General features: G+C 60.0%; 43 protein-coding genes, 2 tRNA genes and 2 rRNA genes (2 of these 47 cut by a window edge). 21 read left to right on the top strand and 26 right to left on the bottom strand.

Translation table 11 applies throughout. The features are described from left to right. From aroA to rpsA, 3 genes are all read left to right on the top strand, one after another. Positions 1-115: the final stretch of a 3-phosphoshikimate 1-carboxyvinyltransferase gene (gene aroA / locus ACD590_RS22875; RefSeq protein WP_439003407.1), read on the top strand. 1244 nt of this gene lie to the left of the window's left edge; the window shows 115 of its 1359 coding nt (coding positions 1245-1359); the start codon falls outside the window, past its left edge; the stop codon is at positions 113-115. Positions 116-187: 72 nt separating this feature from the next. Next, complete coding sequence (cmk, locus tag ACD590_RS22870) at positions 188-835, top strand: (d)CMP kinase (RefSeq protein WP_047617636.1); 648 nt, start codon at positions 188-190, stop codon at positions 833-835. A gap of 174 nt (positions 836-1009) precedes the next feature. Next, positions 1010-2713 carry a 30S ribosomal protein S1 gene (gene rpsA / locus ACD590_RS22865; RefSeq protein ID WP_003544285.1) on the top strand — a complete coding sequence of 568 codons (1704 nt, stop codon included), beginning with the start codon at positions 1010-1012 and terminating at the stop codon, positions 2711-2713. 76 nt (positions 2714-2789) lie between these two features. Here the strand turns inward: rpsA and ACD590_RS22860 are convergent, their stop codons facing one another. From ACD590_RS22860 to ACD590_RS22850, 3 genes are all read right to left on the bottom strand, one after another. Then, positions 2790-4334, bottom strand: coding sequence for a hypothetical protein (locus ACD590_RS22860; protein WP_131631192.1), 1545 nt, complete (start codon positions 4332-4334; stop codon positions 2790-2792). 237 nt (positions 4335-4571) lie between these two features. Beyond that, complete coding sequence (locus tag ACD590_RS22855) at positions 4572-5198, bottom strand: ribonuclease D (RefSeq protein WP_131631193.1); 627 nt, start codon at positions 5196-5198, stop codon at positions 4572-4574. 254 nt (positions 5199-5452) lie between these two features. Continuing rightward, positions 5453-6262: a MerR family transcriptional regulator gene (locus ACD590_RS22850; RefSeq protein WP_028731875.1), complete on the bottom strand. Its 810-nt coding sequence runs from the start codon at positions 6260-6262 to the stop codon at positions 5453-5455. Between the two features lie 171 nt (positions 6263-6433). Here ACD590_RS22850 and ACD590_RS22845 point away from each other — a divergent pair, with 171 nt between their 5' ends. Next, positions 6434-7714 (top strand): 4-aminobutyrate--2-oxoglutarate transaminase, encoded by a 1281-nt coding sequence (locus ACD590_RS22845; RefSeq protein WP_439003406.1) that lies wholly within the window; start codon positions 6434-6436, stop codon positions 7712-7714. Positions 7715-7780: 66 nt separating this feature from the next. Further along, entirely contained in the window at positions 7781-9262 is a 1482-nt protein-coding gene (locus tag ACD590_RS22840) for an NAD-dependent succinate-semialdehyde dehydrogenase (protein WP_439003405.1), read from the top strand. Between the two features lie 46 nt (positions 9263-9308). On the opposite strand, the gene ACD590_RS22835 is transcribed toward ACD590_RS22840, so the two are convergent. Further along, entirely contained in the window at positions 9309-9518 is a 210-nt protein-coding gene (locus ACD590_RS22835; RefSeq protein ID WP_012759624.1) for a SlyX family protein, read from the bottom strand. A 532-nt stretch (positions 9519-10050) separates the two neighbouring features. Here ACD590_RS22835 and uxaC point away from each other — a divergent pair. Then, the gene (uxaC, locus tag ACD590_RS22830; protein ID WP_018244236.1) at positions 10051-11466 is read left to right on the top strand and encodes a glucuronate isomerase; all 1416 of its coding nucleotides are present in this window, start codon (positions 10051-10053) and stop codon (positions 11464-11466) included. After that, entirely contained in the window at positions 11463-12917 is a 1455-nt protein-coding gene (locus ACD590_RS22825; protein ID WP_439003404.1) for a mannitol dehydrogenase family protein, read from the top strand. The genes uxaC and ACD590_RS22825 overlap by 4 nt, the downstream gene beginning before the upstream one ends. Positions 12918-12923: 6 nt before the next feature. Here the strand turns inward: ACD590_RS22825 and ACD590_RS22820 are convergent, their stop codons facing one another. From ACD590_RS22820 to ACD590_RS22790, 7 genes are all read right to left on the bottom strand, one after another. After that, positions 12924-15374, bottom strand: coding sequence for a GcvT family protein (locus tag ACD590_RS22820; protein ID WP_018244234.1), 2451 nt, complete (start codon positions 15372-15374; stop codon positions 12924-12926). Then, on the bottom strand, positions 15375-16250 hold the full coding sequence (locus ACD590_RS22815) for a phosphotransferase (protein ID WP_028731880.1): 876 nt from the start codon (positions 16248-16250) through the stop codon (positions 15375-15377). Positions 16251-16432: 182 nt separating this feature from the next. Beyond that, entirely contained in the window at positions 16433-17509 is a 1077-nt protein-coding gene (locus ACD590_RS22810) for an ABC transporter ATP-binding protein (protein ID WP_131605374.1), read from the bottom strand. Between the two features lie 32 nt (positions 17510-17541). Beyond that, a complete protein-coding gene (locus ACD590_RS22805) occupies positions 17542-18639 on the bottom strand; it encodes a Gfo/Idh/MocA family protein (RefSeq protein WP_439003403.1) in 1098 nt (365 codons plus the stop codon). Next, the gene (locus ACD590_RS22800; protein WP_027682265.1) at positions 18639-19526 is read right to left on the bottom strand and encodes a carbohydrate ABC transporter permease; all 888 of its coding nucleotides are present in this window, start codon (positions 19524-19526) and stop codon (positions 18639-18641) included. Before ACD590_RS22800 ends, ACD590_RS22805 begins: the two co-directional genes overlap by 1 nt. After that, entirely contained in the window at positions 19519-20478 is a 960-nt protein-coding gene (locus tag ACD590_RS22795) for a carbohydrate ABC transporter permease (protein WP_018244229.1), read from the bottom strand. Before ACD590_RS22795 ends, ACD590_RS22800 begins: the two co-directional genes overlap by 8 nt. 6 nt (positions 20479-20484) lie before the next feature. Continuing rightward, complete coding sequence (locus ACD590_RS22790; protein ID WP_026230929.1) at positions 20485-21771, bottom strand: ABC transporter substrate-binding protein; 1287 nt, start codon at positions 21769-21771, stop codon at positions 20485-20487. A 197-nt stretch (positions 21772-21968) separates the two neighbouring features. Between ACD590_RS22790 and ACD590_RS22785 the strand changes: the two genes are divergently transcribed. From ACD590_RS22785 to ACD590_RS22765, 5 genes are all read left to right on the top strand, one after another. Next, positions 21969-22646, top strand: a complete 678-nt coding sequence (locus tag ACD590_RS22785) for a TetR/AcrR family transcriptional regulator (protein ID WP_018448053.1) — start codon at positions 21969-21971, stop codon at positions 22644-22646. 142 nt (positions 22647-22788) lie between these two features. Further along, entirely contained in the window at positions 22789-23937 is a 1149-nt protein-coding gene (locus ACD590_RS22780; RefSeq protein WP_130769256.1) for a Gfo/Idh/MocA family protein, read from the top strand. 3 nt (positions 23938-23940) lie between these two features. Beyond that, positions 23941-25104, top strand: a complete 1164-nt coding sequence (locus ACD590_RS22775; RefSeq protein ID WP_183619923.1) for a dihydrodipicolinate synthase family protein — start codon at positions 23941-23943, stop codon at positions 25102-25104. Positions 25105-25132: 28 nt separating this feature from the next. Next, on the top strand, positions 25133-25957 hold the full coding sequence (locus ACD590_RS22770; protein WP_065276725.1) for a sugar phosphate isomerase/epimerase family protein: 825 nt from the start codon (positions 25133-25135) through the stop codon (positions 25955-25957). A 154-nt stretch (positions 25958-26111) separates the two neighbouring features. Further along, positions 26112-27389, top strand: coding sequence for a Gfo/Idh/MocA family protein (locus ACD590_RS22765; RefSeq protein ID WP_065276724.1), 1278 nt, complete (start codon positions 26112-26114; stop codon positions 27387-27389). Positions 27390-27488: 99 nt separating this feature from the next. On the opposite strand, the gene ACD590_RS22760 is transcribed toward ACD590_RS22765, so the two are convergent. From ACD590_RS22760 to ACD590_RS22750, 3 genes are read right to left on the bottom strand one after another with little or no spacing between them, the layout of a single operon-like run. Further along, entirely contained in the window at positions 27489-28499 is a 1011-nt protein-coding gene (locus ACD590_RS22760; protein ID WP_130769252.1) for a hydroxyacid dehydrogenase, read from the bottom strand. Next, the gene (locus tag ACD590_RS22755) at positions 28496-30352 is read right to left on the bottom strand and encodes a DUF2264 domain-containing protein (protein ID WP_130769250.1); all 1857 of its coding nucleotides are present in this window, start codon (positions 30350-30352) and stop codon (positions 28496-28498) included. Before ACD590_RS22755 ends, ACD590_RS22760 begins: the two co-directional genes overlap by 4 nt. 9 nt (positions 30353-30361) lie before the next feature. Continuing rightward, on the bottom strand, positions 30362-31390 hold the full coding sequence (locus tag ACD590_RS22750; protein ID WP_130769248.1) for a LacI family DNA-binding transcriptional regulator: 1029 nt from the start codon (positions 31388-31390) through the stop codon (positions 30362-30364). 144 nt (positions 31391-31534) lie between these two features. On the opposite strand from ACD590_RS22750, the gene ACD590_RS22745 reads away from it, so the two are divergent. Continuing rightward, positions 31535-32821 carry an ABC transporter substrate-binding protein gene (locus ACD590_RS22745; RefSeq protein WP_439003402.1) on the top strand — a complete coding sequence of 429 codons (1287 nt, stop codon included), beginning with the start codon at positions 31535-31537 and terminating at the stop codon, positions 32819-32821. Between the two features lie 78 nt (positions 32822-32899). Here ACD590_RS22745 and ACD590_RS22740 read toward each other — a convergent pair whose 3' ends face one another. The 5 genes from ACD590_RS22740 to ACD590_RS22720 are packed head-to-tail and all read right to left on the bottom strand — an operon-like array spanning position 32900 to position 38307. Next, positions 32900-33871, bottom strand: a complete 972-nt coding sequence (locus ACD590_RS22740) for a glycoside hydrolase family 26 protein (RefSeq protein WP_130718450.1) — start codon at positions 33869-33871, stop codon at positions 32900-32902. Positions 33872-33875: 4 nt separating this feature from the next. Then, on the bottom strand, positions 33876-34397 hold the full coding sequence (locus ACD590_RS22735; RefSeq protein ID WP_439003401.1) for a DUF995 domain-containing protein: 522 nt from the start codon (positions 34395-34397) through the stop codon (positions 33876-33878). A gap of 37 nt (positions 34398-34434) precedes the next feature. Further along, complete coding sequence (locus tag ACD590_RS22730; protein WP_439003400.1) at positions 34435-36303, bottom strand: glycosyltransferase family 2 protein; 1869 nt, start codon at positions 36301-36303, stop codon at positions 34435-34437. Further along, positions 36300-37283 carry a UDP-glucose 4-epimerase GalE gene (gene galE / locus ACD590_RS22725; RefSeq protein ID WP_131702045.1) on the bottom strand — a complete coding sequence of 328 codons (984 nt, stop codon included), beginning with the start codon at positions 37281-37283 and terminating at the stop codon, positions 36300-36302. The genes ACD590_RS22730 and galE overlap by 4 nt, the downstream gene beginning before the upstream one ends. Before the next feature lies 1 nt (position 37284). After that, complete coding sequence (locus tag ACD590_RS22720) at positions 37285-38307, bottom strand: UDP-glucuronic acid decarboxylase family protein (RefSeq protein WP_112905620.1); 1023 nt, start codon at positions 38305-38307, stop codon at positions 37285-37287. A gap of 386 nt (positions 38308-38693) precedes the next feature. Here ACD590_RS22720 and ACD590_RS22715 point away from each other — a divergent pair, with 386 nt between their 5' ends. Continuing rightward, the gene (locus tag ACD590_RS22715) at positions 38694-39008 is read left to right on the top strand and encodes a hypothetical protein (RefSeq protein ID WP_018244213.1); all 315 of its coding nucleotides are present in this window, start codon (positions 38694-38696) and stop codon (positions 39006-39008) included. 19 nt (positions 39009-39027) lie between these two features. Here ACD590_RS22715 and ACD590_RS22710 read toward each other — a convergent pair whose 3' ends face one another. Next, positions 39028-39810, bottom strand: coding sequence for a helix-turn-helix transcriptional regulator (locus tag ACD590_RS22710; protein WP_112905619.1), 783 nt, complete (start codon positions 39808-39810; stop codon positions 39028-39030). 834 nt (positions 39811-40644) lie between these two features. Between ACD590_RS22710 and ACD590_RS22705 the strand changes: the two genes are divergently transcribed. The 6 genes from ACD590_RS22705 (at position 40645) to ACD590_RS22680 (ending at position 49970) form a co-directional block, all read left to right on the top strand. Continuing rightward, positions 40645-41586 carry a fibrinogen-binding protein gene (locus ACD590_RS22705; RefSeq protein WP_439003399.1) on the top strand — a complete coding sequence of 314 codons (942 nt, stop codon included), beginning with the start codon at positions 40645-40647 and terminating at the stop codon, positions 41584-41586. Positions 41587-41731: 145 nt separating this feature from the next. Then, positions 41732-43771, top strand: a complete 2040-nt coding sequence (locus ACD590_RS22700) for a hypothetical protein (protein ID WP_439003398.1) — start codon at positions 41732-41734, stop codon at positions 43769-43771. A gap of 25 nt (positions 43772-43796) precedes the next feature. Beyond that, on the top strand, positions 43797-46097 hold the full coding sequence (locus ACD590_RS22695; protein ID WP_439003397.1) for a type I secretion system permease/ATPase: 2301 nt from the start codon (positions 43797-43799) through the stop codon (positions 46095-46097). A gap of 5 nt (positions 46098-46102) precedes the next feature. Beyond that, positions 46103-47452 (top strand): HlyD family type I secretion periplasmic adaptor subunit, encoded by a 1350-nt coding sequence (locus ACD590_RS22690; RefSeq protein ID WP_439003396.1) that lies wholly within the window; start codon positions 46103-46105, stop codon positions 47450-47452. Between the two features lie 104 nt (positions 47453-47556). Then, positions 47557-48048, top strand: coding sequence for a hypothetical protein (locus ACD590_RS22685; RefSeq protein ID WP_018244207.1), 492 nt, complete (start codon positions 47557-47559; stop codon positions 48046-48048). Between the two features lie 269 nt (positions 48049-48317). Further along, a complete protein-coding gene (locus tag ACD590_RS22680) occupies positions 48318-49970 on the top strand; it encodes a GNAT family N-acetyltransferase (protein ID WP_439003395.1) in 1653 nt (550 codons plus the stop codon). A gap of 72 nt (positions 49971-50042) precedes the next feature. On the opposite strand, the gene ACD590_RS22675 is transcribed toward ACD590_RS22680, so the two are convergent. Continuing rightward, positions 50043-50126, bottom strand: a tRNA-Met gene (locus ACD590_RS22675). Between ACD590_RS22675 and ACD590_RS22670 the strand changes: the two genes are divergently transcribed. After that, positions 50111-50485, top strand: coding sequence for an ROK family protein (locus tag ACD590_RS22670; protein WP_439003394.1), 375 nt, complete (start codon positions 50111-50113; stop codon positions 50483-50485). The genes ACD590_RS22675 and ACD590_RS22670 overlap by 16 nt on opposite strands. Before the next feature lie 354 nt (positions 50486-50839). Here ACD590_RS22670 and ACD590_RS22665 read toward each other — a convergent pair whose 3' ends face one another. From ACD590_RS22665 to ACD590_RS22645, 5 genes are all read right to left on the bottom strand, one after another. Further along, a complete protein-coding gene (locus tag ACD590_RS22665; protein WP_018516412.1) occupies positions 50840-52834 on the bottom strand; it encodes a glycosyltransferase in 1995 nt (664 codons plus the stop codon). Beyond that, on the bottom strand, positions 52816-54048 hold the full coding sequence (locus tag ACD590_RS22660) for an HlyD family secretion protein (RefSeq protein WP_018244204.1): 1233 nt from the start codon (positions 54046-54048) through the stop codon (positions 52816-52818). Before ACD590_RS22660 ends, ACD590_RS22665 begins: the two co-directional genes overlap by 19 nt. A 726-nt stretch (positions 54049-54774) precedes the next feature. Continuing rightward, positions 54775-54851 (bottom strand) — tRNA-Met (locus ACD590_RS22655). 248 nt (positions 54852-55099) lie between these two features. Beyond that, positions 55100-55214: ribosomal RNA gene (gene rrf / locus ACD590_RS22650) — 5S ribosomal RNA — on the bottom strand. Between the two features lie 242 nt (positions 55215-55456). Continuing rightward, positions 55457-57671, bottom strand: a 23S ribosomal RNA gene (locus ACD590_RS22645) (it continues 665 nt past the right edge of the window).

The raw sequence follows: 57671 nt of genomic DNA, 5'->3' as shown, positions 1-57671 counted from the left end.
TGCCTCGGAGCATCCTGTCACGATCGACGACGCGGCGATGATCGCGACCAGCTTTCCTGAATTCATGCAGCTGATGACCGGCCTTGGAGCAAGGATCGAGGAGGTGCCGGAATGATCTACCAGCCGCGGCAATTCCGCGAAAACAAACTCATTCGCCGTTTCGGCGCGGTGCCGCAGGATTGATTTGATGACAAACAAGACCTTCATTATCGCCATCGATGGCCCGGCGGCAGCCGGCAAGGGCACGCTCTCACGCCGCATCGCCGACCAATACGGCTTCCATCATCTGGATACCGGCCTGACCTATCGCGCCACGGCCAAGGCGCTGCTCGATGCCGGCCTGCCGCTCGACGACGAGGCGGTGGCGGAAAAGATCGCAAGAGAGGTTGAACTCGCTGGATTGGATCGCGATATACTTTCCAAACATGAGATCGGCGAAGCCGCCTCGAAGATTGCTGTCATGCCGGCGGTGCGCCGGGCTCTGGTCGAGGCGCAACGGCGGTTTTCGGCGAAAGCGCCGGGAACCGTGCTCGATGGGCGCGATATCGGCACCGTCGTCTGCCCGGATGCGCCGGTGAAACTCTATGTAACGGCGTCGCCGGAAGTTCGCGCAAGACGCCGTTATGACGAGATCCTCGGCAAGGGCGCTGCGGCAGATTTCGATGCGATCTTCGAGGACGTCAAGCGGCGCGACGAACGCGACATGGGACGGGCCGACAGCCCTTTGAAACCAGCGGTCGATGCGCACTTGCTTGATACGTCGGAAATGAGTATAGAGGCCGCGTTTCAAGCTGCTCAATCGATCATCGATGCGGTCTTGAGCCGAAATGCCTAAATTCAAGCGATTTTGCGTGCTCTGAGCATGGATCGCTTCTAATATAGCAAGCCTGAAATTCCGTCCAAGCGCCGGATTGCCTTCGTGAGAGGGCGGACTGGGTTCAGGCCCGTTCAACGCAAACCAACCGGCGCATACGTGTCCGCTTCCGTTTCAGGACACGCAGGAGATTTTATGTCAGTAGCTACCCCCTCCCGCGAGGATTTCGCGGCTCTTCTCGAAGAGTCCTTTGCCAAGAACGACCTGGCCGAAGGCTATGTCACCAAGGGCATCGTCACGGGCATCGAGAAGGACGTCGCCGTTGTCGACGTCGGCCTGAAGGTTGAAGGCCGCATCGCGCTCAAGGAATTCGGCGCGCGCGCCAAGGACGGCCTGTTGAAGGTCGGCGACGAAGTCGAAGTTTATGTCGAGCGCATCGAAAACGCGCTTGGCGAAGCCGTTCTGTCGCGCGAGAAGGCTCGCCGCGAAGAAAGCTGGGTCAAGCTCGAAGCCAAGTTCGAAGCTGGCGAGCGCGTCGAAGGCGTGATCTTCAACCAGGTCAAGGGCGGCTTCACGGTCGACCTCGACGGTGCGATCGCCTTCCTGCCGCGTTCTCAGGTCGATATTCGCCCGATCCGCGACGTGACCCCGCTGATGCACAATCCGCAGCCCTTCGAAATCCTCAAGATGGACAAGCGCCGCGGCAACATCGTGGTTTCGCGCCGTACGGTTCTGGAAGAATCCCGTGCCGAACAGCGTTCTGAAATCGTTCAGAACCTCGAAGAAGGCCAGGTTGTTGACGGCGTCGTCAAGAACATCACCGATTACGGTGCGTTCGTTGACCTCGGCGGCATCGACGGCCTGCTGCACGTCACCGACATGGCATGGCGCCGTGTGAACCATCCGTCGGAAATCCTGAACATCGGCCAGCAGGTCAAGGTTCAGATCATCCGCATCAACCAGGAAACCCACCGTATCTCGCTCGGCATGAAGCAGCTCGAGAGCGATCCGTGGGATGGCATCCAGGCCAAGTATCCGGAAGGCAAGAAGATTTCCGGTACCGTTACGAATATCACCGACTATGGTGCATTCGTCGAGCTGGAGCCAGGCATCGAAGGCCTGATCCACATCTCGGAAATGTCCTGGACCAAGAAGAACGTTCACCCCGGCAAGATCCTGTCCACGAGCCAGGAAGTCGAAGTCGTCGTTCTCGAAGTCGATCCGTCCAAGCGCCGTATTTCGCTCGGCCTCAAGCAGACGCTGGAAAACCCGTGGGCAGCATTCGCCCGCAGCCATCCGGCCGGCACTGAAGTCGAAGGCGAAGTCAAGAACAAGACCGAATTCGGCCTGTTCATCGGCCTCGACGGCGATGTCGACGGCATGGTGCACCTCTCCGACCTCGACTGGAACCGTCCGGGCGAACAGGTCATCGAGGAGTTCAACAAGGGTGACGTCGTCAAGGCCGTCGTTCTCGACGTCGATGTCGAGAAGGAACGCATCTCGCTCGGCATCAAGCAGCTCGGCAAGGATGCAGTCGGCGACGCCGCTGCTTCTGGCGACCTGCGCAAGAATGCAGTCGTTTCCTGCGAAGTCATCGCGGTCAACGACGGCGGTGTCGAAGTGAAGCTCGTCAACCACGAAGACATCACTTCCTTCATCCGTCGCGCCGATCTCGCCCGCGACCGCGACGAACAGCGCCCTGAGCGCTTCTCGGTCGGCCAGGTCTTCGACGCCCGCGTCACCAACTTCTCCAAGAAGGACCGCAAGATCATGCTGTCCATCAAGGCTCTGGAGATTGCGGAAGAGAAGGAAGCCGTTGCCCAGTTCGGTTCGTCCGACAGCGGCGCTTCGCTCGGCGACATCCTGGGCGCAGCCCTGAAGAACCGCGGCGGCGAATGAGCCTCGCATCCGCCTTTGAATTGAAGAACCCGCCGGAGCGATCCGGCGGGTTCTTCATTTTCAGGCGATCAAAGTGTTATTCCCAGCCGACCATGCGCTGATAGAGCGCATAGACCGGGTCGTCGGCCGGGCGGCCGGGCTGATAAGCCAACGGTTCGGCATCGATCATCCTCGGCGTCCTCCGCTCGGGTGCCGCGTCGGTCGTTTCGGCATCGGGCTCGGCATCCTCGCCACCGGACCGTGCCTGCTGCTGATCCTCGGACGCGTCGTCGCGGTGGTTCTGATGCTGGTGGTGCGTTTCGCCCGCCTTCTCGTTCGATGGCGTATCCTTGGCGAATTGGTAGGGCAGCTGGCTATAGGCAAGGCCCTCCGGCATCTTTGCCGCCAGCGGCACATAAGAGGCCTCGGCCGTCTCGGGGATCGGCATCATCTGCGGTTGCGCGGAGATTTCTTTCGGCTGACGGGCTGCCGCCGCCGCGGCCTCAATATCCATCTGCGGTGGGCGGAGTGCTGCTGATTGGCGGGGATCGGGTGCTGTGAATTCGGCCGGCTGCCTCAAGGTCTCGGTCGCATCGCTGATGACGGCGTCGTCGAGGATCGCATCAATCTCCACTGCCGCCTCGACGGCAACATCCTCCAGCACGGTTTCGACGTCTTGCTCGCGGATGATCGTGGCGATCAGCTCGGAGACTTCTTCGGTCATGGAGGCAACGATTCCTGCCCAGTTCCTGGGAATGACAGGATCGACCTTTTCCGACATCGCGTGGGGTTGGATGGCAGGCGGCTCCGGCGTTTCCTGCGTATCGTCGGCCGCTGCGGCTTCCGTCGACAAGGGTTGCCGGGTTTCGATCTCCTGCGACGCAGACTTTTCCGGGGCGACCTCGCTTGCCGTCGCAGGGGTGGGCTGAGCCCGGTTTTCAGCCTGCGACGTTTCGGGATCGGCAGCTTCCACGGATTCGGCGATAAGCGCTTCTTCGGTGGTCGTCAGAGCTGCGGCCTCGATCAGCGAATCGGCCGGCGCGGCCACCTTGTCTGCCGGCTGGCGCATGGCGGCAGGCAGGCTGTCCTCATGCAGCCGGATCTCGGGGCGAGCTTCGGCGCGCATCGGCGAAGCGTCATTCTGGCCATAGGAGCGGACGACGGCGCGGGCGGCGAGGTCGCGATCCTTGTAGCGGACGATTTCCAGATAGGCGACGATGCGGGCGGCTTCAGGGCCTGTCGGGTTCTTCAGGGCCTCGGCGATTGTCCGGAGCGGCACGCTATGCCCCTGCTCGGTGAGCTGGCGCTCAACCTCGTCGATCCCAGCGGTTGGCAGCTGCCGGATGGCATCGGCCAGCCGAGAGGCGAAGGCAAGATTGCTCTCGTCCTCGCCACGATCCAGCGAGATCGAGCGGCCTGCCGCATCGATGACATCGAAAAGGGCTTCGACCATGCGCTCGCGCGCCGCAAGGAGCAGAATATTGAGCTTGCCGGCAATGGCGGAATTGAGGTCTGCGGCTTCGACGGCGTTGACGGGCGGGGGGGCAATCACGGAGTGGCCGAGACCGCTGGCGACGATCGCCGCTGTCTGACCCTGGGACGAAAAGCTTGCATTGGACGCTGCACGAACGGGAGTCAACATGGCATGCTCCTTTCGTAAAGTGACGATGAAAGCAGGCTCTAGAAAAGGACCGCGCTCATCCGGTCCCCTTGCATCCCAGCAGATCCTCCTGTCCGCATGACGCAGTTTCGGCGTCATCGAATGCATAAAAATTAACAGGAATGTTAATAAACAGGCGTTAATGAATCGCTAACGGCCGCGGACAAGCCTGTCCACGGCCGTGTTTTTCATGCATGTCGCAGAATGAAGGCCATTCGCTCAGCTGTGGGCGAAGATATCGGCCTCTTCCCAGCCAAGCAGGTCGAGCTTGGCGCGGGTCGGCAGGAATTCGAAGCAGGCCGTCGCATGATCGTAGCGGCCGTCGCGGATGAGGCGTTCCGTCAGCTTATCGCGCAACGCATGCAGATAAAGCACGTCGGACGCGGCATATTCGAGCTGGGCCGGAGACAGCGTCTCGGCCGCCCAATCGGAAGATTGCTGCGCCTTGGAGACATCGACGTCGAGCATCTCCTTGAGATTATCCTTGAGGCCGTGGCGATCCGTATAAGTTCGGATCAGGCGCGAGGCGATCTTGGTGCAGAAAACCGGGGTCGTCGTGACGCCGAAAGTATGGAAGAGCACGGCAATATCGAAGCGGCCGTAATGAAAGATCTTCTGATGGGTGGGGTCTTCGAGCAGGGCGACAAGAATGGGCGCCTGCTTCTGGCCGGCGGCGATGCGGATGATATCGGCGGTGCCGTCGCCCGGCGAAAGCTGGACGACGCAGAGCCGATCGCGGCGCGGCACCAGGCCGAGCGTTTCGGTGTCGATTGCTATCGCGCCGGTGTAGCGGGCGGCATCGGCCGCGGAAATATCGCCTTCGTGAAAACGTATGGTCGCCGCCATGAGACTGTCTTTCGTTCGAATGCATCCCCTACAGCGCCGCGCGTCTTTTCGAGAGCCGCAAAGGACGCTGTAGCACTTTGAATGGCTGCATAATTTTATCCTCAAATCGATTCCGATTTAAGGAATTATGCAGCAGCGCTATAGCGCAAAGGCGCAGAATGCGAAACCGCTTTCCTGCCACTAGAGTGCCGTGCGTCCTCTCGGACGGATTTAGGACGCTCTACCTCTCTTAATCTTCGCATCGTGCTGGCGGTTCAGAAAGTCGGCGGCGTGTTAATCCAGAGAAGCACGGTTTCGCCATCGTGGCGATTGCGCCAGGAATGGTCGCGGCGGCTTTCGAAATAAAGTGAATCGCCAGGCCCGAGATCGAAGAATTGATCGCTGTCGAGCACCAGTTCGAGCCGGCCGGACAGAACATGCATGAATTCCTCGCCCTCGTGGCGATAGGCGCCTTCGCTGGCAGCACCCGGCGCCAGCACGAAACGATGGCAATCCATCATCCTGCGGCCTTCGGCAAGGAGCTGCACCGTGACACCCGGCGTTGTTTCCGGCCACTTGCGCCATTCGCCCGCGCGCACCAGCACCGGCACGTCCCCATTTTCTTCGCCGGAAAGGCGGGAGACGGTGGTGCCGTAATATTCGGCAAGATCATGCAGCGTCTTGAAACTGACGCCCTGCGAGGTGCGCTCCAGCGTCGAGAGCGTCGACGAGGTGACGCCGATGTCGCCGGCCACCTGATCGAGCGTCTTGCCGCTCGCATGGCGCAGGCTGCGCAGCTTGCGGCCGAGGCCGTTGTCCTGGCTCGCCTCGGTGCTATCGGCGGAGGGCTCCTCGCTCTCCAACGCCTCGCGGATTGCCGCGGGATTGAGACCACGCTCGACACGATACCAGGAGATGCGCTTCAACCGCGCCACATCGTCGGCGCTGTATTGCCGATGGCCGGTTTCCGAACGGCCGGGAACCACCAGACCCTGGCTTTCCCAGAGGCGCAGCGTCGAGGCCGAAACGCCTGCCAGCCGCGCGGCTTCCGCCACCTTGTAGCGTACAGGTCCATTATCGTTCATCCGAAAGTATCCCCGATTCCAATCGCCCCAGAGCCTTCATCAAAAAGCGCGATGTTTGAAGCAAAAAATGTCGCTTGATTTCTTGCAGGAAAAATGTAGGAACTTTCTACACATCTTGCAGAACTTATGCAAGATAGTTCTGAAGCCCCTTTTCAGCGCAGGAGCGCATCGATGAACGCGATCAACCTTACGGACCGGAAGAACGCTGCTATTTCACGCGGCGTCGGCATGACGACACAGATTTATGCGGATCGCGCAGAGAATGCGGAGATCTGGGACAAGGAGGGCCGCCGTTACATCGATTTCGCCGCCGGCATCGCCGTTCTCAACACCGGCCACCGCCATCCCCGGGTCATCGCAGCGGTCAAGGATCAGCTCGACCGCTTCACCCATACCTGCCATCAGGTGGTGCCCTATGAAAGCTACGTCCATCTGGCCGAACGGCTGAACGTGCTGGTGCCCGGCGACTTCGAGAAGAAGACGATCTTCGTGACGACAGGCGCCGAAGCGGTCGAGAACGCCGTCAAGATCGCGCGCGCCGCAACCGGCCGTTCGGCCGTCATCGCCTTTGGCGGCGGCTTCCATGGCCGCACCTTCATGGGCATGGCGCTGACCGGCAAGGTCGTGCCCTACAAGGTCGGTTTCGGCGCGATGCCGGGCGATGTGTTCCACGTTCCCTTCCCGATCGAGCTGCACGGCGTCACCGCCGATCAGTCGCTGGCGGCGTTGAAGAAGCTCTTTGCCGCCGATATCGATCCGCAGCGCGTCGCCGCCATCATCATCGAGCCGGTGCAGGGCGAAGGCGGCTTCTATGCGGCCCCCGCCGCCTTCATGAAGGCGCTGCGCGAGCTCTGCGACCAGCACGGCATCCTGCTGATCGCCGACGAGGTGCAGACCGGTTTTGCCCGCACCGGCAGGATGTTCGCAATGGATCACCACGAGGTGGCGCCTGACCTGACAACGATGGCAAAGAGCCTGGCCGGCGGCTTTCCGCTCGCCGCGGTTACCGGCCGCGCCGAAATCATGGATGCGCCGGGACCGGGCGGGCTCGGCGGCACCTATGGCGGCAATCCGCTGGGTATCGCGGCCGCCCATGCCGTGCTCGACGTCATTGTCGACGAGGATCTCTGCAACCGGGCCAACCAGCTCGGCGGGCGGCTGAAGCAGCGGCTGGAATCGTTGCGCGAGACGGTGCCGGAGATCGTCGACATCCGCGGGCCGGGTTTCATGAACGCGGTCGAATTCAACGACCGGACGACGGGACTGCCGAGCGCGGAATTCGCCAACCGGGTGCGGCTGATCGCGCTCGACAAGGGTCTGATCCTGCTCACCTGCGGCACCCACGGAAACGTCATCCGCTTCCTCGCGCCGATCACCATCCAGGACGAGGTCCTCGGCGAAGCGCTCGATATTATCGAAGCCTCAATGCTGGAGGCGAGCGCGGGCAAGTGACCGCACCGAACCCGGATTTCAGCGGCTGCCGGCAACCGGCAGCCGCACTCCCAAGGAGGATATGACATGGCTTTCACCAACGCGCTGACCAAACACGTTCACTTCTCCTCGCCGCTGCTGCGCGATGCCGGCTATATCGACGGGGTCTGGACATCAGGCGATGCCACTCGGACATTCGACGTTCTGAACCCGGCAACCGGCGAGCTACTCGCCTCGCTGCCCGATATGGGTGCGGCCGAGACGCGGGCGGCGATCGATGCGGCTCATGCCGCCCAGCCGGCCTGGGCGGCTCGTCCGGCCAAGGAGCGCAGCGCGATCCTGCGCAAATGGTTCGACCTGATGGTTGCCAATGCCGACGAACTCGCCGCAATCCTGACCGCCGAAATGGGCAAGCCGTTCCCGGAAGCGCGCGGCGAGATCCTCTATGCCGCGGCCTATATCGAATGGTATGCGGAAGAAGCCAAACGCATCTATGGCGAGACGATCCCCGCGCCTTCCGATGATAAACGGATGATCGTCATCAGGCAGCCGGTCGGCGTCGTCGGCACGATCACGCCGTGGAATTTCCCGGCGGCGATGATCACCCGCAAGATCGCCCCGGCGCTTGCCGTCGGCTGCACCGTGGTCTCGAAGCCCGCAGAACAGACGCCGCTGACGGCGATAGCACTTGCCGTACTCGCCGAGCAGGCCGGCATTCCGGCCGGCGTCTTCAACGTCATCGTCGGGGTCGACGGCCCGGCAATCGGCCGCGAACTCTGCGGCAACGAAAAGGTGCGCAAAATCAGCTTCACCGGTTCGACGGAGGTCGGCCGTATCCTGATGCGGCAGTGCGCCGACCAGATCAAGAAGGTGAGCCTGGAGCTCGGCGGCAACGCGCCCTTCATCGTCTTTGACGATGCCGATCTCGACGCTGCCGTCGAAGGCGCGATCGCCTCCAAATACCGCAATGCCGGCCAGACCTGCGTCTGTGCCAACCGCCTCTATGTCCAGTCGAACGTCTATGACGCCTTTGCAGCCAAGCTTGCCGCCAAGGTCGCCGAGATGTCGGTCGGCGATGGCTTCAAGCCGGGTGTCGTGATCGGACCGCTGATCGACGCGCAAGGCCTTGCCAAGGTGGAAGATCATGTCAGCGACGCGCTTGCCAAGGGCGCCAAGGTGCTGACCGGCGGCAAGCGCATCGACGGCGCCGGCACCTTCTTCACGCCGACGGTGCTGACCGGCGTTGCGCGCGGCATGAAGGTGGCGCGCGAGGAGACCTTCGGGCCGGTGGCGCCGCTCTTTCGCTTCGACACAGTCGAGGATGTCATTCAACAGGCAAACGACACGGAGTTCGGCCTCGCCGCCTATTTCTACGCCGGCGATCTGAAAAAGGTCTGGCGGGTGGCGGAAGCGCTGGAATACGGCATGATCGGCATCAATACCGGCCTGATGTCCTCCGAGACGGCGCCCTTCGGCGGCATCAAGCAATCCGGCCTCGGCCGCGAAGGCTCGCGGCACGGCGCCGACGACTATCTGGAAATGAAATATCTCTGCATCGGCGGCGTCTGATTCACCATCCTAATGAGACAGGCACGCGGCATTGCGCCGCGTGCCGTCAATAATGCGGCGGGCGGGTGATGCCAGGAGCTTCCAGCGACTGCTCCTCGAGCGACAGGAAGCGTTCGGTGAGCCGGTCGAGCTTGGTGCGCATCTGTTCGACCGTCTTCCACTGCTCGGCGAGCTGATCGGAAAGCTCTTCGATCGTCTTTGCCTGGTGGGCCAGCATTTCTTCCAGCTGGGTGATGCGGTTCGTCTCGTCGGACATTAGAGCCTTTCCGGGTTAGATTGCAGGATTCTGCCGGAGCAGATTTTCGTCAGGGCAAAGGCGATTGGCGAAGGGCATACCTCTTGGTACGTCCGAGCCGATCGCCTTTGCCCTGGCGGAAAGATGCCCGGCCCACCGGCCGCACTGCTTCGCTATGCGAAGCAATAGGTGCGTCCGGCGCTTCTAAGTCTTGCAGATTTGCCAGGCAAATCTGCGGGAAGGTTGGCTGAAACGGGCCGGCTGATCGACCGGCCGGCTTGGCCGTAGAGCTTGGCTACGACGCGCGCCTGACGGTCGACCATCCGACTCCGTTTGAGCCAACAGAATGCTACAATCTAACCCGGAAAGGCTCTAGACCCTCCTTTGCCGAAACCGGCAGAACAGATGGTTCTGCAAAGCGGAAATAGGCCGCCGCGTCAATGCTTTCCCTACCCGGCGCAGCCATGCGCAAAACTGTACCGTTTGGTTACTAAAAGACCTTGCCGTGCCTGATGTTGTGGGGTAGGCCCTTAGCCATCAGGGAGGAATACTGATGGATGCAGGAAACGGCTTTCTTCATCCGGACCGGCTTTTCCCGGCTGATCCGGCAACACGGACCATCGCGCGAGACCTCTACGAGACAGTGCGCAATCTTCCGATCGTCAGTCCGCACGGGCATACTGAACCTTCCTGGTTCGCCGACGACAAGCCCTTTGAAGACGCGGCCTCGCTGCTGGTCATTCCCGATCACTATCTCTTCCGCATGCTGCACAGCGTCGGCGTCACTTTGGACGAACTCGGCGTGCCGCGGCTCGACGGCAAGCCGGTGGCTGAGGGGCGGGCGATCTGGCGGACATTTGCCGCACATTATCATCTCTTCCGCGGAACGCCTTCGAGCCTCTGGGTCGACCACGCCATGTCGGCCGTACTCGGCTGCACCGAGCCGCTGACGGCTGACAATGCCGATGCGCTCTACGATCATATCAATGCCCAGCTTGCCCTTCCCGAATTCCGCCCGCGGGCGCTGCATCAGCGATTCGGCATCGAAACGATCGCGACGACGGATGGGGCGCTCGATCCTCTGGCGCATCACCAGAAGATGGCGGCCGACGGATGGATCGGCAAGGTGCGCACCACCTACAGGCCGGACAGTGTCACCGATCCCGACGCCGTCGGCTTCCGCGACAATCTTGTCAAGTTCGGAGAGATCACCGGCACCGACGTGACGCGCTGGGACGGTCTGATCGAGGCGCATCGGCGCCGACGCGCCTATTTCCGCCAGTTCGGCGCCACCGCGACCGATCACGGCGTGCCCACAGCCTTTACATCAGATCTGCCGCTTGCCGAAAAGCAGGCGCTGCTCGAGAAGGCGCTGAAGGGGCCGCTTTCGGCCGGGGAGGCCGAGCTCTTCCGTGGCCAGATGATGACCGAAATGGCCGGGCTTTCGGCTGAGGACGGCATGGTGATGCAGATCCATGCCGGCTCCAGACGCAACACCGACCGCGGACTTTTCTCGACCCGAGGCCCCAATATGGGCGCCGATATCCCGACAAGCACCGACTGGGTCGGCGGCCTGAATGCGCTGCTTTCCAGATACGGCCACGCGCCGGGGCTGCGCGTGCTGCTCTTCACGCTCGACGAGACGACCTATGCGCGCGAGATGGCGCCAATGGTCGGCCATTGGCCCTGCCTGATGATCGGCCCGCCCTGGTGGTTCCACGACAGCCCGAACGGCATCCGGCGCTACCTCGACCAGGTCGTCGAGACGGCCGGCTTTGCCAATATGGCGGGTTTCAACGACGATACGCGTGCGCTGCTTTCGATTCCGGCCCGGCATGACGTCTGGCGCCGCGAAGTCTGCCGTTTCCTCGCCCAGCTCGCCGCCGAGCACCGGATTTCCAAGCGGGAAGCCGAAATCGTTGCAGGCGAGCTCTCCTATGGCAATGCGAAGAAGGCCTACAAGCTGTGAGCGAACGACTGCAGACCCTTTCCGGCCTCGCCCCGACGGCGAAGCTTCCCGCCTATGACCGTAACCAGCTGAAAAGCGGCATCCTGCATCTCGGGCCGGGCGCTTTCTTCCGCGCGCATTTCGCGCCGTTTACCGATGCCGCACTTGCGGCAAGCGGCGGAGACTGGGGCATCGAGGTGGCGAGCCTGCGCACTGCCGATGTCGCCGATCACCTGAACGAGCAGAACGGCCTCTATACGATGCTGATCCGCGATACGTCGGGCACGGTGGCGCAGGTGATCGGCCCCATTCTGCGGGCGCATGTGGCGACACGTGATCCGGCAGGACTGCTCGATCGGCTGGAAGATCCGGCGATCCGCATCGTCAGCCTGACGGTGACGGAAAAGGCCTATGGCCTGGATACCGCGACGGGAGGGCTCGACCTCAACCATGCCGATGTGGCGGCTGACCTTGCCAACCGTCATGCGCCGCGCGGCGTCATCGGCTATCTGGTCGAGGGACTTTCCCGGCGCCGGGCGAAGGGCCTCGCCCCCTTCACACTGCTCAGCTGTGACAATCTTCCGAGCAACGGCGCCGTTCTGAAACGACTGGTTCTCGATTTCGCCGAACGCGTCGACCCCTCACTTCGTCAATGGATCGAGGCAAATGTGCCCTTCCCCTCGACCATGGTCGACCGCATCACGCCGGCGAGCACCGAGGCGACCTACCAGGATGCCGAACGGCTGACCGGACGGCAGGATCTGGCGGCGATCGAGACCGAACCCTTCACGCAATGGGTGATCGAAGATCATTTCGCCAATGGCCGGCCGGCCTGGGAGAAGGCCAGCGCCTTGATGGTCACGGATGTTTCGGCCTATGAGAAGATGAAGCTCCGGATGCTGAACGGCGCGCATTCGCTGCTCGCCTATCTCGGTTATATCGGTGGCTATGAATTCATCCGCGACGTGATGGATGATGCCGGCCTGGCGGCCCTTGCCTACCGCCACATGCATGCGGCCGCAAGAACGCTCGATGCGGTTCCCGGCATCGACCTCGATGACTATGCCAGCGAATTGATAGCGCGCTTTGCAAACAAGGCGATTGCGCATCGCACCTATCAGATTGCCATGGACGGCACGCAGAAACTGCCGCAGCGGCTGCTGGAACCGGCAACCGAGGCACTGGCGCATGGCGACAAGGCGGAGACCTATGCGATCGCCGTTGCGGCATGGATGCGCTATGCGATCGGCGAGCACGGCAACGGCGAGCGCTATGAACTGCGCGATCCCCGTGCAGGCGAAATCGCCGCTCTCATCGCCGATGTCCCGCGCACCGGCCTGGCGATCTCGGCGGCTCTTTTCACCCTTCCCGGACTCTTCCCGGCAGCTTTGACAGGACACCGCGCGTGGACGCAGGACGTCTCCGACAAGCTGGAGATCCTGATTCAGGACGACCGGCTGCCGCTGTTCTAGACCCGGCTACGCCTTGATGCGCGCCATATCCGGATCGTAGAGCGGCGACAGCGACACCTTGCAGGGGATGCGTTCCCGCGCGACATCAAGCTCATAGGTGCCGGAGAGGACGAAATCCTCGGTCACGCCGTCGGGATTGCGGACGTAGCCGTAGCCGATCGGCTTGCCCAGCGTATAACCGAAGCCGCCGCTCGACAGCCAGCCGACGCGCTTGCCGTCGCGATAAATCGTTTCGCGGCCGAGCAGCACGGCATCGGCATCCTCCGGAATGAAGCAGGCGAGGCGCTTCTTTACCCCGCCCGCAAGCTGCCGTTCGATCGCCTCACGGCCGCGGAACGGAATATTCTTTCGCATCTTCACCGCCCAGCCGAGACCGGCTTCAACAGGCGTATGGTCGGGACCGATGTCTGGTCCCCAGGCGCGATAACCCTTTTCCAGGCGGCAGCTCTCAATGGCGCGGTAGCCGGCATTGACGAGGCCGAGCTCGCCGCCTGATGCCATCAGCACGTCATAGACCGTGGTCGCATACTCGATGGGAACATGCAGTTCGTAGCCGAGCTCGCCGACATAGGTGATGCGCAGCGCCCGCACCGGGCAGCCCGATATGCCGATGGTCCTGACCTTGCCGAAGGGGAAGGCAGCATTCGAGACATCGCTGCCCGTTACCTTTTCCAGCACGGCGCGCGAATTCGGTCCCATCAGCGACAGCACGGAATAGGCTGAGGTGACGTCGACCAGCTCGGCATGCATTGCCGCCGGGATATTGCGTGCGATCCAGTCGAAGTCATGGGTGGCGAAGCCGGTACCGGTGACGATGTAATATTCGTTCTCGGCGATGCGGGCGACCGTCACGTCGCATTCGATGCCGCCCTTGTCGTTCAGCATCTGCGTGTAGACAAGCGATCCCACAGGCCTTGCGACATCGTTGGCGGCGATCCAGGACAGCGCTGCCTCGGCATCCCTGCCCTTCAGCACGAATTTGGCAAAGGAGGTCTGGTCGAAGATGACGGCCGCTTCGCGCACGGCCTTATGCTCGCGGCCGACGGCGTCGAACCAGTTCTGCCTGGTGTAGCTGTAGATATCCTTCGGCTCCTCGTTGGCGAAGAGATCGGCAAACCAGTTCGGCCTTTCCCAGCCAAGCTTTTCGCCGAAACAGGCGCCCTGCGCCTTCAGCCGGTCATAGAGCGGCGATTTGCGGCAGGGGCGGCCGCTCGAATGTTCCTCGAACGGCCAGGCCATGGTGTAATGTTTGCCATAGGCTTCGAGCGTGCGTGTCCGCACCCAGTCGGTATCGAAATGCGGCCGGCCGAAACGGCGGATATCGACCGGCCAGAGATCATAAGGCGGTTCGCCCTTTGTCACCCATTCGGCAAGCGCCATGCCGGCGCCGCCAGCCGAGGCGATGCCGAAGGCGTTGAAACCAGCGCCGACGAAGAAATTCTTCAGCTCCGGGGCCTCGCCGAGAATGAAGTTACCATCCGGCGTGAAGCTTTCCGGGCCGTTCAGCAGCTGCTTGACGCCGACATTTTCCAGCGCCGGGACGCGGCCGAGTGCCTGTTCCATGATCTGTTCGAAATGGTCGAAATTGCTGTCGAGCAGCGTGTAGTGGAAACCCTCGGGGATGCCGCTCTTTGCCCAGGGAATGGGGTTCGGCTCGTAGCCGCCCATGACGATGCCCCCGACCTCCTCCTTATAGTAGGTCAGGCGATCGGGATCGCGCAGCGTCGGCAGGTTGGAGGGTACGCCGAAGGATTCGGTGATGATGTATTGATGCTCGACGGAGACCAGCGGTACGTTGACGCCGAAGCGGGCGGCGAAGGCGCGCGTCCATTGGCCGGCGCAGACGACGACGCGCTCGCATTCGATGCGCCCTTGCGCCGTGACGACGGCGCGGATCTTTCCCTTGTCGATTTCAAGGTCGAGGACTTCCATATCCTCGAAGATCGAAACGCCTGACATGCGAGCGCCCTTTGCCAGCGCCTGGGTGATGTCGGAGGGATTGGCCTGGCCGTCGGTTGGGAGGAAGGCGGCGCCGACGAGATCGTCTGTTGTCATTAGCGGCCAGAGATCGAAGGCTTCCTGCGGGGTCAGCAACTGCATTTCGAGGCCGAAGGACTGGGCGGTAGTCGCCTGGCGCCTGACCTCGGTCCAGCGTTCCTCATTACAGGCAAGGCGCAGGCCGCCATTCATCTTCCAGCCGGTGCCGAGACCCGTTTCCGCCTCCAGCCGCTTGTAGAGATCGACCGAATAGCCAAGAAGCTGGGTGATGTTGGCGCTGGTGCGCAGCTGGCCGACGAGGCCGGCGGCGTGGAAGGTGGTGCCCGACGTAAGCTTCTTGCGCTCCAGCAGGACGGTATCGGTCCAGCCAAGCTTGCCGAGATGATAGGCCGTCGAGCAGCCGATGATGCCGCCGCCGATGACCACGGCCTTCGCCGTCTTCGGTAATTCCTTCGTCATTTATTGGTCCTGTTCAAAGGCTTGATAGGCGCGCTCGAAGCGCGCGATATTTTCGGCGGTGTAGCCGGCGTAATCGAAATCAATGGTGGAATGAATTTCCGAAATCATGCTCCAGAGCGCCTCGCGCAGCAGCGAGGCGCATTTCATCGCGGCATAGCGCCTGCTGAGATTATCGGTCAGCGGCTGGTCGAAATAGGTCTCCAGCATCGTGCGCTCGGCCTCTTCCGAGAGTTCGTTGTTGGAGGCCAATCCGCCAAGATCGAAAAGCGGCGTGTTGAAACCGGCATAGTCCCAGTCGATCAGCCAGAGCCGTTTGCCGTCATCGAGAAAGTTGGCGGCCAGCAGGTCGTTGTGGCCGAAGGCGATCTCGAAAGGTCCTGCCGCTTCTTCCAACATATCAGCCCTGCCGAGGAGCCCCGGCAGCAACGGAAGATAGGCGCTCTTCGACGCCTTCAGATTGGCGGCGTAGTCGCGGATGACGTGGAAGACCCAGAAGATCATCGCCTGGCCGCGGAAATGCCGGGCGATGTCGCGATGGCAAGCGCGGACCAGCGGCACGACCTGGGCCAGCATTTGCGGCCTCCTGATATCCTCCGGCGAAAGCGCTCTTGCCTCGATATATTCGAGCACCAGGACGCCCGGCGAATGGTGGATGACCGCCGGCGAAATACCGGCTGCATGGGCGGCACGGCTTGCGGCAAGCTCGTTCTGCCGGCTGATGTGGTGGATCGGAATATCGGTGCCGAGCCTAACCACGCAGCGCGCGACGGCGTCGCTGACCAGATAATTCCTGTTGGTGATGCCGCCTGCTATCGGCGAGATTTCGATCGGGCCCTGCCAGATACCAAGCGCATGAATCCTATCTTCAGGCGTCATGCTTATCCCCCAGAGCATGATGCCGAAAAGTGTGAGCGGTTTTCGGACGACATCATGCTCTAACTATTTAACTTAGAACAGGATTCAGATTTTAGGCCGACCCGGCCTAAAATCATCCTGTTCTAGCGACCCCTTCCGAAATGATGGGGCAGAGGAGGATCTGATGTCAAGCGGCGGTGCGCTTAGATCGTCTTGCCGGCCGCGTCGAAGACGTGACAGCGGGCCGGATCGAAGGAGGCCTTCACATTGGCGCCGCGCTCCACCTTCTGCTGGCCGTCAAGCGCGACGGTCAGGAGTTGGTTATCCGGCGTCGTGGTGTAGAGCATGGTGGCACCGCCGAGATTTTCAACGAGATCGACGTTGACGGTCGAGAGCGCGATTGTACCTTCGGCCAGCGAAAGATGCTCGGGACGGATGCCGAACGTGACGTCCTCTCCCGCCCCGCCGTTCAGGCGGCGCGGCAGGCGGACGGAATTGCCGCAGACATGGATGCTGGTTTCGGCCTCGCCGACCTGCTCGATGCGGGCCTTCAGGAAATTCATCTTCGGGCTGCCGATGAAACCGGCGACGAAGCGGTTGGCCGGATTGTTATAGAGATCGAGCGGCGCGCCGACCTGCTCGATACGGCCGGAATTCAACACCACGATCTTGTCCGCCATCGTCATGGCTTCGACCTGGTCATGGGTGACATAGATCATCGTATTGCCGAGGCTGCGGTGCAGGCGGGAAATCTCGACGCGCATCTGCACGCGCAGTTCGGCATCGAGGTTCGACAGCGGCTCGTCGAACAGGAAGATGCGCGGCTCGCGCACGATGGCGCGGCCGATCGCGACACGCTGGCGCTGGCCGCCGGAGAGCGCCTTCGGCTTGCGCTCCAACAGCTTCTCGATCTGCAGGATCTCGGCGGCGCGCTTCACTTTCGGCTGGATATCGGCCTTCTTGTAACCCGCCGTCTCCAGGCCGAAGGCGAGGTTCTTGTAAACCGACATATGGGGATAGAGCGCATAGGACTGGAAGACCATGGCGATGCCGCGCTTGGCCGGCGCCACCTCGTTCATGCGCTCGCTGTCGAGCAGCAGCGCGCCGCCCGAAATCTCCTCAAGGCCGGCAATCATGCGCAGAAGGGTCGATTTTCCGCAGCCGGAGGGGCCGACAAAAACGACGAATTCGCCGGGATCGATCGTCAGGTCGATGCCATGGATCACATCCATCGCGCCGTAGCGCTTCTCGACCTTCTGAAGAACGACACTGGTTGCCATCTTCTCAAAACCCTCTCTTTTTATTTTGTCGGTTACTTCGTTCTTGCGCGCCAATCGGCGTATTTCGGACTGTCGGGGCCGACCGGCAGCGGCACGTCAGCGCCGCTGTCGGAAGACTGGTAGATGGCCGTGACGAGTTCCAGTGCACGGCGGGCATCCACCGTCGTCACCGGCAGCGGCGCATGGCCGCTGAGGAAGGCGTGGAACTGGCCCATCTGGGTGGTGAAACGCGGCGCAACCGGCTGCCAGTCGCCAACCACCTTGTCGATCTGTTCCCGGACGTCGTCATTCGCGGCGATGATCTTCCAGGGATCCTTACCTGGCGTATAGGGCTCGTGGCTGCTTTCGAAAGTGACATTCTCGAAATGCAGCCTGAGCCGGCTAATCTGCTCCTGCGAACCAAGGGTGCAGGAAAGCGAGACAAAGGCGCCGTTTTCCATCAGCAGGCTGGCGGAGGCACAATCCTCGACCTCGATATCATTGACACGGGTGGCGACGCGGCCGAAGACCCTTGCCGCAGGCCCCATCAGATGCATCAGCATGTCGTGCAGATGCAGCGCATGGGTGACGAGAACGCCGCCGAGCTCCGTCGCCCATTTGCCGCGCCAAGGCACGGCGTAATATTCCGGCTTGCGCAGCCAGAAGGTTTCGACCGAAGCGCTATAGGGCTTGCCAGCAATACCGGCGTCGATGATCCGCTTGGCCTTCTGGATGCCGTCGCCGTAACGGTACTGGAAGATCGGCATCAGCACGCCTTTGGCGGTCTTTTCCGCTGCCATGATGGTATCGACAGCGGCAAGCGAGCCCGTCAGCGGCTTTTCGCAGACGACATGTTTACCGGCAGCCAGGGCTGCGACCACCTGTTCCAGATGGATGCCGGGAGGAGTGCAGATATCGATGATGTCGATCGTGTCGTCGGCCAGCAGTTCCGCGAAGGAAGTCGTACGTCGTTCGATGCCGAACTCGTCGCCGACCGCTGCCATGCGCTGCTCGTTCAGGTCGCAGATCGCCACGACCTTGAACTTGTCGGAATGCGGCAGGTAACCCTCGACGATATGGGAGCGGCCGATACCGCAACCAACGATCGCGACCGTCCTGATGCTCATGTCGCTCTTTCCCGTTATCGCCATCAACGCTTCATGCCCGTTGTGGCGATGCCCTCGATCAGCAGGCGCTGGAAGAACAGGAAGAAGAAGAAGACCGGCACGAGCGTCAGGGTCGACATGGCGAACAAACCGCCCCAATCCGATGCACTGGTGGAATCCACGAAAGTGCGCAGGCCGAGCTGGATCGTGTAGGTGTTCATATCGTTCAGGTAGATCAGCGGACCGAAGAAATCGTCCCAGGTCCAGATGAAGGAGAAGATGGCGGCCGTTGCCAAAACCGGCAGCGATAGCGGCAGCATGATCTTCCAATAGATGCGCCAAGCGCTGCAGCCATCCATCATCGCCGCCTCATCGAGTTCGCGCGGGATGCCGCGGAAGAACTGCACCATGAGGAAGATGAAGAAGGCATCGCTTGCCAGGAACTTCGGCACAACAAGCGGCAGGATGGTGTTCACCCAGCCGAGGTTGAGGAAGAGTACATATTGCGGGATCAGCGTCACATGGTAGGGGATCATCAACGTGCCGAGCATGATCGCGAACCAGAAGTTCCGGCCGGCAAAACGCAGCCGCGCGAAGGCGAAGGCGGTCAGCGAACAGGCGATGACATTACCCGTCACCACCAGCAGCGAAATGACGAGCGAATTCCAGAAGAACCGGCCGAAGCTGACATCGAGACCGACCCAACCGCGCGCATAGGAGGAGAGATCGATCGACGACGGGATGAGCGAGGTCGACGAGAAGATCTCGTTTTCCGGCCTTACCGATGCCGAAACCATCCACAACAGCGGATAGAGCATGAGAAGTGAAGCGGCGATCAGCAGGGCGTGGATGATGAGCGACGCCGGCAGGCTGCGTTTGGTGATGTCGGATGGCGGCCTGGCCGCAGTGACGGAAGCGGTCATCTCAGTCATCGTAGTGCACCCAATAACGTGAGGTCAGGAAGGAGAAGGCGGTGAAGATCGCGATGATCACCACCAGGATCCAGGCGAGTGCCGAGGCGTAGCCCATGCGGAAATTGCCGAAGGCTTCCTGATAGAGGTAGAGCGTGTAGAAGAGCGTCGAATTGATCGGACCGCCCGTGCCGCCGGAGATGATGAAGGCTGGTGTGAATGCCTTGAAGGCTTCAATCGTCTGGACGACGGCGTTGAAGAAGATCACCGGGGTCAGAAGTGGCAGCGTGATCTTGTAGAATTGCCGGAACTTCGAGGCGCCGTCGAGGCTGGCGGCCTCATACATATCCTGCGGGATCTGGCGCAGGCCGGCCAGGAAAATAATCATCGGCGAGCCGAACTGCCAGACCGACAGAGCCACCAGCGTGTAGATCGAATAGTTCGGATGCGAGATCCAGCTTGGGCCTTCGATGCCGAAATGCGAGAGTGCGGCATTGACGAGGCCATCGCTGGCGAAAAGCTGACGCCAGAGCACGGCGATCGCCACGCTGCCGCCCAGCAATGAGGGGAGATAGAAGATGGCGCGGTAGATCGACAGCCCACGCAGGCCGCGGTTCAGGGCCATGGCGACCAGCAAGGCGAAGGTCAGTTTGAACGGCACAGAGAAGACGACATAAGTCAGAGTGACGTGCATGGCGGCCGAGAATTTCGGATCGGCCGTGGCGATGCGCACATAATTCGCCATTCCAACCCACCTCGGCGACTGTAGCATGTCGAAGTCGGTGAAGGAGAGGTAGAGCGAAATCAGGGCCGGCCCGAGCGTCAGCCCGAAAAAGCCGATGAGCCACGGAAGAAGGAAGAGATAGCCGGGAGCATTGGCATTCCAGAGACGCCTGAAGCGTCCTTCGGCCACGGCCCCCTGATATCTTTCCACATTTATGGCCCCTGCGGGCGTGCGCATCGCATTGCTCATACGGGATCAGCCTCGTGCGAGAATCTGCGTGATTTCATCGACAAGCTGTTTGCCGCCATCGGAAGGAGATACCTGTCCAAAGGCCACTTGTTCGGCGATGTTGCGTAGGGTCAGCTCGCCTTCACCGGCGCCGGCGGGCGGTGGCGGCGGCAATTTGCCGGCGAGTTCGCCAAGGCCGCTGACATAGGCCAGCGCAATCTTGCCGTTCTCGTCGAGCTTCGCCGCGACGACCTCACGCATGGCGCTCGATTCGGGAATGCCGCGTTCGACATCCAGAAGCAGCGCTGCCTCGGGATCCTTGACGAAGAAATTGACGTAGTCCACGGCCAGGTCCACAGCTTTCGACTGGGCGGAGACCGAGAAGAACATCGACGGCTTGCGGTAGTGGCCGCCCTTCGAATCCGCCTTGACGCGCATGTAGTTGGTCAGCGCCAGCTTGTCCTTGTTCATTGCCTGATAGGCGACGAACTGGTTGGAATGGGCGAAACCAGCGGCCGACTTGCCGAGCGATACCGTGTTGGTTTCGATATCGTTCTTATCGAGGGCCTGGACATCGGCAGGAACGCAGGCGCCGGCAGCCCGGAACTTGGCCCACATGTCGTACCATTCCGAGGCATCGTCCACGCCGAAGGCGATCTTGCCGTCGGCAGTATAAAGCGCCTTGCCGCGCTGACGCAGCCAATTTTCGAACAGTGGTTCACCGCCGCTGCCGTCGGCCATGCCGAACATGCCCTTGCGTTTGCCCGCCTTGGTGATCTCCGCACCAATGCGGCCGAATTCTTCCCAGGTGGTTGCCTGGGTCGGCAGATCGACGCCGGCCTCCTTGAAGGCAGTGGTGTTCAGGACCGTGGCCGCCGAATTCGCCCCGAGGCTGACGCCGTAGAGGTGGCCGTCGACACTGCCGCCTTCGATCTGCGCCTTGTCGAAATCGTCGAGGTTGAGCTTGGCCGGCATATAGGATTCGAGCGGGGCGAGCGCGCCGCGCCGCGCATACTGGACGATATAGCGATAGTCCATCTGGATGACATCGGGCGCGTTGCGGCCGGCGACCTGGGTCGCAAGGCGCGGCCAATAGTCGCCCCAGCCGAGGAATTCGCCGGTGATCGACGTGCCCGGCTTCTTCGTCTGATAGAGCTGCGATACCTTGTTGGTGCGATCGGCGCGCGGCTGCGAGCCCCACCACAGGAGACGCAGGCGCGTTTCCTGTGCCAAAGCGCTGGTTCCCAGCGCCGAGAGCGAAAGAAGCGTCGCTCCTCCCGCAACGAAATTACGTCTGCTTACACGTAGGCTCATTTTTTCCTCCTCCAAAGGGAAGCGCCTCCACACGCTTCCGAACCTAGTTACCCTTGCATAAATAACTAATTGGTTACAAGCTACGGGCAAAGCGGCGAGCGTGTCAAGCGGTGTCGCTCGCGGGCCGTTCAAATTCGGTTTTTACAATTTCGCACCGAAGGCTTATGAGCGCAACATGTGAAGACGGAGGTGGAGAGATGAACGACAGCGGGGAGAAGGGGGCGAAGAAACGGTCTCGACGCCCGGTCGCGGAACGGACGGCCCACCGCGATCCGGAGCGGACACGCGCTGCGATCCTCGAAGCGGCAACCCGGGAATTCGCTGAAAACGGCATGGGTGGGGCTCGCGTCGATGCGATCGCCGAGCGCGCTGGCACCAACAAGCGGATGCTCTATCATTATTTCGGCGACAAGGAGCAGCTCTACCTCAAGGTGCTCGAAGAAGCCTATGTCGGCATCCGCACCGCCGAGCGCGCGCTTCATATCGGCGACCGCAGCCCGGAGGAAGGCATCGGCGAACTGGCACTCTTCACCTGGCGTTATTTTCTCCAGCATCCGGAATTTCTCAGCCTGCTCGGCACGGAAAATCTGCATCGCGCCCGCTGGCTGCGTCAGTCCGTCCGGCTCAAGGAACTGCATTCACATTTGATCGGTGAGCTTTCTCAAGTGCTCGAGCAGGGAAAGAAGCAGGGCGTCTTCATCCAGACCGCCGATCCCCTGCATGTCTACCTGACGATCGCCTCGCTCGGTTATTTCTACCTTTCCAACCAGTACACGCTGTCGACGATCTTCGGCCGCGACCTGATCGAGCCGACCCATCTCAATGCCTGGGAGAGGCATATCGTCCACGTCACGCTCGCCTCGATCAAGCGTTAGAGCCTTTCCTGGTCTCGAAAATCGGATTTGACTATTGACAGCCGCTCCGATCTTCTGCCATCAAGTAACTGTTTAGTTACCGGCTTGGGAGGGCCGGGCCAGGATGCCCGCTCCCGCCGCAAAAGATTGCTGGGAGGAAAAAATGGCACGCTTGGGGATCATCTTGCACGGCGTCACCGGCCGCATGGGGTACAATCAGCACCTGGTGCGTTCGATTCTCGCTTTCCGCGACCAGGGCGGCATCACGCTCAAATCGGGCGAGAAACTCGAGATCGACCCGATCATCGTCGGCCGCAACGGCGCCAAGATGGAAGAGTTGGCGAAGAAGCACGGCATCAAGCGCTGGTCGACCGATCTCGATGCGGCTCTTGCCAATCCCGACGACACGATCTTCTTCGACGCCGGCACGACGCTGATGCGAGCCGAGCTGCTGTCCAAGGCGCTCGATGCCGGCAAGCATGTTTATTGCGAAAAGCCGATCTCCGACGATCTGCAGGTGGCACTCGACCTTGCGCGCAAGGCGCGCGGCTCCGGCCTCAAGCACGGCGTCGTGCAGGACAAGCTCTTCCTGCCCGGCCTGCGTAAGCTGGCGCTGCTCAGGGATTCCGGCTTCTTCGGCAAGATCCTCTCGGTGCGCGGCGAATTCGGCTACTGGGTTTTCGAAGGCGATTGGGGCGTGCCGGCTCAGCGCCCGTCCTGGAACTACCGCAAGGGCGACGGCGGCGGCATTATTCTCGACATGCTCTGCCACTGGCGCTACGTGCTCGACAATCTGTTCGGGGAGGTCAAGGCTGTCTCCTGCCTCGGCGCCACTCATATCGGCCGGCGCATCGACGAGCAGGGCAAGCCCTATGATTGCGACACGGACGATGCGGCCTATGCGACCTTCGAGCTCGAAGGCGGCGCGATCGCGCAGATCAATTCCTCCTGGGCCGTTCGCGTCCGCCGCGACGACCTCGTCACCTTCCAGGTCGACGGCACACATGGTTCGGCCGTCGCCGGCCTGACGAAATGCTGGAGCCAGCACCGCGTCAACACGCCGAAGCCAGTCTGGAACCCGGACCAGCCGCAAACGATCGACTTCTACAAGACCTGGGACGAGGTTCCTGACACGCAGCCATTCGACAACGGCTTCAAGGCCCAGTGGGAAATGTTCATCCGCCATGTCGTCGAAGATGCGCCGTGGCCCTATGGCCTGGAAGCCGGCGCCAAGGGCGTACAGCTTGCCGAACTCGGCCTGAAATCATGGGCCGAGCGCCGCTGGCTCGATGTTCCCGCACTGGAGTTCTGAGCCGTGACGACGATCAATCTCCCTCTTGACGGCACGATCGTCCCCTACACGCTGACAGGCACGCCGATCGCGCTCGCCAAGCGCGACGCCAAGGCCTTTCCACGCATCGCCTTTGCCGCGGCCCATGTCGTCGCCGATCCGCTCGCCGACAACGATCCGTGGCTGACGCCGGCAATCGATTGGGAGCGGACGCTCGCCTTCCGCCATCGGCTCTGGGATCTCGGCCTCGGCGTTGCCGAAGCGATGGATACGGCGCAGCGCGGCATGGGCCTCGGCTGGCCGGATGCGCGCGACCTCATCCGCCGGGCGCTCAGTGAGGCGGCCGGGCGCAAGGACGCGCTGATCGCCTGCGGCGCCGGCACCGACCATCTGACGCCGGGACCTGACGTCACTATCGACACGATCCTCAGGGCCTACGAGGAGCAGATCGAAACGGTGGAGGCGGCCGGCGGCCGCATCATCCTGATGGCAAGCCGGGCGCTTGCCGCCGCCGCCAAAGGACCGGACGACTATGTAAGCGTCTATGACCGCATCCTCCGCCAGGTCAGGGAACCCGTCATCATCCATTGGCTCGGGGAAATGTTCGATCCGGCACTCGAGGGTTATTGGGGCAATGGTGATCATATCCAAGCCATGTCCACCTGCCTTGAGGTGATCGAAGCCCATGCCGACAAGGTCGACGGCATCAAGATCTCGCTGCTCTCCAAGGAGAAGGAAGTGGCGATGCGCCGCCGGTTGCCGAACGGCGTGCGCATGTATACCGGCGACGATTTCAACTATGCCGAACTGATTGCCGGCGACGAAGAAGGCCATTCCGACGCGCTGCTCGGCATTTTCGATGCGATCGCGCCGGCAGCCTCGGCAGCCCTCGAAGCGCTCGGCCGCAAGAGCAACCATGAATTCTTCGATCTGCTGGAGCCGACCGTGCCGCTGTCGCGCCACATCTTCAAGGCGCCGACCCGCTTCTACAAGACCGGCGTCGTCTTCCTCGCCTATCTCAACGGCCTGCAGGACCATTTTGTCATGGTCGGCGGCCAGCAGAGCACCCGCTCGCTGACGCATCTGGCCGAACTCTTCCGCTTGGCCGACAAGGCACGGGTTCTGGCAGATCCCGAACTTGCTGCAAGCCGCATGCGTCAAGTGCTCGCCGTCCACGGCGTCAACTGAAGCGCTGAGGTGATGGGAGGAGAATGACATGCAGGTCGAAGGGCTTTCGATCAATCTGGCGACGATCCGCGAACAGTGCGGCTTTGCCCAGGCCGTCGATATCTGCCTGAAACACGGCATCACCGCGATCGCGCCCTGGCGCGACCAGGTTGCCAAGGTCGGTCTCGATGAAGCGGTGCGTATCGTCAAATCCAACGGCATCAAGCTGACCGGGCTTTGCCGCGGCGGCTTCTTCCCGGCGGCAAACGATGCCGACTGGCAGAAAAATCTCGACGACAACAGGCGTGCCATCGACGAAGCGGCGGCATTTTCAGCCGATTGCCTCGTGCTCGTCGTCGGCGGCCTGCCGGGCAGTTCGAAGGACATCGTCGCCGCCCGCCAGATGGTGTTCGACGGCATCGCCGCCGTGCTGCCGCATGCGCAGGCCTCGGGTGTAAAGCTCGCTATCGAGCCGCTGCATCCAATGTATGCCGCCGACCGTGCCTGCGTGAATACACTCGGCCAGGCGCTCGACATGTGCGAGCAGCTCGGGGAGCATGTCGGCGTTGCTGTCGATGTCTATCACGTCTGGTGGGACCCCGATCTTGCCAACCAGATTGCCCGCGCCGGGCGCATGAAACGCATCTTTGCCCATCACATCTGCGACTGGCTGGTGCCGACAAAGGACATGCTGCTCGACCGCGGCATGATGGGCGATGGTGTGATCGACCTCAAAGGCATAAGACGGATGGTGGAGACCGCCGGTTTCTTCGGCGCGCAGGAGGTGGAGATCTTTTCGGCCGAAAACTGGTGGAAACGCCCGGCCGAGGAAGTGATCGCCACCTGCGTCGAGCGCTTCAGGAGCTGCTGCTAAAGCATGTCGCACAAGAGTGTGCAGCGGTTTTGCGACCATGATGTGCGAAAAACCAAAGACCTGAAGCGCGGGCCACGCGAATCTGAAAGATCGCGACGCGCTTTAGGCCTGATTTTCAGTATTTGTTTCATCACGCATGCAGGAGGATCATTCGATGGAAAAACGCCGTTTTGCCCTGATCGGTACGGGAAACCGCGGCACCACCATGTGGGGCAAGGATCTGCTTGCCGGCTGGCGCGAGCATGTCGACCTGACCGCGATCGTCGAGAAGAATTCGCTGCGCGGGGAACGCGCGCGCAACATGATCGGCAGCAATGCACCGCTCTACGAAAACATCGATTCGATGCTCAACGAGCAGAAGCCGGATCTGGTCATCGTCTGTACGCCCGACCATACGCATGACGACATTGTCGTGCGGGCGCTGGAGTCCGGCATCGACGTCATTACCGAAAAGCCAATGACGACCTCGGTCGAAAAGATTCGCCGGATTCTGGATGCCGAAAAGCGCACGGGTCGCCGGGTCGACGTGTCCTTCAACTATCGCTATGCGCCGACGGCTGCGAAGATCAAGGAACTGCTCAATGCCGGCGAAATCGGCCGGGTCACCTCGGTCGACTTCCACTGGTATCTGAACACCAAGCACGGCGCCGACTACTTCCGCCGCTGGCATGCCTATACGGAAAATTCCGGCAGTCTGTTCGTCCACAAGGCGACCCATCATTTCGATCTGCTGAATTGGTATCTCGACAGCGATCCCGACGCCGTCACCTCCTTCGCCGACTTGCAGAATTACGGTCGCAAGGGCCCGTTCCGCGGCCCGCGCTGCAAGCTCTGTCCGCACACGCATGAATGCGACTACTACCTCGATCTCGAGGCCGATCCCTTCCTCGATTCACTCTACGAGGATCCCTCGAAGATCGACGGCTACTTCCGAGACGGCTGCGTCTTCCGCGAGGACATCGACATTCCTGATACGATGGTGGTGTCGCTCCGTTACCGCAACAACGTCCATGTCTCTTATTCGCTGAACACCTTCCAACCGATCGAAGGCCATCACCTTGCCTTCAACGGCACCAAAGGGCGCATTGAGCTTCGTCAATATGAGGCCCAGCCCTGGGAAGAGCCGAAGGAGGACACCATCCTCCTCATCCGCAATTTCCCGAACGGCAAAGAGGCGGTGGAGCGCATCGTCGTTCCGCATTTCACAGGCGGCCACTACGGCGGCGACGACCGGATGCGCAACATGATCTTCAAACCCGATATGGAAGACAGGCTCGCCCAGCGCGCCGGCACGCGGGCGGGCGCCATGTCCGTGCTTTGCGGCATTGCCGCGCTGACGAGTTCGCGCACCGGCAAGGTGGTCAACATTGCCGATCTCATGCCCGAACTTGCCAATGACGGTTCGCCAAATTCGCTGAGGACGTCGCGCTGATGCCTGTTGCCTAGAGGGTTTCCGTTTTTCTCCGAATCACGGAAATGCTCTATCTCTTTGTTTTTACGCAATTCCGAACTCTAAGCCGCTCGACGCGCCTCAGGCGATGTTTTCGAGATTTGCCTGATGGATCTGGTAGAGCAGCGGCTGACCGGTCACGAAGCGCTCGATCTCGTCCACTGCCATCTCGCCGAGGCGCGTCCGTTCCAATCCAATAGCGCCGGCAATGTGCGGTGTCAGAAAGACGTTCGGCAGATCGTAGAAAGCCGAACCCGCCTCCGGGATCTCCGGATCGGTGACATCGAGGACCGCGTCGATACGGCCGGTCTTGAGCGCCGAAAGCAGCGCGGCCTCATCGATGAGAATGCCGCGCGCCGTGTTGATGAGCGTCGCGCCGTCCTTCATCAGCGACAGCCTTCGCGCATCGATCATATGCCGCGTCGACGGCAGCGACGGCGCATGCAGGGAAACGATGTCCGCTTGCCGCATCAGTTCGTCGAGATCGACCTTTTCCGTTCCGAGGCCGGCTGCCTCGGCGGCATCAAGCGTCGGATCGGCAAGCAGCAGTCTATAGTCAAAGGGTTTCAACAGCTCGATGACGCGCCGGCCGATGCGCGAAGCGCCGACAATGCCGACGGTGCGGCGGTAATTTCCGATCGCTTCGCGCTGCATGGGATGGGTGCGGTTGCGGTTTCGGTCGGCGACGTAGAGATCGCGGAAACGGAAAACGCGCTTGCCGGCGAAGATGATCGCCGCCAGCGTGAATTCGGCCACCGGCACGGCATTGGCCTCGGCCGAATGGCTGACCGGGATGCCGGCTTCGAAGATGGTGTCGTCGATGACGCCTTTGACCGTGCCCGCCGCATGGACGATGAGCTTAAGATGCGGCGCCGCGGCGAGGATTTCGGGCCCGACATAAGGCCCGCCCCAGCCGGTGATCAGGATTTCGGCTTGGGCCAGCAGACGTCTCGCACGCTCGTCGTCGAAGCGCTGCAGCGGTTTGGGATCCAGCAGGCGACCGATGCCACTCAGCCGGCGCAGGACCTCATCCGGCAGCACATGCTCCGTGCGCGACGGTTGCATGGCAAAGACGATGGCCGGCTGGCTCATGGCATCTGTCCCGGTGCTTCGATGGCGCTGACTGTCACGCCCTTTTCCTTCACCAGGGCCTCCACCGCTGCAATGTCAGGCGCTTTCGGCGGATTCGACCAGACAGACGAGACAGCAGCGGGATCGTCAAGTGCCAGCACTGCCGTCACCAGGATGGTTTCACCGGCCGGAATCTGCCCGCGCAGCTGCGGCACGAGGGTTTTCGCGACGATCACATTGGTATTGGGCATTGCCTTCTGGACAAGCCCCGAACGTTTGACCGAAGAGCCGAGATCGAGAATGCCGGTGAAATCGGCTTCGCCGATCGCATAGGCAACCCCATTCGACGCGGATAGCGTATCCAGCTCGAAATCCCGGCGGCCGATGGCAAATCCGCCTTCGGCAATCCGCAACGGCCGGCTTGTCCTGATCCGGTGGAGGCGGATGTGCCAGGGTGCGGCCGGCACGAGCCAGGTTTCGACGTCGACATCTGGGAAAGGCGACCATTTCGCATAGAGCACGTCGCCTGCGAGCCTGGCTTCCTCGTTCGTTTCGCGCACGCGGTAGTGAAGGCCGTCATCGCTGAAGGCAAGCGCTGAATCGAAGGCGGCAAGCGCAAAGGCACGCTCATCGGCCTCGACACTGAAGCCGTATCGAGCGGAATAAGCAAACTTCGCATATTTTTCCGTGCCGCACCGCATCTGCAGGTTTTCCTGGCCGGAAGACAGCGCCACGACATCGCCGCCCGCCCGCATGATCACCATGCCGGGATGACGCTGGGGAACGATATCAGGCGCCTGCTCCGGCACTTTTTCCTTCGCCGTCCAGAATGGGTGATCCTCAGCGACCGCCAGCGGCAGGAAGGCCTTGAAGGCCCAGTAGGGCGAGCCGGCGGAATTGTAACTCTCCGACATCAGCAGGTTCGGATAGCCGAAGCCGATCGACAGCACGCCGTCGCGATCGGCAATCGGCTTGTCCTTCCACCAGCGCAGATGCTGCAGGCAGAGATGCTTGACCTCGCCCCAGGGCAGAGCCTCGACATCGGCAAAGGCGAGCGCGGACCAGAAGCCGCCGCAGGCAAAACGATAGGTCAGGCTGCGGCCGAAGGGGATCGTCGCCCCGTCAGCGGCAAACCAGTGGCGGAAATCCCGGGCGAAGAGGACCGCGCGCTCGCGGTAGCGCTTTGCATAATCGTCGTCGACGAGCTTCGAATAGATCAGGCCATAGAAATGCATGGCGAAGGGAATGTAGTGGTCGATACGGCGCACGTTTCCGTCGCGATACCAGCCGTCGCCGATATAAAAGCCTTCGAGCTCCTCAAGATATTGCCGCGTCAGGCTGCGGTCGAAATCGGCGCCGAGACGATCGAGCGCGATATCGACGAAGATCCGGAAGAATTTCCAGTTGTTGTCGGCATAATCGAACTGCCTGACATGCTTGAGATAGGCGACGACATTGCTGCGGGCGCGCGCATCGAGCGGCTCCCAGATTTTTTCGGGCACCAGTGCCAGGGCAAAACCGAGAGCGGCAAGCTCGACCATCCGCTGATCGCGGCCATTGACCGTTCCCCAATATTCCGGATGGGCGGGATCGGTGCCATTTGCGAGACCCTCGGCGAAACGATGCCAATGGGCGAAGTCGCCCTTGCCTGCGCCAAGCGGCGCTAATCCCCAGAGCGGGCGGGCGAACCCTTCGAGATCGGCCGCTGCCCGGTCGAAATGGGCGCCGCCGCCATTGAGGGTGACGCGGGCATTGCCGTTCGAGAAACAGGCAAGCAGCGGATCAAAGAGCGCAAGCAGCGCACGGCTCATATCGGCGCGGGTTTCCAGCGGATTGCCTGCGAGCGGGTTGGCGCTGGCGGGATCATAGGTCATCGGCATCACTCACGGGTTTTCGATGTTCGGAACGGTTCCTCCCGGAATGGGAATGACCGCCTGGCAGATATGGCGCGCAGCGGCCGTCCTGTTGCGGAAGCGGGACAGCATCAGCGAAACGGCTTCGCGCCCGAGGGCAGCGCGGTCGACGCGCATGGTGGAAAGCTGCGGACTTGTCATCAGCGCGCAGGGCAGATCGTCGAAACCGACAATCGCGAAATCCTCCGGCACACGCAGCCCGGCCTCGGTGACGGCTTCGAGCACGCCGACGGCGATAAAATCATTCATACAGAAAGCGGCGGTAAAACCGGCATCCTCGGCAAGTGCGGCGGCGGTGCGTTCATGCGCCTCCCGGCTGGCGCTGCCGTCAAGGGTCAGGGACACGAGACGGCCCTCTGCGCCGGGGACGGCGGCGATCGCCGCCTCGAAGCCGCGCACGCGCTCCCGGATCGTGTGGCGGTGGGAGCCGCTCAGATGCAGGATCCGACGATGGCCGGTCTCGGTCAGCCGGCGGGTGGCCTCGTAGGCGCCAAAGAAATTAGCCGGCGAAACGCCGTCAAACTGCATCCTTGGATCGGTGCCGTTGACAAGAACGGTCGGTGTCATGCTGGCTTGCAGCCAGCCACGCAACGTCTCGTTCGGATCGATACCGACGAGAAAGAGACCTTCAGCTCCCGCGGTCTGCATATAGTCGCGCACGGCATCCGGCGTGATACGATCTTCGCGGACCAGCCGGACGTCGAAGGGCATGCCCGCTTCCGCAGCGCCGGCGCGCAGGCCGTCGACGATCGCTTCATAGAAGACGCTGAGAGTGCCGGTGACGCCGTCGCTGGCAATCAACGCCAGCCCGCCGGCAACGGCTTCGGAAGCCGGTTTGACGGGATAGCCGTTCTCGGCTGCCACCTTCAATATCTGGCGCCGGACGGTATCGCTGATACCAGGTTCGTTGGCGAGCACGCGCGACACCGTGGAAACGGAAACGCCGGCCAATGTGGCTATATCGGCCTGACGCGGCCGTCTGATCTTTTGGTCGTTCATAGGCAAACATTATGCAAATAATGCAAATTTGCAAGAAAATGGTTGCTTCTTGCAATAAAATTTTTTTTGCGTAATCTGTTTGCCGAAGTGCTCGATAATGCCGTTGGAGGATGGCAGCGGGCAGTTGGGACAAGGAGGAATATCATGCAGGTCAATCGTCGTTCATTTCTGATGGGTTCAGCCGGTGCGGCCGCCGGTCTCGCCCTCGGTGCCGGAAGCGCCATTCCGGCCTTTGCCGAAGACGCACAGCTGCGTGCCATGTGGTGGGGGTCCAACGACCGCGCCAAGCGTACGCTCGATGTTGCCAAGCTTTATCAGTCGAAGACGCCTGGCGTCACTCTGGTCGGCGAATCGCTGTCGGGCGACGGCTACTGGACGAAACTCGCAACGCAGATGGCCGGCCGCTCGATCGCCGACATCTTCCAACTCGAGCCAGGAACAATCTCAGACTATTCGAAGCGCGGCGCCTGCCTGCCGCTCGATGAATTTGTCCCCTCCACGCTGAACGTTCAGTCCTTCGGCGCCGACATGCTGAAACTGACCACCATTGACGGCAAACTCTATGGTGTTGGCCTCGGCCTCAACTCCTTCTCGATGTTCTTCGACACAGTCGAATTCGAAAAGGCAGGCATCCCGTTGCCGACGCCCGACCTCACCTGGGATGAGTACGCCAAGCTCGCCGTAGAACTCGCCAAGTCCTCCGGCAAGGGCGGCGGCCCCTATGCGGCGCGCTACAACTATGTGTTCGATGCCTGGCTGCGCCAGCGCGGCAAGAGCCTCTTTGCGAGGGAAAGCGTGGGGCTCGGCTTCACGGCCGACGACGCCAGGGAATGGTTCGACTACTGGGAGAAACTGCGTAAGGCGGGCGGCACCGTTGCTGCCGACGTGCAGACCCTCGATCAAAACACGATCGACACCAATTGCCTTGGTCTCGGCAAATCGGTGATCGGCATGGCCTATTCAAACCAGATGGTCGGCTATCAGCTGATCATCAAGAACAAGCTTGGCATCACCATGCTGCCGCGTGAAAAGAAGGGCGGACCATCCGGCCATTATTACCGTCCGGCACTGATCTGGAGTGTGGGCGCTACGACCAAGCAGGGCGAAGCTGCCGCGAAGTTCATCAGCTTCTTTGTCAATGATCCCGAAGCCGGCAAGATTCTCGGTGTGGAACGCGGCGTGCCAATGTCGCCTACCGTCCGTGAAGCCATCCTGCCGCAACTCAACCCGACGGAGCAGGAAACGGTCAAATACGTGAACCTGCTCAAGGATCAGGTCGGCGAGTATCCGCCGCCGGTGCCGATGGGCGCAACGCAATTCGACCAGCGCGTGCTGCGCCCGATTTGTGACGAACTCGCCTTCGAACGGATATCGCCCGCCGATGCGGCGACCCGGCTCGTCGAAGAGGGTAAGGCAACGATCAAGGGATGATCGGTCGCCCGACATGAGGAGAGGCCCGCAACACCCCGGCGGGCCTCTCCGTTTTTCAGGCCTCTGTTTTCCGGACTATCAGTTGCTGTCCAGGTTTTCGACCACGCGCCAGTCCGGCCGGCCGAGATCGAACGGCCATGCGTGCACATCCCGGTCGTTGAAATAGACGACTTCCTGCAGATTCGGGAAGGCGTTCTGCTTCAACGTGGCAGTTTCGATCCACGGCCTGATATAGGCGTCGCCGCCTTCATAGCCGAGCTCCGCCACCCAGATGGGCTTTCCGTAACCGGCGACGAGATCATACCCCTGCTTCAATGCTTCCGAGAACGTCCGGTGCTCATTGTGGGCAAGCTCGTCGTAGCGCTGCAGACCGAAGACCGAGAGCCCGATGAGATCGACATAATCGTCGCCGGGATAATAGGCCTGGAGGCCAGGCTCTCCCTTCGGCGACCACATGAGCTCTGTGCCAGGCGCCTCCTGGCGGACAATGTCCATCATCCGCTTGTAGGCCGTGATATAGTCCTGCGGGCTCCAGCCGGACCATGAGAACCGCCCTGACTTGTCCTCCATCTCCTGTCCCCAGCGGACGATCACCGGGCTTTTCAGCTCGGATATCATATGCGCGATCGAACGCATGTTGACATCGTAGTCACCGCGCAGGACCTTTGCGCGAAGCTGTGCGGAGGTGAGCCGCCAATCGACGTCCCAGGACCATGGCTCCACAGTGATCAGCAGGTTGCGGCCTCTAGCCAGCGCATAGGCATCGGCGACGCGCAACGTTTCGAGGTCGACGTCCTCCCACGGCAGGAACAGGGCTTCGGTCGCGACATTCGCCTGCGCGCCGAAATCGCCGTGCGGATCGTAGGCCCCGAACTTGATGCCGTCGGCATGAAGGACGGGGCGCTTGTCGATAATCGTCTGCACGGCCGCCGCCGGGTTTGGCGCAATGCCCGCATATTGCACTTCGCTTCGGCCCGGAAGATCCGCGAGACACAACAACAGCAGCGCGATCGCGGTGGTCGAGAGGTTGTTTTTCATTAGCTTCTTCATGGCTTCACCCTCCTTTTCGGGCTATTTCCTGGCTCAGCAGGACCTGCTTCAGTTCGCGCGCCTTCGCGCTGACCGTATCGACGGGAACGAGCTTGCGGAACTCGTCATCCGGGAGCACCGATGCATGACGGAAGACGTACCACTTGCCGTCCGGCTGGCGCCGCTGATAGATCGTGTTGCCGATCTTGCGGTGACCGAAACAGGTGCTGGCGCGGGCCGCACCCTCGGCATTCGTCCAGGTGGCACGCATGCAGAGCTGGCCGAGATCGTCGACCACCCATCTGCCTTCGGCGAAGGACGGCTTACCCTTGTCATTGCTCCAGGCGATAAATCGCCGGCCGTCATCGAAGAAACGGCCGCCGCCGGTGTTCCAGGTCCAGGTCTTGTCGCCATAGATACGATAGAGCTCATAGGCGCTGACCGGCGTCGGCGCTTTCTGTTTGGCGACCTCGGCGCCGTGTGCCGCCATGGGCAGACACAGGCTGAGAGCGAGGGCCCCTCCGTATAGTCTCGATCCGATACTCATTACATCCTCCTACTCGACACTTGCCGGTTCCGCCGGCTCAGACACCTTGTTCGTCCCGCCCCGTGCTTCCGAACCCATTCCATCTGAGGCGGAACTTCACGATCCTGGTCTTGCCGCCGCCGACACCGGCACCGGCTACGGCAAACTGTGATTGGCTGAAACTGATGAACGTCTGGCCGTGGGAAAGGGCCTCGAGGCTATGCAGACCATGGCTGCCCGCCTGCATGCCGCCGGTGATGCAAATCGCAAGCCCCGTGGCCGTCGCAAGCCACAGGCCGCGTGATTGCGGCAGCCGCGGCAGATCGTTCTCGATCGCATGGCGAATGACGATCAGCACCGTCAGCGACAGATAGATCGAGAGATTCATCGCCGCGAAAATATAAAAGCCTTGGGCGGCAGCGGCCTCACTGGCCAGTGCCATGGCGGCTGCGCACAGTCCGGCGAGCGCGATATAGGGCGCGATGACGCGCAACGGCAAAGACCGCTGCTGCTGCCTTCCCTTCGGTGTGATGCGGAAATCGACGAAGGAGCCGTAGATATAGTCGCGAAGCGCAGCGAGGCTGCCGGCAAGCGACCACGGCCAGCGCAGGAAGATAAAAGCTAGCCCTTCCCAGCCGAACAGTTTCGCATCGTGCGGCCTGAAGGTTCCCGTAGCCCGCCAGAAGAAGGCAAACAGCGTCAGCACGACCGATATCGGCGTAAAATGCAGCAGGAAATCCGGATAGGTCACATTGACGAAGACTTGGCCCGTCATCAAGGCGGCAACCGGCAGCAGGAACATCACGGCCATGAAGGCGGAGAAGAGCGGATACCACAGCTGCGAGAACACGAACTGAAATCTCAGTCGCCAAGGCAGGTGCATGATATGACGGCGGGAATGCTGCAGCAGGATCGTGACGAGACTGCGCGACCACTGGAATTCCTGGACGACGAGATCGGTGAAGTTTGCCGGTCCGTCGCCATGAGCGATCGCATCTACGGCATGCACGCCACGCCAGCCGCCGGCATTCATCATCAGCGTTGTCGAATGGTCTTCCGCAAGTTCCGGGCCGAGGCCGCCGATCTGGCGAAGGGCCGCCGTGCGAACCGCATAATGAGAACCGATGCAAAGAGGCGCCCAGCCATTATTGTAACCCGTCTGCAGCGAACCGTGCAGGCTTGCCTCGGCATAGAGCCTGCCACGCGCCGCCCAGCTTTCGCTGGCATTGGCATCGCAGATGCTGGGAGCGGAGACATAGCCGATCTTAGGATCGGCGAAGGGGCGCAGGATTTCACGGAGGTAGGTCGGCGTCGGCACATGGTCGGCATCGAACTGGGCGACGAAATCGTAGCGCGCATAGCCGAAGTGGTCGTAGAAATAGGCGAGGTTGCCTTCCTTGCAACGCGTCCGGCGCGGCCAGGTGGTGCGATGATACTCCGTCACGCCCTTCCGGGTGGAGATCAGCACGCCATGCGCCGCACACCAGCGCCTGGTTTCCTCCGAAGGGTCCTCGTCGGCCAGCCAGACATCGAAATCGACGTCGATCTGGTCAAGCATCGCCTGCAGCGTGGCGCGGACGACGGCAAAGGGCTCGGACGGCGCCTTGGTGACGACCATTGCCACCCGCCCTTCCGGCAGCCGTGCCGCAGGATTAACTGTCCTCGCATCGAGGAAGATCAGGATGAAATAGGCCGGCACAAGCGTGATCCAGGCAAGCACGAGGGTGATAAGCACGAAGGCGGCCCAGGAAATGATATGGGCGGACTGGCACCACCAGATCCAGAAATAACCGAGTGCTGTCAGCCAGCAGAGGATGCCGAAGCCATAGGCGACGCGGTTCCAGCCAGCGAAAACAGGATCGAATGCGTCAGCTGCGGCGGCCTTCGCCGTCCTGGCGCTGTGACCGACTTGCAGTGCGTCGCTCATGCCGTCAGCTCCAGTCCGAAGGTGGGGCCGGCGGTGCGGATGATCGTATCGATATCCGAGAAAACCGGCGAGAAACCGAGCTCCGCCTTCGCCCTTGCGGTGTTGGCAAAGAGGACCGGCGGATCGCCAGCGCGGCGAGCGCGATAATTCACGGGGACTTCACGGCCGCTCGCGCGATAGATCGCCTCGAGAATCTCGCGCACCGAGGTGCCCCGGCCAGAGCCGAGATTGACGCTGAGCGAGCCGCCGCCCGCCATCAGATGATTGACGGCGGCGAGATGCGCCTGCGCCAGATCGCTGACATGAACATAATCGCGAACACAGGTTCCATCCTCGGTCGCATAATCGGTGCCGAAGATATCGAGCCGCTCCAGCCTGCCGGCGGCGGCAAGAAGGGCGCGAGGGATGAGATGGGTCTCGGGGTGATGCCGTTCGGCAAGCTCGCCATCAGGATCGGCGCCGGCGGCATTGAAATAACGCAGTGCGGCAAAGCGGACGCCGTAGGCAGCGGCAAAATCCTCGAGCGCCATCTCGAAGATCAGCTTGGTGCGCCCATAGGGATTGACCGGGTGCTGCGGGCTTTCCTCCCGGATCGGCAACGAGGCGGGAACGCCATAGGTGGCGCAGCTGCTCGAAAAGACGATCCGGTCGATATCCTGATCGAGGCAGGCCTCGAGCAGGGTCAGGCTGCCAACGACGTTATTCCGGTAATATTTCCTGGGCATGTCGACGGATTCGCCGACATAGGCATTGGCACCACAATGGATGACGCAATCGGGCGAAAATTCTGCAAGAGTCCGGCGCAGCGCGGCGGCGTCGGCAAGCTCTGCCCGGATAAGCGGACCCCAGCGGACGCTGTCGGCATGTCCCGTCGAGAGATTGTCGTAGGTGACCGGGATCATGCCGGCGCGCGACAACGCTTTGCAGATATGACTGCCTATGAAACCGGCGCCGCCGGTGACGAGAATGTAGCGGGGCATCTCATACGACCTCCGCCTTCTCTGTGCCGGCCAGCAGGCCGTCGAAATATTCGACGGTGCGAGCCAGGCCGGTTTCGAGCCCGATGCGGGGCTGCCAGCCCAGCTCGGCCATGGCACGGGAAATATCCGGCCGCCGCTGACGGGGGTCGTCGGTGACCGCAGGCAGGTGGACGATCCGGGAACGCGAGTTCGTCAGGTCCCGAATGATTTCCGCCAGGCGTCGAACGGTCATTTCGGCTGGATTGCCGAGGTTGATCGGGCCGTTGCAAGCGCTGCCGGCAGCCGAAAAACGCAGGAAACCGTCGATGAGATCGTCGACATAGCAGAAGGAACGGGTCTGCTGGCCATCGCCATAGATCGTCAGATCGGCATTGCGCAGGGCCTGCACGATGAAATTGGAAACCACCCGTCCGTCGTCCAGGCGCATGCGCGGCCCGTAGGTATTGAAGATGCGGCCGACCTTAATGTCGACGCCGTAAGTCCGGTGGTAATCGAAGAACAGCGTTTCGGCGCTGCGCTTGCCTTCGTCGTAACAGCCGCGCGGTCCGATCGGGTTGACATTGCCGCAATAGGATTCGTGCTGCGGGCTCTGGTTCGGGTCGCCATAGACCTCCGACGTCGACGACTGAACGACGATTGCACCGGTCTTTCGCGCGCAGTCCAAGGTGTTGACGGCGCCGAGCACATTGGTGAGCAGTGTTCCCACCGGATCCCGCTGATAATCAGGCGGAGAGGCGGGGGAGGCGAAATTGAAGATGAGCGACGCGTCGATATCGAAGGGCTGGCGAACATCGTGCTCGACGATGCGGAAGCGGGTGTTCGATGTGAGATGATCGACATTCGTACGGCGGCCGGTCAAAAAATTGTCGAGGCATATGACGCTGTGGCCGCGCTGCAGGAGCCTTTCGCAGAGATGTGAACCGAGGAAGCCGCCCCCGCCATTCACAAGAACGGTGCGTCGCCCTTGGAGCACCGGTATGCCTGACACTTCAGAATAGCCTTCGTTGGGAACGAAACTACGCATTACAAACTCCTTCCCATGTATTTAGTCTTTTGATTATTTATGCACTGCATGCCTCCGTTATCCGCTCCGGATATTCATGAAACTGAGCGTCCATACATGAATAACTTTGTAGTTACTCTCCAGATACCGAATTACTATTAAAACAATACAACGACTATCGCCAAGGTCAACTTGAAAAATTCCAGCTATCCAAAATAATTACGCAAGTATTCTTCAAAGTAACAAATGATTAATCACTTTCAACGCTTTACCACCAATACGCCTCTCATCCGCCTCTCAAGCTTCACTCAATGCAGCTAATATACGAGGGAAGTCGGGGGATCGGCCGCGCTCAACGGCACGGCCGGTCTTGCATCCGGAAGCGCCATATGCGAGGGGTTTGGGCTATGTTGAAAAAACAAGATGCAGCGCAGCTGAAAGGCCGGCGTCTTCGCTTGGCGATGTTCGTCTGGGGAACGGCGCTTATGGCGATCGGACAGACGGCCTGCACGGTCGTTGATGACGATATCGCGGTCGTCGCGAAGAAGAGTATCGTCGAGGCGCCGCGCGTCTCCAAGGCCTATGCCTATCCGGAAAATCGCGCCGGGCGCCCGGCCGGGGTCACGGCCCGCACTGTCGCCTATCACGGCTCAGCGCCTTATATCTGCTCCCCAAGCGGCTTCGGACAGAAGTCACGCTGCTTTGCGCGTCCCTCTATCTGAAGCAAAACAGATCGTTACATCAATTGCGCCACCGGCCGGACATATCGTCTTCGCCGGCAGGGTGTTCATTGAAGAAACGGGATGCCGCTTCCGTGCGGTTTCGGACGTTCATCTTCTTGTAGATGTTGCGGACGTGAACCTTCACGGTGTTTTCGGAAAGATGCAGCTTGTCGGCGATGATCTTGTTCTGCGTCCCCTTGCATATGAGATCCAGGATCTGAACCTCCCGGGTGGTCAAAGCGGAGATACTGTCGCGTCTCAGCTTGAGCGCATTGTTGCGCGCCGCATCGACCGATTTTGTCTGATAGAGCGAAGGTTCCAGCTGGGTGTTCTTGTTGTTGAGACGGTTTAGAAGTGCCGACGGAAAATGTTCGCCGCCCTTCATCAGTAGATCCACAGCGGCCATGAAGACGTCGAGTCGGAGGTTGAGCGGCAGGACGCCATCGATGATCCTTGCCTCCACCAGCCGGCTGACATAGGGCTCGAGCATGTCGATAGCTTCGACGACAAGTCCGATCGAGGTTTCAGGGTGGTTTTCGCGGGCAGCCTGCAGCGCTTCTTGAAGCTCAGGGCCAGGTATATGATAGAATAAAACGAGCTTCATTTCGCTGGTATCTTTTTCCAGCATCGGCTTTGTGCTCGTTATGCTTGCTACTTCACAGTTCGGAAATTTCTTTGCCAGTGCTTCTACCATGCATTCCGAAAACAGATCCGCCTTGGCTACCACTAGTATAGTATCTCCAGACGAACTCAACTTCCTTCCTTGGTCCGCATTCTCCATTCCAGACCCTGTCATGAACATATACGCCTCCCCTAGCGTTACACTTTACTCAAACGTGGAGCGATGGCGGGTATTAAATAGTATGAAATGTCGATCCCGAATGTCATCGCCTTATTTTTTAGACATTTCTTAATTATGTTAATACGGATTGAGAAGGAAGGAAATGGCCCAAAGTGATTAGTTTTAGCGGGGGAAAAACGATACGATACAAAGCCTTGGTTGTATTTTCACTTCAATAGATACTTCAAGGTTATATTTGCTCTGACTATAGCTGAACAGCTTAATGTAATATTTCAGTACAGATTGCCATAATTTCGTCATGCAGGGTGGCCGGATACAGGACGGGGAAGGCGCCCCTCAAACCCGGCAGCGAATGCCGGGATCCCCGGATTCTCGTTGCCCGCCGACGCTCCCGCCGAAGAGATCTTAAAGCTCCAACGACAGGGGCTATCCAGGGCTAACCGGGCATGGCAGATCCGCCTTAGCCCGAATTGATGTCTATCGGATCCGCATTTTTTCCAGCAATCTGTGATCGTCGTCCAAGTGGCGACATGGAAAACCCATGTACTGTTTTGCGTTTTGATACATGGCCTCCATTTAGGGCAACCCACGAAAAGTAAGCGTGAATACTCCTTATCCGCTTCAGGATTCGGAGCCGGATATGTGCGGCCTTGTACTGAGTGCGTACGTTCCCAATACCAACGGTTTGATCAACAAATCGCGAAGAAGCCGCAGATGACTAGTATCGAATACATCTGCCGATGTTAACCGCATCGGAGCGAGCGCGAGTAAAATCCCATTTGAGATGAGAGGGATTTCGAAAAGCTGCTCCGGTTTTTTTCTGGAGAAACTTGAATGTCTGACGACATCGAAATCACGAAGGTCGGGGCGCTTGCCGACGGCTTTGCCAACAGCGCTATCAATTCAACTGAAGTTGACGACGGCTCGACCGGTTATGTCGGCGGCGTCGCCAATGGCGACAATCGCGACAATACCGACAACAGCGTAGATGTGGACGTCAAGGCCGAGCTCTCCGCAAATAATGGCGACAACCGCGACAACGAATATGACTGGAGCTACAAGTCCGACGACGATACGAGCACCAAGACCACGACGATCACCGACTCCAATAACGACTACGACTGGAGCTATGACAGCAAGTCGTACAGCGACAACGACACCGACACCAAGACGATCACGGACACCGATACGAAGACCGTGACAGACACCGACGTCAAGACCATTACGGATACGGATACCAAGACGATCTCCGACAGCAACAACACGGCCGACAGCTTCAACAAGACGGATACCGACTTCGCCGTCATCGAAGACGTCAAGGACTTCGACAATCTCGGCGTTGCCGGCCACGACCTCACCTTCAACCTCGGCGACGACTTCTCCTTCACTCTCGACGTTGACAGCATCCTCAACAATTCGCTGTCCGGCGCCGGCAACGACAGCGGCTTCAGCGCCGTCCAGGCGAACCATCTGGCTGACCAGGATAATGCCTGGAACACCACGATGAACAACCAGGCGGCCGAGAACCATCTGAAGGCCGATGGCGGCCACGCCGATAGTGCAGAAGGCATTGAGATGGACGGCAAGGGCTGGGATCTCAAGGCTGGCGACGATGCCAATGGCTCGAGCACGGCCGACGCTTCGGCAATCCTTGCCAATTCCGGCTTCCACCTCGAGCTTGTTCAGGGTGCGAACCTGCTCAGCAACACAATCGACTCCAGCGTCATCGGCGGCAATTCTCATGTTTCCGACGTCGGCGAGGATACCAGCACCTGACACGGACCTCCAACGACCAAGACGAGCTGCACCGGCCCCGGCCGGTGCAGCTTGATTGCTTGAAAACGGTTTGACGACCACACCGCAGCTCCCAGCGAGGGGCGCCCAGAAGGCCGATCGTCATTTCGAATGGGAGGGCCGAACCATGCATATCGAGAAGATTTCGGAAATCATCGCGCACTTCATCGGTCTCTTCGAGATGACGACCGACGAGATGCGGTTGCGCACCAACTATGCTGAAGGCGCAGGACCGGGCGCGGATGTTCCCGTTCTGCCGGATCAGGATGCCTATACGGCTGCCTTCTCTTCCGATCTTCAGCTCAAGGATTACGATCCAGGCGTCATTTACAAAAGCGGCAGCTACGAGATCGAATATGGTCCGGCACGCCATTTAGGCCGCGTCTTCGAAGAGAGCCTCGAGAAGCTGGCGGCGATTGCCGCAAAGGACATCCCGTTACCGCATTTCGGCGATCCGACCGATATCGTGCTCACGGATGAGCCGGAACTGACCGTCTTTGCCGGGCCTGGCTCGACGATCAGTCATGTCCTCCAGGTCAACGTCCTCTACGACGACGATTATCTCGATATGACGAACGGCGTCCATGCGCCGCGAGACACGACTTTTGTCATCGAAAAGCTCGCGGACTTCAGCACCAAGGCTGAGATCCTCACGCCTTTTTCGGGCCTCCACCGAACCGACACCTATGATGGCGCGCTGAAGATCGCCCAGGATCTCGAAAGCTATATCCAGAATGTCCAGAATACCGAGGACAGCGGGACAACCTCGCCCAGCACCGACGCGACGCATCATTTCGTCACCACCCATCCCGCGGGCGACGGCCCCATCGTCTACGTCAATGGCAAGGCCGAGACCGATATACCCGTCCTCGACGACTTCCTGCCCGACCGCGGTCTCGCCAAGCTCCAGGAAGAACCCGACGACAGCAATTCGTCCGTCGAACAGACAGATCCCAGCGGCAGTAGCCTTGATGTGACCGCCGGTGCAAATCTCCTTGTCAACGTCGCCTCGGTGATCAACTCCGGCGTCATTACTTCGGTCACCGCGGTAATGGGCAACTACCACCAGATCGACGCGATCTCTCAGGCCTTCGTCTACAGCGATCACGACGAGATCGCCTCGGCGCTGCGCTCATCCGGCCATTCGGCCGAGGAGGCGGGAACGGTCGCCAAAAATATCGCCGTCTTCGAACACAGCACCTTCGAAGCATCGAGCCACGCCGACAGCGATGCTGCCGAGCCGACGTTCCCGAACAGCTGGCGGGTCAGCGTCATCGATGGCGACGTTTCCTTCGTACAGTGGATCGAGCAATATCACTTCGTCAGCGACAACGACATGATGACGGTAACCACCTCGGGATCCGAAGCCACGGTTCTGACGGGCGGCAATACCTCCATCAACTTCTCCTCCTTTTTCGGGATGGGCATGCAGTATGATCTGGTGATCATCGGCGGCAATGTGCTCGACATCAACAGCATCACGCAGATCTCGCTGCTCTACGACAATGACTGGGTGCGGGCGGAAGACGGCTTCGATCCCGGCGCCGACATCCAGACCGGCAACAACCTGATCTGGAATTTCGCCTCGATCCACAATGTCGGGACGGACAGCCCCTTCGCGGCCATGCCGGACTATATGGTCGAGGCGCAGAAGGCGATCGAAGATCGCGATCCCAATATGCCGGAAGGGCTGTCGTTCGATGTGAGTTTCCAGGGATATGCCGGTCTCAACGTGCTCTACATCACCGGCAATCTCTACGACATGACGATCATAAAGCAGGTCAGCATTCTCGGCGATTCCGATGATGTGACCCAGGCGGCATCGACCATCCTCGACAACAATCCCGATGCAACGGTGACGATCGACACAGGCAGCAATGCGGTCATCAACATCGCCGAGATCGTCGACTACGACAGTTTCGGCCAGACGACCTATCTGGCGGGCCAGCTCTATTCAGACGCCATCCTCATTCAGGGCGGGCTGGTGGAGCATGACACGACGCAGCCGCAGCCGGCCGACGACAGGCTCGCCAACGAAGTTATTGCCTTTCTCGACAACGACGATCCGGCGGGCAGCGATTCTGCGGACGGCGTCATCAATGCCGGACATGATTTTTCATGGTCGTCGGCGCACCCCGCCGACGTAATGCAAGCCATGGTCGCGTGACCTTGAGTATTGCGGAGGAACCACGATGAACCAGATTTCAAAACAAATCTTTGCGGCAGGCAGCGCCCTCGATCTCAGGTCGGGCAATATTCCTTCCGCTGCCCCCTCGGACGCTGCGATGAGCAAAGTGTGCATCTCCGCGATCGACCAGGCGGTCGAGAATCTTCGCAGGCTCAGCGGCGCCGTTGCTTCGTCTCCCGACGGCGGCAAGGAGACGGTCGAAGTTGCGGCGCGGGAGGCTGCCGACATCGGAGGCGCAAGTGCAATTCAGCCGCCCGTGACGCAGAAAACGGTGACGCCGGAAGGCTCGAATGTGAAAACTGCGCCTCCTGCCGCCGTGGCGCCGAGCCCGGCGACAGCAAAACCGGTGGAAGCACCGGCCCAACCGCGGATCGAAGCGCGGGTGCCCCCCGAACTGCCGAAAGAGAAGACCGAGCTCAAATCGAGCCCGACGATGCCCTTCGGCAAGACCATCGAAGGCGAAAGCGGTCCGATCAGCGAGAGTGACAGGCGGCTGCGCACCGGCGGCGGCGGAAACGGCAAGGATTCCGATCCCGGGGGCGGCGGGGGCGGGGGCGGAGGAAGTGGCGGCGGTTTTCACAAGCGCAGCGAGCCTGTGAATTTCGCCGCCAGCCTCTCGCGGGGCATGGCGGCGGTGCGACGCAACATGGTGGTCGTCATGATGTTCACGATCGCCATCAACGTCCTACTGCTGGCAATCCCGCTCTATCTCTTCCAGATATCCGACCGGGTGCTGACGAGCCGCTCCATCGATACGCTCGTCATGCTCTCGATCGCCGTGATCGGCGCCGTGCTGCTGCAGGCCTTCATGGATTCGGTGCGGCGCTTCATCCTGATGCGCACCGCGGTGGAACTCGAAGTGCAGCTCGGCGCGCCGATCCTCAGCGCTGCAGCGAGAGCATCGCTGCATGGCAGCGGCAAGGATTATCAGACGCTGCAGGATCTGCAGCTTTTGCGCGGCTTCCTGACATCCGGCACGCTGATCGCGTTTCTCGATGCGCCGCTGATGCCGTTCTTCGTGGTCGTTGTCTATTTCGTGCATCCACATCTCGGCATCATCATCATGACCTGCTGCGCGGTGCTTTTCGTGATCGCCTATCTGAACCAGAAATTCACCGCCCGGCAATTTGCCGAATCCAACGGCTACCTCAGCCGGGCAAATTTCCACCTCGATTCCATGTCGCGCAATTCGCAGATCATCAACGCAATGGCGATGATCCCCGAAGCGGTGAAGATGTGGGGCCGGGAAACGGCGGGCTCGCTGAAATCGCAAGTCGAGGCGCAGGACCGCAACATCATCTTCTCCGGCATATCGAAGGCCTGCCGTATGATCACCCAGGTCACCCTGCTCGGCTGGGGTGCGCACCTGTCGCTTTCGGGCGAGCTGACGGGCGGCATGGTGATTGCCTCCTCGATCATATCGGGACGCGCGCTGGCGCCGATCGAAGGCGCCATCGAAGGCTGGCACCAGTTCAACCGGTCGGCCGCCGCCTATGGCAGGATCAAGAGCCTGCTCTTGAACTCGCCGTTGAACTTCCCGCGCCTGCGCCTTCCCAATCCCGAAGGCCGGCTCGATGTCGAACGCATTCTCTTCGTGCCGCCGCCGCAGAAGAAGGTCATTCTCAACGGCATCTCCTTCTCGCTCAGGAAGGGGGAATCGCTTGCGATCATCGGCAATTCCGGGTCCGGCAAGACGACGCTCGGCAAGATGCTCGTCGGCTCGATCGTCCCGACATCGGGAAATGTTCGCCTCGATCTGATGGATCTGCGCAACTGGGACCAGCGCCAGTTCGGCGAAAGCATCGGCTATCTGCCGCAGGACGTGCAGCTCTTTCCCGGTACGATCAAGGCCAATATCTGCCGCATGCGCGACGACGTCGACGATCATCAGATCTACGAAGCCGCAGTGCTGGCCGACGTGCACGAGCTCATCGCAGGCTTCCCCCAGGGCTACGAAACCATCGTGGCGGCCGATGGCGCTCCGCTTTCCGGCGGCCAGAAGCAGCGCATTGCGCTGGCTCGCGCATTTTTCGGCAACCCCAAATTCGTCGTCCTCGACGAGCCGAATTCAAACCTCGATACCCAGGGCGAGGCAGCGCTTGCCAGGGCGCTGATCCATGCCAAGAAGCAGGGCATCACCACCGTGACCATCACCCAGCGTCCAGCCCTTCTCCAATGCGTCGACAAGATCCTCGTGCTCAAGGAGGGCACTGTCGCCATGTTCGGGGAAAGGATCGAGGTACTGCAGGCGCTTTCCAAGAACAACGGCAATAACGGTCAACAAGCACCGCGCATCGAAGGATGAACGACATGGGACGGAAAAAGCAGGAGACGACCGGTCCGGTGCAGCTCGAATGGTATAGCGACGTGCCGCGCTCGATCCGGATGCACAGCATCGTCGGCCTGACGGTTCTCTTCACCTCGTTCGGAGGCTTCGGCTTCTGGGCGGCGACGGCACCGCTTGCTTCCGCTGTTATCGCGCAAGGAAGCTTCGTCGCGACCGGCAACAACAAGATCATCCAGCATCTGGAAGGCGGCATCATCAGGGAGATGCGCGTAAGCGAGGGCGATACGGTCAAGGAAGGCGATATCCTGCTGACCCTCGACCCCACGGCGTCCCGCTCGAACGAGCGGATGCTGCAGCTTCGTCGGCTGCGCCTGGAAGCTGTCGTCGCAAGGCTCCGCGCCGAAGCGCAGGGCCTGCGCGAATTCCAACTTCCCGATATCGTGATGAAAGAGGCAAGCGATCCCGACATCAACGCGATCATCCAGAGCCAGAACGTCGTCTTCCACAGCAAGCAGATCAAGCTCGAGGAGCAGCTAAATCTGATCGAGAAGAACATCAAGTCGCTAGAATACCGTTTCGCCGGCTATAAGGGCCAACGAGAATCCTTTGAAAGGCAATTGTCGTTGCTGACCGAGGAACGCGATTCCAAGGCCCGACTGGTCAAGGTCGGCTATATGCGCAAGACGGATCTTCTGGCCATCGAACGGGCGATCGCCGATGCGATGGGCGACATTGCTCGACTGAATGGTGAGCTCAACGAGAGCGAGGCGGAGATCGCCAAATTCCGCCAGGAAGCCGTCATCGCCGTCAACTCCAATAAGCAGGCGGCACTCGATGCACTCGAGACCGCCGAAACCGATCTGGACAGCGTGCGCGAACAGATGCGCGAGGCCGCCGGCGTGCTCGAACGCACCACCATCCGTTCGCCGGTGTCGGGCACGGTCGTGCGCTCCTATTTTCACACAGCCGGCGGTGTCATCACGACAGGCAAGCCGATCATGGAGATCCTGCCGGCGCATGTGCCGCTGATCCTGGAAGCGCAGGTGCTGCGCACCTCGATCGATCAGCTGCATGAGGGCGAAACGGCCTCGATCCGCCTCACGGCGCTCAATCGGCGCACGACCCCTGTTCTGCAGGGCAAGGTCTTCTATGTCTCAGCTGATTCGATCGAGGAAAATTCGGGAGCTTCAGTCAAGGACGTCTATATCGTCCGCGTCGGAATACCCGATTCCGAGATTGCACGGGTGCACAATTTCCATCCCGTTCCCGGCATGCCGGCCGAAGTGCTGATCCAGACGTCGGAACGCACCTTCTTCGAATATTTGAGCAAACCAATCACCGACAGCATGTCGCGGGCTTTCAAGGAACGCTGATCGCCCGCGATCCGGTAAGTGCGACGGACTTGCCCGTTGTTCTGATGTAATGTCCATATGCCATCCTTCATGGATGGATCCCCTCCGGGGAGAAAGGGTCAAGCATGGCGGCGATGTCCGATGTCCTGCTGCGGGTCGGCCGGCTGAACTATGTCTGGACGAACACCGAAAGCCTGCTGATCTACATCATCGCCCATCTTCTCCGGGTCGAAAAGGAAGCAGCAATCGTCGTGTTCCTGACGCTCAACACGACGCGCGCCCGGATCGACCTCATCGAACGGCTTTCCAAACTCGCTTCGACATCTCCTTCCGACCGCAAGGCGATCCTTTCGGCCATGTCGCGGCTGAAGAAAGAATCCAAGACACGCAACAAATACAATCACTGCATCTATTCCTTCGACGATAAGGGAGAGATCTCGAGCACGCAGCTGATGCGGCTCGTCGAGGACGACAAGGAGATCCGTTACGGCAAGATCGAGCAGATGGACGCACGCGAGATCGACCTTCTGGAAAAGTCGATCGCCGAAATCGTCGCCATCAGCCGGACGCTCTGGGCCTTCATCCATGCGAGCCCGCAGATCGCCGGTGAGCTCTGATCTAATCCTTATGTATGCATGTTCTCAAAACCGCTGCACACTTTCGGGCGATGTACATTGAAGCGCGCCGCCCTCCAAGAGGAGGTAGGCTCTATCACTTTGAATCTATGCATGATTTTTTCCAAAAACGATCGCGATTTTGGGTTATACGCCGGCTCCGGACTAATCACATTTAGGTCCTGCAAATCATCCGGACGGTTTATTTGAAGATCGATGTTTGCCATTAGAATGAAACCTCCCGAGTGACGTATGGGGTATTGGGGGGCGGCATGCGCATAGATATCATCGACACCATTGCCGGGTTCGAGGCGGTACGCGACAACTGGGATCAGGTCTTCATGGAAGATCCCGACGCGCAGCATTTCCTCTCCTGGATCTGGCTGAAGAATTATCTGTCCCGCCGACGCCGCTGGTTCATCCTTGCTCTGCGCGAACGCGACCCCGAAGCACCTTATGTCGCCTTCTTTCCGCTGCGTCTCATCACGCATCTGAACGAGAAGACCGGGCTCTTCTACGACGAAATCATCATGGCCGGGAATTTTGCGGCCGATTATACCGGTCTCATCGTCAGACCGGATTACGAGCATCATGCCATTGCCGGCTTTGCTTCGTTTCTCAAACATCAGAACTGGACCGACCTGAAGCTCGAGTATTTCAGCGGCCCTGCCGGCCGGCGCGAGAAGATGATCGAGGCGCTGCAGGGACCGGAGGTGATGTTTCGCGACAGCTCGCCCAAGAATAGCGAGAATATCGACAATACGATCTGTCCCATCGTCCCCCTGCCGGCCAGCTTCGACGACTATCTCGAGCAGAGGATGAGCAGCCAGACGCGCCAGAAGCTCCGGCGGTTCCTGCGCAAGGTCGAAGGCGACGATATTTACCGGATCACGATGGCAACTCCCGAGACCATCGATCGGGACATGGACATCCTCTTCAATCTCTGGCGGATCAAATGGAGTGCCCGCAAAGGCGCCGAGCGGACCGAGCGGCTGATCATCACCACGCGCGAGATGCTGATGGACAGCTTCAACTGCGGCAATCTCGAGGTGCCGATATTTTGGCATGGCGACCAGCCGCTCGGGGCGTTGGCGAATATCGTCGACCGGCAGAGAAAGGCCATCCTCTTCTATATCACCGGCCGCGACGAGAATTGGAAGACGCCGTCTCCCGGCCTCATCCTGCATGGATACTGCATCCGGCGAGCGATCGAGCAGGGCTTCAAGACCTATGACTTCCTGCGCGGAAACGAACCCTATAAGTACATGTTCGGGGTGGAGGAAAGGCGGATCAGCTGCACCCTGTTCCGCACCCGCAGCGGCCAGAATCTGCATGGCGTGCTCAACCCGCGCAGCATTCGTTTCGTCTATGAACAGGCGCTCGACATGTACCGCAATGGAGCCCGGAGCAAGGCGGAGATCGCCTTCAACCAGGTCCTGCAATCGGCTCCAGGCCATACCGGCGCGGAATTCGGGCTCGCCAATCTGCTGTTCGACCGGGGCAAGCTGACGGAGGCACTGGCTGCCTACAAGGCCCTCGTCGAGCAAGCGCCCGATCCGACGCCGATCCATATGCGGCTTGGCGACACGCAGCTTGCGCTACATCAATATGAGCAGGCCGCCGAGACTTTCCGCCGGGTCGGCGAGATCGGGCCGCATCTCATCCAGGCGCATTACAAGCGCGGTATCGCCCTTGCGGCCAGCAAACGGCTGGCCGAGGCGGAGACCGTCTTCGCCGCGATCCAGGATGTGCATTCGGACGATCCGGCCGCCCTCGACTATGCCGCCAAGGCGGGTGTTGCCCTCGAACGGATCCGCATGAGTGCCGAGGCCGCCGTTCGCAAGACGGGCGTCGTGCCGGAGACCCTCGCTCGCTGGAACCGGGGACGGCAGCTCAGCGAGCGACGCCGACCGCGTTTACATTGATGATTGTTGTGGACGCGCGATGCCCAGTGTCCAAACACACGAAAGCCTGCACGAGGCGGGCTTTCGTGTATCTGGTTGCGGGGGCAGGATTTGAACCTGCGGCCTTCAGGTTATGAGCCTGACGAGCCTACCGGGCTGGCGTGAAGTCCCCTCGCGCGCCTTCTTCAGGACCGGTTGAACCTGCTGTGCGGCTGGAGAATGATGGCAACGCCGCCGCTCTCGGCGAATGGCATTTCGGCGCCGGCCGCGGCGCGGCTTCGCTGGTGTTCGTCACCGTATCGACAGGTATCGGCGGCGAGGTGATCTCCGATGGCCGGATCGTACATGGGCGCCGCGGGCTCACAGGTGAAATCGGCCACATGACCATCACGAACGAGAGCGAACGATGCCATTGCGGGGGGCTGCTTCGAGGCTGTGGCGTCGGGCACGGCATGCGACGGCTCGGCGTTGCGAACGCTGTCCCACGACGGCGAGGTCACGGGTCGACACGTTGTCGAGGCGGCATGCGGCGGTGACGAAGCGGCACTTGGGCTGATTGACAGGGAAGCTCACTGGCTAGGCATCGGCTTTACCAATCTGCTCCATCTCGCGACATGGTCGTCATGGGCGGCGGAATTTCCCACGGCTATGGTCTCCTCTCAAGCCGATCGAGACGACCATTCAGGAACGAGCGATGCCCGCTTATCGCGACGTGCCGATTGTGCGGGCGCAACTCGGGCGTCATGCCGGCCTGATTGGCGCCGCAAGCCTGATCTTTCTCGATCGAGAGATACCCGAAATACTCACGCGCGTTCGGCTCAGATCAGTAGGCTTCTTGACCGTTTGCCGGCCTGGCGATTGGCCGGCTGCCGGGCCGGGAAACGCCTCGCTCAAAGCGTCCGGGTCCGACCGAATGTCCGAAGCAGAAGGTTGATCGAGACAGCGACTTTGTCAATGTCACGAACGTCCTGGGAGTAACGCCCGGTATAAAGTTTCACGATCATTTTATCGCGGGGCGAACCGCTAAGATTGAAAAAAAGGTGCAGGTAGAAGGCCTCCTTGTCGCCTGAGCGGGCAATGCTCCTTCGTCTTTGGGTGACCGTCCTTAGTTCGGTCTTGAAGGGCGAGAACCCCTCGAGCGACAGCGTGACATCGGCGGATGCAAAGCGCGTCTCCGGTGGCACAGCAACGACTGCCTTGTCGAGCGCCAGACTGACTATGCGGCCGGAAACACCGTCGACGTGAACCGCTTCGTCAAGTTTGAACGCATCGAAGAGCCGTCGCGGTTTTTCGAAGCAGATCAAGGACGCAATAGCGAGAACGAGAATGTTGATGCCCGACCAGCAAACCGCAATCGGCGAGAACTGCGCCTCGATATGGGAGGTCTCAGGGACAATATTGATGACAAGACCGATGGCCGTCGCCACGATCAACGCCGCTATCCAGGCAAGGCTGTATCCGTCAAATCCGATCGCCTCGTTGCCGCTGCCCTTCGGGGTCACCCTGAATGGCTTGCCGAAGGGACGCACCACACTGGAAATAACGGTTGGCAACATCCGAAACGTCGAAAAAGCCCCGACGGCACTCGATACGACAGGCAAATATCGGGTCGGTGTTATCCAGAGCATCAAAAGGAAATAGGCCGTCAGCAACGGCACCTGATGGGAGATATAGTCTGCAGCGTTGGTGAAGTAGAGCGGCAGCAAGCCGAACCAGAGATATATGATCGGGATGATCAATATCGTAAAGCGCACCAGATACTGCACCAACCACGACAGCGGAAGGAACATGATGCGTTGAAAAAGCGACAGACCAGGTCCGCGCAGTGGGCCGTTGTGAAGATAAAGTGTTTGAATTCCCCCCTGACACCAGCGCTCACGCTGTACAAAATAGCCAGTCAGATTCTCAGCGGCCAATCCCATCGACAGGCGCTCATTCAGGTAACGGGTCTTGTAACCCTTGTTGAGCATGGAAAGGGTGGTCAACAGATCCTCTGTGATGGATTCCGTTGGAAACCCCCCAATCTCATCGATCGCCTTGCGTCGCGCGATTGAGCATGACCCACAGCAGAAACTGACGTCCCAGATATCTCGGCTCGGTGCAATTTCATCAAAGAACAAACGCTGCTCGTCCGGCCAGATATTTTCGAGACCGAGATTTGTTTGCACCGGATCGGTATTGAAGAAATGCTGTGGCGTTTGAACGATGCCGATGGTCGCATCGGAAAAGAAGGGAAGCGTCCGGCGCAGGAAGTGACGATAGGGCACGAAGTCAGCATCGAATATCGCGATGAAGTCGCCGGAGCTGACCTTCAGACCATTGTTCATGTTGCCGGCTTTGGCATGGCTGTTGTCGGGCCGTGTGACGTGGATTGCTCCCTTCTCCTCGCAGTAGGCCTTGAGCCAATTACGACGTTGATCGTCGAGCACGTAGACTTTCAGCTTGTCTTGCGGATAATCGAGCGCAAGCGCCCCTATGATCGTCCGTTCCAGGACGTCGAGCGGCTCGTTATAGGTAGGAATGAACACATCCACCGTGGGCAATTCATCCTCGTCACCTCTAAAGAAGTCTGGCGCGAGCCTGTCGGCTTCTGCGCTCCGGTCCACGTATCGACTCATCAAAACCAGGAAGAGCACGACTTCGAAGAATGCGAGGATTTCTATGATGAACAGAAACCAGACCCAGTAGAAGTTGAGGCCATTGTTGGGATAGGGAAGTACCGTCTCGAATAGCCGCCAGAGTATATAGCGCAACGCAATGGCGCCAACGACCACGCATGTGATTGCGCGCGTCGAGCTATAGTTACGCGACCAGTTGAAAGGCCCAAGCAAAAAGAACGCCAAAACCGAAAATGTCGGAGCCAGTGCTATGAGATACTGAACCACAGGCTCTCTACCCAGTTCCATATGTGGATGTTAGGTTTGGGAAGGCGCACCTGAACAGAACGCCCCACCTGACAAAAGTTCGCATAATCCGTATTGAGAGCGGAGGGAGCCAGACCGACGCGTATTCGATCGTTGCGTTTGGTTGTTTCGGGCTGATTGGCTGCCAGCGTGTCCTTCTCGGCGACCGCGGAACTGCCTCTTACCGATAGGACAACGCCTTTGAAGGCCTCGCCTCCGCCTAACAAGCGCACCTCCGCAGCAAGGCCTGGATAAATCTCTTGGTAATCGACCTCCGGAACAAGGATATCGACGAAAAGATCGCTGCAATCGAGGATGCGCATCAGCTCGGTATTGAGGATGACGTTCGAGCCGTTGACGATGTTGCTACTCCACACGACTCCGTCGAAAGGTGATGGATCTGATGCCGAAGTGAGACTGCGGACGCGGTTTTCCTCCTCAATCAGCTGCATCTGTACCTGCGCGCCCCGTGTTTCGTTTTCGGCGATGCGCGTATTGAGATCGTTGATCCGAACGATGACCTCATCCTGTCGCTGGCGAGAATAGGGCACGTCGTTCTGGCCGTCACCGAAAACGAAAACACCCTTGCGAACGGCTTCCAGCTTTTGTTCGAGCTGGGCTACGGTCAAGCCACTGATTTCGAGTTCGCCCCCCGCCGCTTCCCAGGCGGCTCGGGCGGACTCGACCATCTTGGTGGACAGGATACCCTTCGCCTCAAGCGCGAGCCGCCGGTCAAAGTCGACTTGCGCGACATTGTCCTGCGCCTTGGAAACCTTGACCCGTTTGTTTAGAATTTCAACTTGTCGCTCCAAGTCGGCAACGGTTGTGCGCGTAAAGACTTCCATGCGTGCGCCCAATTGATCACGAAGCCGTACAAGCTCATCGCGTTCCCGCTTTAGCGCCGCAACATGTTCGACAGCAGTCATGTGGTCGGCCTGCAGCGAAGTCAGTATTGCGCGGTTCACGCGGGCATTGTGTATCACGGCGAGCGGCGCTCCTGCCGACACGCGCGCACCAACTTTTGGAGGAGTTTCTGCGACTTCGCCGTCGATAGGAGCGTTCACGATCGCAAATCGCGCATTGACTGTACCGTCGAGACTTGTAAAGCCAGTCAGGCCGGGCAGCAAAAGTACGATGGCAAGCGCGAACAGTGATATGCCGATCAGAATGCGGGTAATGCGGTGGTTCCAGATCATTGGCAATTCCAAAATCATCAACCGCAAGGCACTCGTGTGAGACCTGCGTAACTGCAACCATATCTTGTAGAGATGTAGGCGCACCATGGCCATAGACAAGGGGACGAGCTGGCTGCACTCGATACGTTCGGTAAAAAGTCGCAATAAGGCTAACCTGGGATTAGCTATGTACTGCAGCGGAGGCTCGTTTTGTATGATGATGACCGCGCCGACGCCCTGAGGAGGCGTTAACCTCGCCCCGTTACCAAACGCACAAAGCCCGCACGAGGCGGGCTTTTCTTTAGACCATCGCCCGCTGGAACCGGGGACGGCAGCTCAGCGAGCGACGCCAACCGCGTTTGCATTGACGATTGTTGCTGCGATGTACCTTAGACTAGACACAAAAAAGCCCGCCGGAGTGGCGGGCATTTGTGTGTCAATGTTCGTATATTTGGGATTTGGTTGCGGGGGGAGGATTTGAACCGTCCTTCGGACCCTTCGGGTTATGAGCCTGACGAGGCGAGGCGGATAAGCAATCGATCCAGTGAATCGATTGCCCGCCGAGCGGGCTGCTCCACGAGGAGCGTTTTGATTTTTGGAAGGAAAGGATTGGTTGCGGGGGCAGGATTTGAAGTTTCTGTCCCGCTGCGTCGGCTTCGCCTTCTTGGCGGGCCCCTGAGGAGGCGTTAAATCCTCGACCCGTTACGAGATACACAAAAGCCCGCACGAGGCGGGCCTTTGTGTATCTGGTTGCGGGGGCAGGATTTGAACCTGCGGCCTTCAGGTTATGAGCCTGACGAGCTACCGGGCTGCTCCACCCCGCGTTAATGTATTCCGAGCTGTTTGAGCCCGGGAGCGCTGTCAGGCGTAGCCTGACGAGGTGAGGCCGTGAAGGAATCGATCCAGTGGATCGATTTCAGGCCGAACGGGCTGCTCCACCCCGCGCCATGAGCAAATCGCTGGGATTTGCTGGTGTATTATAACACGAAAGGCCGCTTTGTGAGCGGCCCTTTTGTTTCGGCTTTGGGCCGTTTGTTTGGTGATGAGAAGATTGATTAGTTGCGCTTTGCAGACCTGGCAGCGACCTACTCTCCCGCGTCTTAAGACGAAGTACCATGGGCGCAGGGGCGTTTCACGGCCGTGTTCGGAAAGGGAACGGGTGCAGCCACCCCGCCATAACCACCAGGTCGGCAAAGCGCAACTATATGTTTTGAGAAGCTGGCAGGCATTAGCCTGTTTTCTTTTTTTGAACACGTCTTTGGAACCTCTTCTGACTGCGGATGCTTGTGGCACCCATACAGGCCAGAGGCCGTCGCGCTTGGTAGCGCGGGCCGTCCGCAGCGCCATTGGCGCGTCAGGACAAAGGTCTTGCATCATCGATCCGGACGACCGCTTTGCGGTCGCCTTGAGATGAGCATAGTCAATGAGAACGATCAAGCCGATCGAGCTATTAGTACCGGTAAGCTTCATGCGTTGCCGCACTTCCACACCCGGCCTATCAACGTGGTCGTCTTCCACGGCTCTGATAGGGAATACTCGTTTTCAGGTGGGTTTCCCGCTTAGATGCCTTCAGCGGTTATCCCGTCCATATATAGCTACCCTGCTATGCCCTTGGCAGGACAACAGGTCCACCAGAGATATGTCCATCCCGGTCCTCTCGTACTAGGGACAGATCCTGTCAATATTCCTACACCCACGGCAGATAGGGACCGAACTGTCTCACGACGTTCTGAACCCAGCTCACGTACCGCTTTAATTGGCGAACAGCCAAACCCTTGGGACCTGCTCCAGCCCCAGGATGCGATGAGCCGACATCGAGGTGCCAAACAACCCCGTCGATATGGACTCTTGGGGGTCATCAGCCTGTTATCCCCGGCGTACCTTTTATCCGTTGAGCGATGGCCCTTCCACGCGGGACCACCGGATCACTATGACCGACTTTCGTCTCTGCTCGACTTGTCAGTCTCGCAGTCAGGCGGGCTTATGCCATTGCACTCGACGACCGATTTCCGACCGGTCTGAGCCCACCATCGCGCGCCTCCGTTACTCTTTCGGAGGCGACCGCCCCAGTCAAACTACCCACCATACACTGTCCCGGACCCGGATAACGGGCCGCGGTTAGACATCCATGACGATAAGGGTGGTATTTCAAGGATGGCTCCACGGAAACTGGCGTCCCCGCTTCAAAGCCTACCACCTATCCTACACATGCCGACACGAATGCCAGTGTAAAGCTATAGTAAAGGTGCACGGGGTCTTTCCGTCTGACCGCAGGAACCCCGCATCTTCACGGGGAATTCAATTTCACTGAGTCTATGTTGGAGACAGCGGGGAAGTCGTTACGCCATTCGTGCAGGTCGGAACTTACCCGACAAGGAATTTCGCTACCTTAGGACCGTTATAGTTACGGCCGCCGTTTACTGGGGCTTCGATTCAAAGCTTGCACCTCTCCTCTTAACCTTCCAGCACCGGGCAGGCGTCAGACCCTATACGTCGTCTTGCGACTTCGCAGAGCCCTGTGTTTTTGATAAACAGTCGCTACCCCCTGGTCTGTGCCACCCCATAATAGTTGCCTAGCATGGGGTCACGCTTCTTCCGAAGTTACGCGTGCAATTTGCCGAGTTCCTTCAACATAGTTCTCTCAAGCGCCTTGGTATACTCTACCTGACCACCTGTGTCGGTTTCGGGTACGGTCTATACGGTGGAGCTATTTCCTGGAACCGCTCCGCTGCCCATCCAATCCAATTAGAATGAACAACTTGTGCAATCCGTCACTACCACCAGGCCCACGAATATTAACGTGGTTCCCATCGACTACGCATTTCTGCCTCGCCTTAGGGGCCGGCTAACCCTGCTCAGATTAACTTTAAGCAGGAACCCTTGGTCTTTCGGCGAGAGGGTCTCTCACCCTCTTTATCGTTACTCATGTCAACATTCGCACTTCCGATACCTCCAGGAGCCCTCACGGGTCTCCCTTCATCAGCTTACGGAACGCTCCGCTACCACTTGCGATTGCTCGCAAATCCTCAGCTTCGGTGCATGGCTTCAGCCCCGTTACATTTTCGGCGCAAAGACCCTTATTTAGACCAGTGAGCTGTTACGCTTTCTTTAAATGATGGCTGCTTCTAAGCCAACATCCTGGTTGTTTTGGGATCCTCACATCCTTTCCCACTTAGCCATGACTTGGGGACCTTAGCTGGAGGTTAGGGTTGTTGCCCTTTTCACGACGGACGTTAGCACCCGCCGTGTGTCTGCCGAGTAGTACTCCCCGGTATTCGGAGTTTGGTTAGGATCAGTAAGACGGTGAGTCCCCATAGCCCATCCAGTGCTCTACCCCCGGGGGTATTCGCTCGACGCTCTACCTAAATAGATTTCGCGGAGAACCAGCTATTTCCGAGTTTGATTGGCCTTTCACCCCTAGCCACAAGTCATCCCAATCTATTGCAACAGATGCGGGTTCGGTCCTCCAGTTGGTGTTACCCAACCTTCAACCTGCTCATGGCTAGATCACTCGGTTTCGGGTCTAATGCAACAAACTAAATCGCCCTATTCAGACTCGCTTTCGCTTCGCCTACACCTACCGGCTTAAGCTTGCTTGTTACACTAAGTCGTTGACCCATTATACAAAAGGTACGCCGTCACCC

It is taken from the genome of Rhizobium sp. 862_C5_N1_2 (genome assembly GCF_051811205.1).
Taxonomy (GTDB): domain Bacteria; phylum Pseudomonadota; class Alphaproteobacteria; order Rhizobiales; family Rhizobiaceae; genus Rhizobium; species Rhizobium leguminosarum.
Note: the sequence above shows the minus strand (reverse complement) of the source record. Positions and strands in the feature narration are given on the sequence as shown.

Bases quoted from the DNA above. Each gene is read 5' to 3' on its own strand.
- cmk (WP_047617636.1), top strand. From the start codon at position 188: ATGACAAACAAGACCTTCATTATCGCCATCGATGGCCCGGCGGCAGCC.
- rpsA (WP_003544285.1), top strand. From the start codon at position 1,010: ATGTCAGTAGCTACCCCCTCCCGCGAGGATTTCGCGGCTCTTCTCGAA.
- ACD590_RS22860 (WP_131631192.1), bottom strand. From the start codon at position 4,334: ATGTTGACTCCCGTTCGTGCAGCGTCCAATGCAAGCTTTTCGTCCCAG.
- ACD590_RS22855 (WP_131631193.1), bottom strand. From the start codon at position 5,198: ATGGCGGCGACCATACGTTTTCACGAAGGCGATATTTCCGCGGCCGAT.
- ACD590_RS22850 (WP_028731875.1), bottom strand. From the start codon at position 6,262: ATGAACGATAATGGACCTGTACGCTACAAGGTGGCGGAAGCCGCGCGG.
- ACD590_RS22845 (WP_439003406.1), top strand. From the start codon at position 6,434: ATGAACGCGATCAACCTTACGGACCGGAAGAACGCTGCTATTTCACGC.
- ACD590_RS22840 (WP_439003405.1), top strand. From the start codon at position 7,781: ATGGCTTTCACCAACGCGCTGACCAAACACGTTCACTTCTCCTCGCCG.
- ACD590_RS22835 (WP_012759624.1), bottom strand. From the start codon at position 9,518: ATGTCCGACGAGACGAACCGCATCACCCAGCTGGAAGAAATGCTGGCC.
- uxaC (WP_018244236.1), top strand. From the start codon at position 10,051: ATGGATGCAGGAAACGGCTTTCTTCATCCGGACCGGCTTTTCCCGGCT.
- ACD590_RS22820 (WP_018244234.1), bottom strand. From the start codon at position 15,374: ATGACGAAGGAATTACCGAAGACGGCGAAGGCCGTGGTCATCGGCGGC.
- ACD590_RS22815 (WP_028731880.1), bottom strand. From the start codon at position 16,250: ATGACGCCTGAAGATAGGATTCATGCGCTTGGTATCTGGCAGGGCCCG.
- ACD590_RS22810 (WP_131605374.1), bottom strand. From the start codon at position 17,509: ATGGCAACCAGTGTCGTTCTTCAGAAGGTCGAGAAGCGCTACGGCGCG.
- ACD590_RS22805 (WP_439003403.1), bottom strand. From the start codon at position 18,639: ATGGCGATAACGGGAAAGAGCGACATGAGCATCAGGACGGTCGCGATC.
- ACD590_RS22800 (WP_027682265.1), bottom strand. From the start codon at position 19,526: ATGACTGAGATGACCGCTTCCGTCACTGCGGCCAGGCCGCCATCCGAC.
- ACD590_RS22795 (WP_018244229.1), bottom strand. From the start codon at position 20,478: ATGAGCAATGCGATGCGCACGCCCGCAGGGGCCATAAATGTGGAAAGA.
- ACD590_RS22790 (WP_026230929.1), bottom strand. From the start codon at position 21,771: ATGAGCCTACGTGTAAGCAGACGTAATTTCGTTGCGGGAGGAGCGACG.
- ACD590_RS22785 (WP_018448053.1), top strand. From the start codon at position 21,969: ATGAACGACAGCGGGGAGAAGGGGGCGAAGAAACGGTCTCGACGCCCG.
- ACD590_RS22780 (WP_130769256.1), top strand. From the start codon at position 22,789: ATGGCACGCTTGGGGATCATCTTGCACGGCGTCACCGGCCGCATGGGG.
- ACD590_RS22770 (WP_065276725.1), top strand. From the start codon at position 25,133: ATGCAGGTCGAAGGGCTTTCGATCAATCTGGCGACGATCCGCGAACAG.
- ACD590_RS22765 (WP_065276724.1), top strand. From the start codon at position 26,112: ATGGAAAAACGCCGTTTTGCCCTGATCGGTACGGGAAACCGCGGCACC.
- ACD590_RS22760 (WP_130769252.1), bottom strand. From the start codon at position 28,499: ATGAGCCAGCCGGCCATCGTCTTTGCCATGCAACCGTCGCGCACGGAG.
- ACD590_RS22755 (WP_130769250.1), bottom strand. From the start codon at position 30,352: ATGACCTATGATCCCGCCAGCGCCAACCCGCTCGCAGGCAATCCGCTG.
- ACD590_RS22750 (WP_130769248.1), bottom strand. From the start codon at position 31,390: ATGAACGACCAAAAGATCAGACGGCCGCGTCAGGCCGATATAGCCACA.
- ACD590_RS22745 (WP_439003402.1), top strand. From the start codon at position 31,535: ATGCAGGTCAATCGTCGTTCATTTCTGATGGGTTCAGCCGGTGCGGCC.
- ACD590_RS22740 (WP_130718450.1), bottom strand. From the start codon at position 33,871: ATGAAGAAGCTAATGAAAAACAACCTCTCGACCACCGCGATCGCGCTG.
- ACD590_RS22735 (WP_439003401.1), bottom strand. From the start codon at position 34,397: ATGAGTATCGGATCGAGACTATACGGAGGGGCCCTCGCTCTCAGCCTG.
- ACD590_RS22730 (WP_439003400.1), bottom strand. From the start codon at position 36,303: ATGAGCGACGCACTGCAAGTCGGTCACAGCGCCAGGACGGCGAAGGCC.
- galE (WP_131702045.1), bottom strand. From the start codon at position 37,283: ATGCCCCGCTACATTCTCGTCACCGGCGGCGCCGGTTTCATAGGCAGT.
- ACD590_RS22720 (WP_112905620.1), bottom strand. From the start codon at position 38,307: ATGCGTAGTTTCGTTCCCAACGAAGGCTATTCTGAAGTGTCAGGCATA.
- ACD590_RS22715 (WP_018244213.1), top strand. From the start codon at position 38,694: ATGTTGAAAAAACAAGATGCAGCGCAGCTGAAAGGCCGGCGTCTTCGC.
- ACD590_RS22710 (WP_112905619.1), bottom strand. From the start codon at position 39,810: ATGTTCATGACAGGGTCTGGAATGGAGAATGCGGACCAAGGAAGGAAG.
- ACD590_RS22705 (WP_439003399.1), top strand. From the start codon at position 40,645: ATGTCTGACGACATCGAAATCACGAAGGTCGGGGCGCTTGCCGACGGC.
- ACD590_RS22700 (WP_439003398.1), top strand. From the start codon at position 41,732: ATGCATATCGAGAAGATTTCGGAAATCATCGCGCACTTCATCGGTCTC.
- ACD590_RS22695 (WP_439003397.1), top strand. From the start codon at position 43,797: ATGAACCAGATTTCAAAACAAATCTTTGCGGCAGGCAGCGCCCTCGAT.
- ACD590_RS22690 (WP_439003396.1), top strand. From the start codon at position 46,103: ATGGGACGGAAAAAGCAGGAGACGACCGGTCCGGTGCAGCTCGAATGG.
- ACD590_RS22685 (WP_018244207.1), top strand. From the start codon at position 47,557: ATGGCGGCGATGTCCGATGTCCTGCTGCGGGTCGGCCGGCTGAACTAT.
- ACD590_RS22680 (WP_439003395.1), top strand. From the start codon at position 48,318: ATGCGCATAGATATCATCGACACCATTGCCGGGTTCGAGGCGGTACGC.
- ACD590_RS22660 (WP_018244204.1), bottom strand. From the start codon at position 54,048: ATGATCTGGAACCACCGCATTACCCGCATTCTGATCGGCATATCACTG.